A 57671-nucleotide genomic window follows, 5' to 3' on the forward strand; every position below is an offset into this window, starting at 1 on the left:
CCCATGATCTACAGCACTGTTCTGGGAGGAGGCGAAACTTGCTGCTCGCTGTTCTGATACTCGAGATTGCGGAATCATCCAAGTCAATGCGCCCTGAGCCGTCTGGGAAATCGTCAAACGGTCGACATGTAAATCCTGACGAGCAGCAACCAAAGCAGCAATAATATGGTCGTGAACGATAGCTCCTACACGGCGTCGTGAAGCCATCACTTCACCTAGGACCAGCATGGAGGTGCGATCTGCGGTCATTGTGATGTCATGGTCGTCGATTTCAGCAGCGCGATTGAGAATCCACATCAGTGCCATCGCGTACATACCACCCAAGAGCAAACTAGTGTTGCCCTCAAGGAGCGCTTCGATAATGGATTCATTCGTGACGTGGATACGTATGAATAGTTGAAGGACGCTTAATGCCAGACTGACCACAACGGTGATGCCCATGGATGAAATCACCGCACACATGCCGATTGGGGCGCCCAACGCCAGAGTAGTAACGACGTGCATGCCTTCGATACGTGGCAGAAGAAAGAGTCCAGGCCAGTAATCATGGACAACAAAAGTCATGAGACCGCAGGCTGCATAGACGATGATGTAGAACCATCCGCTTAGACGCACTCCCCAGTCCACCGTTTCACCGCGGATACCTCGTTTTTTCATAGCCAGTAGAAAAAGACCCGTCACGAGAGGGATAAGTGGGGCCACCAAGAACGGCAACACAACCCCAAACAACACCGGAGCGGGGAGATTGAGGATCTGCGTCATGAAAGCAGGCGCCTCAACGAGGTAATAAAAAACAGTCAGGCTAGAAAAGGCAATGAACACCATGAGGCGTACACTGCGCTCGACTCCAAGTTCATCCTGAAAGATGCGGCTATTCATAAGGTTTAGCGTGTAGATTCATCCATGGAATGATTGAGTTCGTCCAAGGATGTAGGCAACAAACCTTCGCGCTGAGATTGACGCAAAAGATCCACTCGGGACACGTCAAGCATGCCAGCATCCATGAACTTCTTACGAATATTGCCGATGTACTTATTCACCGTGTTAGGTGAGAGGTGAATACGCCGTGCGATAAAATCAGCGGCCGCACCACTGGCGTAGTAGGTGAGGATGAGTCGTTCAGTGTCATTGAGACGAGTGGTAACAAACTCGGTGTCTGAATCTAGGGCGCTGGCCCAGTCGAGAGAAGGCGTAAGTTCACCTTCCACAGCACGGCGGATAGTGGAAATGAGCACGTCAGGACTTTCAGCTTTTCGCACCACCCCCAATACGCCGGCTTCACATGCTTGACGCACCAGGTATGGGTCTTCACCCGATGTGTAGACGATAACGGCGATTCCTTCAGCCAAAAGGGCGGCCACATTTCCTGCCGGGGTGGAATCATCCCCCAACCGCAAGTCGAGAAGAACTACTTCAGGAAAGGGACCACCCGCGTCTTGGTAGTGATCGAAGAAAGCCCTGACGGTGGGAAATCCGCCCACAAAATTGAGATCATCGGCAGTATTGAGAATGGCGGAAACTCCCACACTAATGATCGTGTGGTCTTCAACAAGAGCAACGTTGGCGCAGTTAACAGACTCAAAAGACATCGGATTCTTCTCTCGATATGTGAGTGCTTATCTGTAGTATGTCGAATTTTTCATCTCAGGATGACAGTTTTGCTCAAAGGCTTATCTCTCATTTACGGCCTGTATTCCATCAGAGCACGCACATCGAGGCATGGTGAATTGAAAGTCGTATGCTCCTTGGCAATCGCAATACTCTTGGATTCAAAAATATTCTGTCCCACATACAAGAGTTGAAGCGGCTATCCAGGTCTTAGAAGACACCTGCCAGTCATGAGGCACAGTTTGATATGAACAATGATCGCGACGATGACCGTCAGCACACCAAGAATGAGGAGAACCGTGTTCAGGCCACCATGGTTAGAGTTGTAACCAATTCGTACTTACGAACATATTTTCTTTATCTTCTGCAATCCTCCCCTAATTCCTGCTATCCCAATCGCCCATAGATTCTAAAAACAATGGTGCCAACTCCCTCCACCTACGGCACTACCTCTTATTTTTCCCCTCGTTCATTCAGTCCCCCACCGCATGATCACGTGGAATATGAAGAAATCAATACAACGAAGACACGTGTGGGGCCCGCCGACATAACGTCAGCGGGCCCCACACCTAAGTTCTCAACTCAGCAATGACAAGTCATCAGAACTGGAAGTTGGAATTGTCATTGAACCCAGTAGTGAAGTCATCAGAAAAACTGATTCCTTCTCCCATACCAAAAGCCAGATCCGCATATGCGGGAGTGGCCATGGCCTGAGCACGGACTTCCTCAGTGGGCTCCACATCAATGTCATGGTAGCGAGCCAAACCGGTACCTGCCGGGATCAACTTACCAAGGATGACGTTCTCCTTGAGACCGAGCAAGGTATCACTACGTCCGTTCATGGCGGCCTCAGTGAGGACTCGCGTGGTCTCCTGGAAGGAGGCGGCACTGAGCCAAGAATCCGTGGCCAAGGACGCTTTGGTAATACCCATAAGTTCGGTACGGCCGGAGGCAGTCTTTCCACCTTCTGCCATCACGCGACGATTCTCTTCGCGGTAGTACATTACGTCGACCAAGTCACCCTGAAGGAGGTTAGTATCGCCCGGGTCGAGAACGGTGACGCGGCGGAGCATCTGACGAACGATGACCTCAATGTGCTTGGAGTGAATGTCCACGCCCTGAGAGCGGTACACCTCTTGCACTTCGTCCACGAGGTGACGCTGAGTAGCGGAAACACTACGTAGGCGGAGCACCTTCTTGGGATCGATGGGGCCTTCAGTCAGTGCCTGGCCGGGTTCAACGTGATCGCCGTCGACCACCAGAAGTTTCTGGCGGCGGGATACGGGAATGATCAAGTCTTCTTCGCCGTCATCACGGGTGATGACCAGGCGCTTGCCTTCAGCGTCGTCCTCGATGTGCAGGCGGCCGGCGGCTTCTGCCACGGCTGCTTCACCCTTGGGGGTGCGAGCTTCGAAGAGCTCCTGAACACGGGGAAGACCCTGGGTGATGTCAGCACTGGTTGCTGCACCACCGGTGTGGAAGGTACGCATGGTCAACTGGGTACCGGGCTCACCGATGGACTGTGCGGCGATGATGCCGACGGCCTCGCCGATGTCCACGCGCTTGCCGGTAGCCAGAGAGCGGCCGTAGCAGGCGGCGCAGGTGCCCACACCGGAGTCACAGGTGAGCACGGAGCGAACGGTGATTTCTTCGATGCCAGCGTTGATGAGCTTCTCGATGGCCACGTCTCCGATATCGGAGCCAGCTTCGAGAATGACGTTGCCTTCGGCGTCCACGGCATCGCGTGCCAGGGTACGGGCGTAGGCGGTGGTCTCAACGATGTCGCTGGGAACGAGGTTGCCTTCTTCGTCGCGGGTAGCGATAACTGAAGTCAGACCCTTACGAGTACCACAGTCTTCTTCGCGAACGATAACGTCCTGAGAGACGTCCACGAGACGACGGGTGAGGTAACCGGAGTCTGCGGTACGCAGAGCGGTATCGGCCAGGCCCTTACGAGCGCCGTGGGTTGCGATGAAGTACTCCAGAACGGAGAGGCCTTCACGGTAGTTGGACTTAATCGGGCGCTCGATGAGGCGCTGCTTGGGGTCAGACACCAAGCCACGCATACCTGCGAGCTGGCGGATCTGGTCCCAGTTACCACGGGCTCCGGAGCGAACCATGCGGTACACGGTGTTGCGCTCGGGGAAGTTCTCACGCATTGCCTGAGCAACTTCTTCCGTAGCCTTAGTCCAAATATCGATGAGGGACTTGTAACGGTCATCCTCGGTCAGCGCACCCATGGCGAACTGGTCTTCGATATCTGCTGCTTCTGCTTCGTAGCGAGCCAGGATGGCGGGCTTGTCAGCGGGAGCAACAACGTCAGCGAATGCGACGGTGATGCCGGACCAGGTGGACCAGTGGAAGCCTGCACTCTTGAGAGCATCAAGACTGGTAGCAACGTCTACACGGGGGTAGCGCTCTGCCAGGGTGTTGATGATCCCACCGAGTTTCTTCTTGTCAACGATGTAGTTGACGTAGGGGAAGGTCTCGGGTAGCAGAGTATTGAACAGTGCACGGCCCAGAGAGGTACGCAGGGTGATGGGATCGCCCTCACTCCAGCCTTCAGGCGCATTCCAACCGATCGGAGCCGTGATTCCCTCTTCGAAGCGGATATCGCAAGCTGCGTTGAGGTGAAGCTTTCCGAAGTCGAATGCCATCACGGCTTCAGCGAAAGAGGAGAAGCTAGGAACGATCTCTTCGCCCTTGTCATCCTTGTCCACCTCAACAGCCGGATCAGGCTCGCTAGTCAAGTGGTACAGGCCGATGATCATGTCCTGAGAGGGCATGGTGACGGGGCGTCCATCGGAGGGCTTAAGGATGTTGTTAGAAGACAGCATGAGAATACGTGCCTCAGACTGTGCTTCTGCACCCAAGGGCAGGTGAACTGCCATCTGGTCACCGTCAAAGTCAGCGTTGAAGGCGCCACAGACCAACGGGTGGAGCTGGATAGCCTTACCTTCAATCAACTGAGGTTCGAAGGCCTGAATACCCAGACGGTGAAGGGTAGGCGCACGGTTGAGCAGTACGGGGTGCTCACGAATAACCTCAGCCAAAACGTCCCACACCTTGGGGTTGGAACGTTCAACCATACGCTTGGCGGCCTTGACGTTCTGTGCTTCACGGAGCTCAACAAGACGCTTCATGACGAAAGGCTTGAAGAGTTCGAGTGCCATCTGGCTGGGCAGACCGCACTGGTGAAGTTTGAGCTGAGGACCGACAACGATAACGGAACGGCCAGAGTAGTCCACGCGCTTACCCAGAAGGTTCTGACGGAAGCGACCCTGCTTGCCCTTGAGCATGTCAGAGAGAGACTTCAGTGGACGGTTACCTACGCCGGTGACGGGACGACCGCGGCGACCATTGTCGAAGAGTGCATCAACTGCGTCCTGCAGCATGCGCTTTTCGTTGTTCACAATGATGGTGGGAGCGCCAAGGTCCTGTAGACGCTTGAGGCGGTTGTTACGGTTGATCACACGACGGTAGAGATCGTTGAGATCGGAGGTTGCGAAGCGACCACCATCGAGTTGGACCATGGGGCGCAAGTCCGGCGGGATAACCGGGATATTGTCAAGCACCATGGATTCGGGGGCGGTGCCGGTGACGCGGAAAGCGTTGATGACCTTTAGACGCTTGATGGCGCGGGTCTTGCGCTGTCCAGTGCCGTTGGCAACGATTTCAGTGAGTTCTTCGGCGGCTGCATCAAGATCGAAGGTACGCAAACGCTGCTGAATTGCTTCAGCACCCATAGCGCCCTTGAAGTAGATGCCGTAGTCAGCAACCATGTCACGGTAGAGAACTTCATCACCTTCGAGGTCACCAACCTTAAGGGAGACGAAGCGATCCCAGACCTTGTCCATGTGTTCAAGGGTCTTCTGAGTCTTGCGGCGCATGGCGGCCATATCGCGTTCGGCAGTCTTACGTGCCTTTTCACGAGCGTCGTTCTTAGCGCCATCAGCTTCCAACTGAGCAAGGTCGTCTTCAAGACGTTTGGCGCGTGCCTCGACGTCTGCCTCACCGGCCTGCTCAACGTGCTTCTTCTTGACTTCAAGCTCGTTGCGGAGGCTGGGAAGATCTTCGTGGCGGCCTTCTTCATCAACTTCAGTCACCATGTAGGCGGCGAAGTAGATGACCTTCTCAAGGTCCTTGGGGGCAAGGTTGAGCAGGTAGCCCAGGCGTGAGGGCACACCCTTGAAGTACCAAATGTGCGTCACGGGCGCGGCTAACTTGATGTGGGCCATACGTTCACGACGTACCTTGGAGCGAGTAACTTCTACGCCGCATCGTTCACAGACGATGCCCTTGTAGCGCACACGCTTGTACTTGCCACAACTGCACTCCCAGTCGCGAGTGGGGCCGAAGATCTTCTCGCAGAAGAGGCCATCCTTCTCGGGCTTGAGGGTGCGATAGTTAATAGTTTCTGGTTTTTTGACCTCACCATGGGACCAGCCGCGAATGTCGTCAGCGGTCGCGAGGCCGAGGTGGATCCTGTCAAAGACGTTGGCGTCGAGCACAGTTCCTACTTCCGATAGTTCTGCTCATCGGGAATGTTTGGGTGAACGCGATTCACACTGGGAGTCAGAGTGAATCGGTGTGCGGCCACCCGCCGGCCCCATTCCCACGGGGCCTGGCGGGAGGCCGTATGACTAGATTTCCTCGACCAAACGGGCGTCAGGGCGACGTCCCAGGTCAAATCCAAGTTCCTCAGCAACACGACGGCCGCCGTCATCTTCAGCATCATCAAGCGCGATGGCGTTACCCGCGGCATCAAGTGCTTCAACGTTAAGGCACAAGGACTGCATTTCCTTGACCAGAACCTTGAAGGATTCAGGGATACCAGGTTCGGGGATGTCCTCACCCTTAACAATTGCTTCGTAGACCTTCACACGGCCGTTAACATCGTCAGACTTGACGGTAAGGAGTTCCTGGAGGGCATATGCGGCACCGTAAGCTTCCAGTGCCCACACCTCCATCTCACCGAAGCGCTGGCCACCGAACTGTGCCTTACCACCCAGAGGCTGCTGGGTAATCATGGAGTAAGGACCAGTGGAGCGAGCGTGGATCTTGTCGTCAACCAGGTGGTGGAGTTTGAGGATGTACATGTAGCCCACGGAGATGGGGTACGGGAAGGGCTCACCGGAGCGGCCATCGAACAAGATGGCCTTACCGTTGGGCTGAACCAACTGCATACCGTCACGGTTAGGCAGGGTGGAGTCCAGCAGACCCATGAGTTCATCGTCGCGCACACCGTCGAACACGGGGGTTGCCACGGGAGTGTGGGGCTCAGCCTTGATGCCGTTTTCGGGCAGGTGAGCGGTCCACTCTTCACCGGCTTCGCGAGCCTTGGTGGCATCCCAACCGCGGGAGGCAATCCAACCGAGGTGGATTTCCAGAACCTGGCCGACGTTCATACGGCTAGGAACACCCAGGGGGTTGAGGATGATGTCCACGGGGGTGCCGTCTGCGAGGAAGGGCATGTCCTCAACGGGCAGGATCTTGGAGATAACACCCTTGTTGCCGTGACGGCCGGAGAGCTTATCACCAACGGTGATCTTGCGTCGCTGAGCGATGTAGACGCGAACCATGCGGTTAACGCCTGCGGGCAACTCATCGTCGTCAGAGCCGGAGACGAACTCACGCACGCCGATGACGATGCCGTATTCACCGTGGGGAACACGCAGGGAGGTATCGCGGACCTCGCGGGCCTTCTCACCGAAGATGGCGCGCAGGAGGCGCTCTTCGCTGGTGAGTTCGGTTTCACCCTTGGGGGTGACCTTACCGACGAGGATGTCACCACTGCGGACCTCAGCGCCGATGCGAATGATGCCGCGCTCATCAAGGTGAGCGAGCGTGTCTTCGCTGACGTTGGGGATGTCGCGAGTGATTTCCTCGGCACCGAGTTTGGTGTCGCGGGCGTCAACTTCATGCTCTTCGATGTGAATCGAGGTGAGCATGTCCTCAGCAACAACGCGCTGGGAGATGATGATGGCGTCCTCATAGTTGAGGCCTTCCCAGGTCATGAATGCCACGAGAAGGTTCTGGCCAAGAGCCAGGTCGCCACCGTCGGTTGCAGGGCCGTCTGCCAAAACAGTGCCAACCTCAACGCGCTCACCTTCAGAGGCCACAACACGCTGGTTGTAGCAGTTGCCCTGGTTAGAGCGGAGGAACTTAGCAACCTTATAGACGGTTTCGGTGCCGTCATCGTTCATGACGCGAACGAAGTCTGCGCAGACCTCCATGACCACACCGGCCTTGGTGGCGACAACGACGTCACCGGCGTCGACTGCTGCGCGGCGTTCCATGCCGGTGCCCACGAGAGGAGCATCGGGACGGATAAGCGGCACAGCCTGGCGCTGCATGTTGGCACCCATAAGTGCGCGGTTTGCGTCATCATGCTCAAGGAACGGAATGAGCGAGGTACCCACAGACACCATCTGACGTGCAGAAACGTCCATGAAGTCCACGTCCTCAATAGGCATGAGGGCGGGTTCACCATTGCCCAGACGGCACAGGACGTGATCCTCAACGAAGTGGCCAGACTCATCGAGTTGGGCGTTTGCCTGAGCGATGACGTGGCGCTTTTCGTCGTCAGCGGTGAGGTAGTGGACCTCATCAGTCACGCGACCATCGGCTACCACACGGTAGGGGGTTTCGATGAAGCCGAAGGGGTTGATACGGGCGAAGGTTGCCAGTGAGCCGATCAGACCAATGTTGGGGCCTTCAGGGGACTCAATGGGGCACATACGTCCGTAGTGGGAGGTGTGAACGTCACGCACTTCCATGCCCGCGCGTTCACGGCTCAGACCACCGGGGCCCAGGGCGGACAGACGACGCTTGTGCGTCAGGCCGGCCAGGGGGTTGTTCTGGTCCATGAACTGGGAGAGCTGACTGGTGCCGAAGAATTCCTTGATCGCAGCCGTCACGGGACGGATGTTGATCAGGGTGTTCGGGGTGATGGCATCAGCGTCCTGGGTGGTCATGCGCTCGCGCACCTGACGTTCCATACGGCTCATACCGGTACGCATCTGGGACTGGATGAGTTCACCTACGGCGCGGATGCGACGGTTACCCAGGTGGTCGATGTCATCGAATTCGACGGGGATGTCAACTTCTTCACCGTCGCGTACACCTGGAACTGTCTCAGCGCCTTCATGGAGAGCCAGAAGGTACTTGATAGTGGAGATGATGTCTTCGATGGAGAGGACAGAGTCAGTCAGGTCTGCGGCCAGGCCAAGTTTCTTGTTGATCTTGTAGCGACCAACCTTGGCCAGGTCGTAGCGCTTGGCGTTGAAGTAGAAGTTCTCCAGCAGGGTGCGGCCGGCTTCGACGCTCGGCGGCTCACCGGGACGGATCTTCTTGTAGATGTCCAGGAGAGCTTCATCCTGGGTGGTGATCTTGCGGTCCTGATCGAGCTGGGCGGTCAGTGCGGGGTAATCGGCGAATTCCTTGCGGATTTCGGATTCGTCCATGCCCAGGGCAAGGAGGAAGACGGAGACGTCCTGCTTACGCTTGCGGTCGATACGGACCGAAACGTGATCGGACTTGTCAATCTCGAATTCCAGCCATGCGCCACGTGAAGGAATGACCTTGACGTTGTACAGGAACTTATCGCTGGCCTTTTCCGTAGTGCGTTCGAAGTAGACGCCAGGGCTACGAACCAACTGGGAGACCACAACACGCTCGGTACCATTGATGATGAAGGTACCGCGCTCGGTCATGAGCGGGAAATCGCCCATGAAGACCGTCTGGCTCTTGATCTCACCGGTGGCGAAGTTGGCAAAGTCGGCTACGACGTACAGCGGTGCGGCGTACGTGAGGTCCTTTTCTTTGCATTCGTCAGCCGTGTACTTGGCTTCTTCGAAGCGGTGATCATGGAAGGACAGTGACATGGTTTCGCCAAAGTCCTCAATTGGGGAGATCTCATCGAAGATCTCTTCTAGACCGGAGATCTCAGGCAGTGAGCCGGGACGGGCAGCGTTAGCTGCCTTGACGCGTGCGCGCCATTTCTCGTTCCCGACGAGCCAGTCAAAACTCTCGGTTTGTAACGCGAGGAGGTTGGGAGCCTGCATGGGCTCGCCAATCTTCGCGAAATTAATACGGGGCGACGCGATACGCGCAGCGATATCTTCAGCGGTGGGTGCAGCAGAGGTGCTCGAGGCAGCCAAAAGGGGATCCTTCCCTAAGATCGGGGATCACACAACGCCCGTGATTACTGGGAAAAATCACGCTTCTTCGGCCGGAGTAGCCCGGTCGGTTGGGCATAATTTTTGACCAATACACACATTGGACGCAAAGCGCTAGCGTACACGCCCACTGTGAGCATGTCTAGGCGCAAAGGACTTATGGGCTTGCGATTCCCACCACACTGGAGCATAATAGATGGCTTTTCTCCGACGCCGTCCACGCATTTTCCAGCCATTACTCACCTACTCACATGCCTGTCACTACATCAGGGCTACAGCATGTTCACCACGATAACCTAGGCGCTCCCGCCTTTATTTTTCAGGTAATACTGTCCCTGACACTGAGGTACTACAACACAGGCACGAAATAAGTATCTCGTATTGAAACGCGCTATCAGGGTAAGTTCAGGGGTGAACCAGGGGGTCACCTCATAGCGCCGCTACTCCCCCACCGAGCATGGTTGAACCATGAACTCCTCAACCCCCACGTCTGGACTGAGCGTCCAGCACTTAACGAAGAACTACTCCCGCGGCAACGTCACCGTTCCCGCACTACGCGGAGTCAACCTCGCGCTCCCCCAAGGAACCCAGTTAGCAATCATGGGCCCCTCGGGCTGCGGTAAAACCACCCTTCTTCACTGCTTGGCCGGCGTCATTCGCCCCACCTCCGGATCCATCCGCCTCAACGGTACGGAACTGACCGGAATGAAGGAATCCCGGCTCTCCGCCCTCCGCCTGAGCCACTACGGGTTCGTCTTCCAGGATGGCAATCTCCTGCCGGAACTGTCCTGCGAAGAAAACGTGGCACTCACCGTAATGCTTGGGGGAACTGGACGCCGCGAAGCCATCGAGCACGCACGCCGTCTTCTCGATTCCCTAGGACTGGCGGGGATGGCTGGCGCACGTCCCGGTCAACTCTCCGGCGGCCAGATACAACGTGTAGCTATCGCTCGTGCGCTCATCCACCAGCCACGTGTCGTCTTCGCCGATGAGCCCACCGGCGCCCTGGATCAGCAGACCAGCCACGAGGTCATGGGAGTGCTCTCCGGCGCGTGCCGCCAGTGGGGTGCCAGCCTCGTCGTGGTCACCCATGACAAGGCCGTGGCCTCCCACCTCCCCCACACTGCACACATGCGCGACGGGCTTATCGAACGTATCGACTCCTCTTCCCCCGCGGCCTTGGAAGGCGCCACCGCATGAACTCCTCACTGACTACCCTTCGCATCACGACTCGGACGCTCTTCGCCAGCCGAGATCGCGCAACCAGCTTCATCATGCTTGCGGCTTTCGCTCTCCCCCATGCCGTGTTGCTCAGCGTGCTAGGTGGTATTCACACGTTTTTCGAGCGCAGCAACAACCCTGTCAATGAGGCGATGAGTGAGGGGATCTACCTGCTCTCAGCCTGCGTGGCTGGTGTGCTACTCATCGTGCCGATCTTGTCGATGGCGGTTGCCGCTGCTCGCTTAGGGCTGGAACGCCGAAGCCGTGACGTAGCCGTGCTCCGCCTGCTAGGCGTGGGGCCAAGCGTCTCCCGGTGGGCATGCATCCTCGATACCTGTGCTCACGCCGCTGCCGGAATCATTCTAGGAAGCGTCCTCTACCTGGTGGTCCTGCCTGCGTGGCAGTTACTCACATTCCAGGATGTTCCGCTGGCAGCATCCGAAATGATGCTTCCGTTGTCCTGGATTATCGACGCCGCACTGGTCATGCTCTTTTTGGCTTCCCTGTCGGCATGGTCAGCAATGCGCAAGGTATCCATTACTCCCCTGGGCGTAATGCGCCGCAGCGAAGCGATGAAGATTAACCCCTTGCCGGCAATCATCACGGTGGTGATGTTAATTGCGTGGTTTGGTGCCGGTCGTCAACTCCTGGCATTGAGTAACTCTGAAGTGATGCTGTACACGATTCTTTTTGGTTTCCTTGGTGTTATTTTCCTGGGAATGAATGCGATTGGAGTGTTGTCCATGAGTGTGGTGGGACGGATTATTGCCCGCACCGCGACAAGTGCACCGGCGATGGTTGCTGGACGCCGTATTGCTGATAACCCCAAGGCCGTGTGGCGATCGACCGGTGCAGTGGCACTGAGCGGCTTTGTGTTCGCGGTGCTGTACCCTGCAATGCATGCCATCGACCAGGCCGGCACCGCGCAGGATGCCAGCGCCTACGAAAACGTCGTCATGCGTGACCTGAGTACTGGTCTCCTGCTGACCTTGAGCATCAGTGTGGTGCTATCAATCATCTCGACCATGCTCACTCAGGCGATTCGCCTCATCGACCAAGTTCCTCATGACCGCGCTCTGCGCTGGATTGGGGCAACTGGCCGGACGATTGACATGATGAGCCGCCTCGAAATTGCCCTTCCTGCCGCAATTTCTATTGCCTTAGCAGTCATTGGTGGCCTCATATTCGGTGCGCCCTTCGCTCTCATGGCCAACGCCTTCCTGCAGATTCTTCTGACCGTGGGTTACACCCTGCTCGCTGTGGGCGTTATTGTGGCAAGTTCGATGTTAGTGAGTCCCCTGCGCAAGGTCGTGGTGAAGGCTTAATCAAATTGTTGATACCAGCATGAGCCTCATAAACACAGCGAAGAGGTACTTATCTTTCAGCATCAGGCCTCATTAGGTGGTATGAGATAAGCGTCTTCTTCTGTTTCCACGATGATCAATGCGGGTCGAGTATTTGAGCTCCCCCGTAGCCATATCAAGCTCGTAGCCATATCAAGAATGTACTGAGCCCCCAGCCGTATGGCTGGGGGCTCAGTAGTAAAGCTCAAATCGCTAAGCGCCAGATCTCTTTATCAGAGTTGGGGTAAATGCTTAGCGAGGTGCAATCACTTGAGGGTGACGGTTGCGCCAGCGCCCTCGAGCTGCTCCTTGGCCTTCTCTGCGGTTTCCTTGTTGACACCTTCGAGAACGGGCTTGGGAGCGCCATCGACGAGGTCCTTAGCTTCCTTCAGACCGAGGGAGGTAAGGGCGCGCACCTCCTTGATGACACCGATCTTCTTGTCGCCAGCGGATTCGAGAATGACGTCGAATTCGTCCTTCTCTTCAGCAGCAGCGCCTGCTTCTGCACCGGGGGCAGCAGCGACGGCCACAGCTGCAGGAGCAGCAGCGGTCACGTCGAAGGTCTCTTCAAAGGCCTTAACGAATTCGGAGAGCTCGATGAGGGTGAGTTCCTTGAACTGCTCGATGAGTTCTTCGGTGGTCAGCTTCGCCATGATGGGCGTTCCTTCCTAGTTTTATGGGTCCTGCGCGACGCAGGGATGGTGGTGGATGACGCGTGCAACCTGAATAATCAGGCAGCGGTCTCCTGCTTTTCGCGCAGGGCGTCGACAGTGCGGACTGCCTTGGAGGCAGGCGCCGCGAAGAGGTACGCAGCCTTGGACAGGGATGCCTTCATAGCACCCGCAGCCTTGGCGAGCAGAACCTCGCGAGACTCCAGAGATGCAAGCTTCTCAACAGCGGCGGCGGACATCACCTGTCCGTCCATCATGCCGCCCTTAATAACGAGCTGCTTGTTGTCCTTGGCGAAGTCACGCAGGGCCTTTGCTGCCTCAACCGGTTCCCCGGTGACGAATGCAACGGCGGAGGGGCCCTTGAGTTCGGATGCGAACTCTTCGAAGCCAGCCTCACGTGCCGCAATAGCGGCCAGCGTGTTCTTCACCACGGCGTACTCGGCGTTACCAGCGAGGGAGCGACGCAGCGTCTTCAGCTGTGCCACACTCAACCCGCGGTACTCAGTCAGCAAAACAGCGCTGGAGCCGCGGAACTTGTCCGCAAGCGCAGCAACTGCCGCTTCCTTATCAGGCCGTGCCATGGGCCCTCCTTCCGTGGTCAGCCGCAGGATCTGTTCAAACAAAAAGTCCCGCGCCGGCAAGGCACGGGACTCACATTCCACCTGAGTAGTCAGGGCCTGGTTTCCCAGGATGATTCTCGATTCTCACCTGCGCTGGCTTGTGTTCGACACAGACTTGGCTCCACTTGCGCGGAGTACCTGCGGTCTTTGGCAGACTTCAGACTACGGCGAATCCCCAGCATCACGCAAGGCCACAAAGGGCAAATTCATGGTGTGAGTGCTCACAGTGCTGTGAGCACCTTGCCGGTCAGCTGCACACGAGCATGTTCTTTAAGCGAGTGTTGCAGCAGCAGCAGCCCAAGCAAGAAATGCGCCAATAGTGAGGAACGGCCCCATGGCTACCATGTCATGGAGGCTAAGTTTCTTCGCCGCCAACGCAATAATGACGATAGGGCCAGCAATAAGAAAACTGATCGTCAACGCCCATGCCGGCGCCATAAGTCCGCTACGCCCTAGCCATAGGCCGATCACACCGAGCATCTTAATATCGCCCATCCCCAATCCCCCACCGGCAATGAAGCGAAGAAGGAGACCCAGTAGACCAAGCCCCAGCCCGCCGATCAGTGAACTGACAAATCCGGAGATGGTTCCCGAAGCCAGCGCCCCAATCAGCGCGGCCATCGCGGCGATAGCAAGGGTGCGGTTGGGCAGACGGTGGCACACCAAATCGACACCGGATGCGGCCACTAGGTAAGTCATCACAAGGAGGTCGGCAATCATACGAATGCCAGCCAAGGTAGCACCGATTACTCCAACCCCTGGGCGATGTTGCGCAAAGCCGGCAGTCGCAGTTTGAAGCGTTGCAGTATGGGGATAAGCCATGCCGCAGGCAACCATCCAAGCAATCATTAAGCCACACAAGATAAAAGTGGTGATGATACGGACTTTGGGAGCAAGCAGCCATTCATCTTCCACGATGGAGCCAGCAGGCAGATGACGTACATAGGTTTCGTGTCGATTACCGAGGGCCTTGGCTACCAGTACCACGCACAGTGCTAAACCACAGCATGATGCCAGGGCGAAGGCAATGGGATGCATGGCAGGTACTCCAGGGTGAGTGCTAATTCAGCACGGTGAGACTCAGCACTCGTGTGGTGAATACCTTGGAGAACTGAGTAGGGAACAATTCCACAGGTGGGGACCTGTGTGCTCGGCTAGTTCATAGCATGCCAGATATAAGTTCTTCATGTCAGGTTGACGAATCTGACTGTCATCACAATGACGGATTGCCTATGAATCGTTTTTAAACCTGCGATAAAACATGCCTTCTGACGCACAAGGGATTCTCCTCCAAAGCATCACCATGCGAGGCGTATCGTGCCTCAAGAATAGGAAAAACCTATTCGCTTCAATACACGGGTGGGCCCGACACGCGAAGCGTGCCGGGCCCACCCATAACGTTTAACGCATCAACCTTGACAGGCTGGTGCACCAATCATCCGATCAAGCCTTAGTGACGTCCATGGGGATGCCTGGACCCATGGTGGTAGCCATGGTGGCCTTGAGGACATAGCGACCCTTGGAGGTTGCTGGCTTGAGTCGAAGAACCTCATCGAGGGCAGCCTGGAAATTTTCAACAAGCTGCTCTTCGGTGAAGGACACCTTGCCAATGATGAAGTTCAGGTTGCCTGCGCGGTCAACGCGGAACTCAATGCGTCCACCCTTGATGTCATTAACGGCCTTGGCCACATCCATGGTCACGGTACCGGTCTTGGGGTTAGGCATAAGGCCACGAGGACCGAGCACACGACCCAGACGGCCAACCTTGCCCATGAGATCGGGGGTTGCCACAGCAGCATCGAAGTCGGTGTAGCCTGCGGCAACCTTTTCGATGAGTTCGTCGCCGCCAACCTCGTCAGCGCCAGCCTCGAGGGCCTGCTGTGCACGCTCACCCTGGGCAAAAACCAGGACCCGGGCGGTCTTGCCGGTGCCGTGCGGGAGGGAGACGGTGCCACGCACCATCTGGTCTGCCTTGCGGGGGTCAACGCCCAGTCGGAGAACCACGTCAACAGTGGAATCGAACTTGGTCACGGACGTTGCCTTGGCCAGGTGAACCGCTTCAGCCGGAGTGTAGAGGATCCCGGACTGGATCTTCTCAGCGGCGGCGCGGTAAGCCTTGCTGCGCTTAGTCATCTGCTTTCTCCTTCGCAGTGGTGGTATGCGGGCCGCGCGAGGCCCTACCACCGTAGAAATTTGTGGAACACATCCCGATCAATCGGGACATGCGCGGCGAGGGTTTCAGTCCTCGACCGTGATGCCCATGGAGCGGGCGGTGCCGGCGATGATGTTCGCAGCTGCGTCGATATCGTTGGCGTTGAGGTCTTCCATCTTGGTCTGAGCAATTTCCTTGACCTGGTCCATGGTCAGGGAGCCAACCTTGGAGGTGTGAGGAGTTGCGGAGCCCTTGGACACACCAGCAGCTTTCTTGATGAGTTCAGCAGCCGGAGGAGTCTTCGTGATGAAGGTGAAGGAACGGTCTTCGTAAACCGTAATCTCCACAGGGATCACGTTGCCGCGCTGAGATTCAGTGGCAGCGTTGTATGCCTTGCAGAACTCCATGATGTTGACGCCGTGCTGACCAAGCGCGGGGCCAATGGGAGGAGCGGGGTTAGCCGCGCCAGCCTGGATCTGAAGTTTGATCAGGCCGGCAACCTTTTTCTTGGGGGCCATGTAATCGGGTCCTTCGTGTGTGATTAGAGCACGTCAAAAGACGTACCCAGTGCTTGCGAATGCACGCACGAATGCTCATCCTACCCCGTAGTGCAGGGCGAAAGAGCATTCGGTGCGCACTATCACATGTTCGCCATCATCTGACTGACATGCGCGATGCGCGAAAGAATCAGAGTTTGGCAACCTGTGAGAATGAGAGTTCAGCCGGGGTATCGCGGCCGAACAGGCTGATAAGCACCTGGAGTTTCTGAGTCTCGGGGTGAATCTCAGCAATGGTGGCGGGCAGAGTCTCAAAGGGGCCGTCGGTAACAACAACGGATTCGCCAACTTCGAAGTCCACTTCGAAGGTCTTACCGTTGACCATCGTAGCGGTGCCGGAACCAGATTCGGTGGCGACTTCCTGTGCAGCAAGTTTGGCGGCAACCTCTTCGGGGGTGGGGCCGAGTTGGCTGATTGCTTCGTCAAAGGTCAAGGGAACGGGATCGTAACGGTTGCCCACGAATCCGGTCACTGCAGGGGTGTCCTTAATCGTGCGCCATACACGATCGGAAGTCTCAGGATCATCCAGGTCCATACGAACGAACACGTAGCCGGGGATACGGACGCGCGTAACTTCCTTTTTCTTGTTGCCATTCTTAATCTCCACCACAGTTTCCATGGGGACGAGGGCATCAAAAACATAGTCTTCGATTTCGAAGTTTTCGGCGCGGGCCATGATGTCTGTCGCCACGCGGCGTTCATAACCGGAGTAGGTATGTAGGACATACCACTCTCCTGGAAGGGCACGCATCTGCTCACGGAATTCGGCGACAGGATCAATCACCGGTGATTCGTTAGCAGGCTCACCCCGTGTTTCAGCTTCCTGGATAAAGTCTTCCTCAGCACGTTCCTGTGCTTCCTGAGCGTATGCGGCGAGGTCTGCGGCCTGGGCACCAGCGCCGTGAAGTGCTTCATCCTCACTCAGATCGAGATCAGAGGCGGAATCAGCTACTACCTGTGCGACCTCCTCCTGGAGATCTTCAGTGGCGTCATTGTGCTGGGACACGGTGGCCCTACCTTCCATGAATGTGGGGTGCGGTGAAATGCCGCGGGAGTGAAATGCTCACGGTGAGATGAGCAATGGATGTGTTAGGCGAAGATGGCGGTAACGAGACGTTCGAAAATTGCGTCAAGAACACCGACATACAACATGATTGCGGTGACAAAAACGACGACCACAAAGAAGTACGTCCACAGTTCGTTGCGCGTAGGCCAGACGACCTTGCGCAGTTCGTCGATTACCTGCTGAATGAACAAAGCGATAGCAGCGAAAGGGCCACGCTTCGCAGACCCGCTAGTGGACTTCGCGTCCTTGGCGCTGGCTGGCATGTTCATCCTTGGGGAGTCGGTTCAACGTGTTCATTCCACGAAAAGTCCGTGGCTAGCCAAAAAAGGTGAATGCCGGAGCACTCACCTGGCTAGTAACCATCATAGGGCTATCGCCCTAATCAGGGCGAGAACAGGGAACCGACGGGATCTTCCCGCAGATCCGCCGTTCTCAGCAGGGCAGGCGGGACTCGAACCCACAACCGCCGGTTTTGGAGACCGGTGCGCTACCAATTGCGCCACTGCCCTTCAGCGAGATCCAATCCTGCCATAGGAGAATAGGGATTGTAAATTCAGCCCTGGTGTGATGCGCCACGTTGCTCAAACTTCCACCAACTCAACAAGTGAGAAAAAGAGAGCATAAGGCTTCTGAGGGCTGAACTTTCCCCTGAATCGTGTCACCATTAGTAACGTGACTACATCGCCCGCATCCCGTGTTTCTGCCCGACTCAGTGCTATTGCCCCGTCAGCCACTCTGGTAGTTGACGCCAAAGCAAAAGCCCTCAAAGCTGCTGGCCGCCCCGTGGTGGGTTTCGGCGCCGGTGAACCTGACTTTCCCACCCCGGATTACATTGTTGAAGCCGCTGTAGCTGCGGTGAAAGATCCCGCCAACCACAAGTACACCCCAGCCAAGGGCCTTCCAGTTCTACGCGAAGCCATCGCCGCTAAGACTCTGCGCGATAGCGGATACGAAGTCAATCCTGACAACGTCCTTGTCACCAACGGCGGTAAGCAGGCTGTATTCCAAGCATTTGCTGCTCTCATCGATCCGGGCGACGAGGTTCTTCTGCCCACGCCATACTGGACCACCTACCCTGAGGCTATTGCTCTAGCTGGCGGTACAACAGTGCGAGTCTTCGCTGGCGCCGAGGCCAATTACAAAGTAACTGTTGAACAGTTGGAAGAGGCTCGCACTGAACGCACTAAAGCGCTGCTCTTCTGCTCGCCGTCGAATCCCACCGGATCTGTTTACACCCCTGAGGAAACTCGCGCCATTGGCCAGTGGGCCCTCGAACACGGCGTGTGGGTCATCACTGACGAGATCTACGAGCACCTGACTTACGACGACGCTGAGTTCACTCCTATTGTCAAGATGGTTCCCGAATTAGCCGAGCAGACCGTTGTTCTCAACGGTGTTGCTAAGACATACGCGATGACTGGCTGGCGTGTGGGCTGGATGATCGGCCCCACCGACGTCATTAAGGCTGCCACGAATTTCCAGTCCCACTTGACCTCTAACGTCTGCAACGTCTCCCAGCGTGCAGCATTGTGTGCGGTCAGCGGCAACTTGGACGCTGTGTATTCCATGCGTGAAGCATTCGACCGTCGTCGTAAAACGATGGTCTCCATGCTCCGCGAAATCGATGGGCTGATCGTCCCCACTCCTCACGGCGCGTTCTACTGCTACCCCTCAATGGAGCCGATGCTTGGCAAGACCCTTCGCGGCACCACCATCGATTCCTCCGCTACCCTAGCTTCTCTCATTCTCGATGAGGTTGAGGTTGCTGTGGTTCCCGGTGAAGCGTTCGGCCCTTCAGGCTTCCTGCGCCTGTCCTACTCGCTGGGTGATGATGACCTAGTTGAGGGCATTACTCGCGTACAGAACCTGCTTGCCGAAGTAAAGTAACGCTACAGTCACTTTTTCATGCTGTTGGGGGCGTGACCTTACGGTCACGCCCCCAACATTGCGTGGAATCAGGATTAATGCGGGGAACGCAATGCTTGGATTTCGCGAGCTTGCGCCAGCCATGCCTCTGCACGAGCCAAACGTCCTTCAGCATCAGGACGCCACGGTCCGCCATCTTCACGTCGCGCACCGGCCACCAAAGACAGCACCACGCCAGCGCATCGCGCCTGCAAGGCCACGGGATCAACCTGTCGACAAGCTAGGCGGGTCCAGACATCAAGCACACTACGAACATGGGGGTATGACGCCGGAGCGAGGTGGTCAAGAACAGAAACGTGACCAAGCAAGCAAGCCAAGTCATCAACACGCCTGCCGGGCCCCAGGGAATCCACATCGAGTAAGCAGGCGACGTGTTCACCTTCCATAAGAACATTTGCTTCATAAAAGTCACCGTGGACAGGAACACGTGGGCCAGGATCTGTGGAAGCCATCAGTTCTTCAACACCCATTGCGACCGCTTTAGCGCGACTGGCGTGTTCAGGAAGAACAGTGGCTGCGGCGTGAGCGTAGTGGCTAACGCGATCAGACCACGCCGGACGCGCTTCCATGTGCATGGCGGCCGCAGGCAAAGAGTCAAGCAAATCAATCAAACGATTAAAAACGTCAGTTGCCACCTGTTCACTCATACCCCGAGAAAGTAAACCAGAAAGGGGGACTCCCATACCTGTAGACAAAAGCACAAGCCCATCAGGATCTTCTCGGAGAACCTCGGGGGCAGGTACGCCCGCTGCACGAAGCATCCGATGCCGCTCAGCGAAAGACCCTGCTTGACCAGGTCGGAGAACTTTCGCATACGACGTCGACCCATCAGTGTACGTAACCCGCACCACAGCGCGACGCGTGGGACGGTAAGCAACCATCGCCGCCTTGACACGCTGGCCCAGGCGAGCAGACAGAAGCGAAGGCGTACAAGCAACAGGCAAGGCAGGAAGTTGAGGATCTGCGGGATGGCGCCACACATAAATCCAGGGGCCACCTTCAAGAGGAGGAACAGCGATAAGCCCTGGAGAATTGACATTATCCAAACGCGCAGTGGTAGCACAAAGATATTCGGTGCTGACTCGTCCATCAGGGCCAGTAACTTGGCAGGTATAGCCCACGGTCACGCCTGCTCCAGGGCGATGATGGACGGAATGCACTGTCATAGTGCCTAAGGTGTGACCAGTGGTGGTTAAGGCCCGTTGCAACACGTAGGACGCGTTCGCTCCCGTCAGGAAACGTACATCGTTCGCTTCGCGTCCGGCGTCGTGAGGAGTCATGGTCTAAGTCTGCCGTGTCATTCATCCTCGTGCATGCGTCCACGCCTACGAGTTTGCTCACTGGATCACCTCCCGCTCCCCATCAAACAGGAGGATCGTGACAGAATCACTGTATGCGTGACCTCGCCACCCTTCCGAAAGCACATCTACACCTGCACTTCACAGGATCGATGCGCTTGGACACGCTCAAGGCGTTAGCTAAGGAGTCACATACGCGCCTACCTTCCTCAATCACTGACGGTGACCCACTCCATGTTCCCGCTGATGCCCGCGGGTGGTTCCGATTTCAACGCTCTTATGACACCGCTCGCCACTTAGTGTGTACCGAGGAGACGATGCGACGCATCATCCGTGAGGCTGCGATTGATGATGCATTGGAAGGTTCAAGGCGTCTCGAAATTCAGGTAGACCCCACCTCCTATGCGCCGTTCGTCGGTGGCATCACCCCCGCTTTGGAAATCATTCTTGACGAGGCACGCCAGACCACAACAGTGACGGGGGTTGAGGTGGCCGTCGTGGTTGCTGCTTCCCGTATGCGCCACCCGCTTGATGCGCGCACCCTCGCTCGTCTGGCGGCACGCTACGCCGGCGATCAGCCCGGAACCGTTGTGGGCTTTGGTCTGTCAAACGATGAACGTTTTGGCACCACAAGTTCCTTTGCTCCCGCTTTCTCTATTGCCCGCCGAGCCGGCTTGGCACTGTTGCCTCACGGCGGCGAATTGCTAGGGCCGGATCATGTGCGTGACGTCGTACACCACCTTGGCCCCACGCGGTTAGGGCACGGCGTGCGCACCAGCGAGGATCCTCGACTCCTAGATGCTCTTGTTGAGCAGGGCATTGCTTTTGAACTATGCCCTGCCTCGAACGTGTGCTTAGGCATATATGAGCAAGAAAAAGATGTTCCGCTAAGGACATTGGTGGATCACGGTGCCACAATTGCTCTAGGCGCCGATGATCCCCTGCTATTTGCTTCACGCCTTACTCACCAATACGAGATTGCTCGTGACATGGGTCTCAACGATGCCGCAATTGCTGATCTTGCGCGAAGTTCAATTCAAGCGAGCTTGGCGAGCCCATCATCAAAACAGCAGTGGCTGACTGAAGTTGACCACTGGTTAGACTCCCCCGCCACCTAAGTTACTCAGGAGTCTTGGCTTACCTAATCCAGTCATTTCCACCCCTGAGCACAAAACAGCATCCTCAGAGACAATGAGATATTCCGGAAGATTCTGCAGGACTATGTACTTCTCATTGGGGCACAAGGATTTTTCAGCAGCATCACCGCATCAAAGGCCTTGAGAACGGTCACAGTAATTGGACGCTCTCCTAAAAAGAATTCGCCCTAGGGTCATTGGAACGTCAGTCAAAACAGAATGAATATTCAGTCTTGATGAGCGTTCTTGCGGCGACGAGGACGCTTAGGACGCGGGATTCGTTTCAGGCGCTGAGCCTGCGCGGTAGACACACCTGCGCTAAGGACACGACCTTCCAATCGCTGAGCTTTCTTTGCTTCACGCGCTTCCTTACGAGCACGTGAGCGCGCCTGGGCACGAGCGTGAAGATTACGCACGGGGCGCGGGGGGCCAATCTCAGCTAACAAAGTACCCACGAGGATGAATGCACCGCCGATAAGTAGGCGACTAGTGAGCGCTTCGCCTCCAATGAGGATCGCAAATGCGGCAGCGAAAACAGGTTCTGCGGAGAGAATGACGGCTGCACGAGCAGCGTTCATTCGTGCCTGCGCCCAAGTCTGAAGTACCAGAGCCCCGAGACCTACGACGATGGCGAGATAGAAGGTGATACCCCAGTCACCTGCACCATGAGGAATCTGAATGCCACCAGGAGCGGCAATAACCAGATGAATGGCTGCCATAACAATGGCCTGAATAACGGCAATTGCCAGGGGGTCACGCCCTCCAGCCCATTGAGCAGTGCAAGCCACGTGAAGGGAGTAGAAAATAGCACCGATAACAAGGGTAAGTTCACCAAAGCCCACGCTCAGCCCATCCAAGCCGAGTACGGCTGTACCGGTCAACGCGAGGATCAAGGCCACCATAGTGATCTTGGAGACACGAGCATTAAAGAGAAAGAACGCCACAATAGGGGTTCCCACTACGTACAACGCGGTGATAAATCCAGAGACAGACGCTGAAGCTTGAGTCAATCCATAGGTCTGAAAGATTTGACCAGCAGAATAGAACAAGCCGAGGGTTCCACCGATTTTCCACGTAGAGCGGTCAGCAACGCGAAGCCTGGGAAATGTGACGATAGAGCCAAAGAGTGCAGCCACGGTGAAACGCACGCCCAAGAAATCCCACATGGGGACGCGATCAAGGACGTCTTTGGTCAGCCAGAAACTCGAGCCAAAGATAATCGACACCGCGATAAGTGCCATACCCGGGAGGAAGGCAGTGTTACGGCGAGCGAAAATTGCGGGTGGACGCAGATTCATAAAACTCGTTGAACTCCTGAATGGTTCCTCAGCGCGCGTTGTCATCGACTGATAACAACGCGCGCTGAGGATACGGTAAAAACTTGCGATGCCGTTACTGCGTATGTGGGACTCGGTGATATCGAGGCCTTCGGTTGCTCCGATAGGGGATATCCGCTCAGCGGATTCCTCCTGGTCAGGATCGAGTCAAAACTTAAAGGTACACAGGTTCTGGAACCAGTGTGACACCGAATGCCTGCTTAACGCGAGCGCTCACTTCGTCAGCCAGGTGGCGAATATCTGATGCACTTGCTTGGCCACGGTTGGTAATGGCCAGTGCGTGTTTCGTGGACAAGGATGCCAGGGCATCGGCCTCTAATGCAAAGCCGGGATTCATACCTGCATGATCGATCAACCACGCAGCACTCGTCTTGATCTCATCACTGTTTGCCAGAGCAAAGCGAGGTGCTTCATCAGGCAATGTTGCGGCCTGCTCAGCAGAGAGGATGGGATTGGTAAAGAAAGAACCTACTGACCATGTGTCATGGTCAGAGGGATCAAGCACCATCCCCTTAGAGCGGCGTAGGTCAAGGACGGCTTCACGAACAGCACGAGCATCAACACGTTCTCCCATATCCACGCCCAAGTGATCGGCCAAGCCCTTGTAAGCAATAGGGGCGGACAGACTTGCCTGACGCACGGAGAAAGTCACACTCAACACCACCCAGCGCGGGGTGGGGCCCCAAGGACCTTCGGTCATGGAACGCTTGAGTGCGGAATTGCGGTAGGTGAGTTTGAGATTGGCGAATGGAATGTGAACGGGACGAGCTAACTCACGATCCCACGCGCGCACACTGGCGATAAGTTCACTCAATTCTGCACCGTAAGCTCCCACGTTTTGTACGGGGGCTGCACCAACAGTTCCGGGAATACCAGATAAAGGAGCGAATCCGCCCCAGTGATGACCAATAGCTTCGGTGACTAGTTCATCAAGCGCCGTGCCTACAGTGACAGAAAATTCTGCGCCACCGCAGCGATCATCAGCGGTCTGGGTGATGGAGTTACGAGCATCACGCAAAACCACGCCAGGGAATGGATCATCACTAGCGACGATATTAGAGCCTCCCCCCATCATGAGCAGGGGGGTGCCTGATTCATCTGCTTCGCGGATCGTGTCAATGAGTTCTGCTTCAGTGGTTGCTTCTACGTACTGCTTGACGGAGCCGCCAACGTGCAAAGTGGTGAGGTCAGCCAAAGTGAGGGATGCGGCGTCTTCACTCTTTCCGGTGGGGTAAGCAAGGGAAGGAACTGGAGTGGGAGGCTCCTCGTTGACGCTGAGCGACATCATGCAACTTTCCCCCTGGTCAAGAGGGATATCGGGCATGGCGGTGGGCTGTGTAGGGTCACTTGTCCATGAATCTGTCATGGCCCAAGCCTAGTCCTGAGGGTGGTTTTCCTAGGACTTCAGTCGCTGATGTTCTCCCGGAGCAGTAAGAACGCCTGCCCCGAAAAAGGCCGGGATCATTAAGAATGCGATAACGATTTGTGCATGACGGTAGCCCACGTGCGTGGCGAGGGCGCCAAGGATAGGTGGACCAACAAGGGCTGCGCCGTAGGCAATCGTGGCGACCACGGCCACGCGAACCGTTGCCCATGCTGCGTCGTCAGAAGCAGCACTCATTCCTAACGGGTAGGCCAGTGCTGTTCCCAGGGCCCACAGGGACACGCCGATGAGCGCTCCCCATAACCACGGGCTGAATGAAAACAGAATCAGGCCGATACATACAGTGATCGTGCCTAAGCGCATCGTGTAAGTTGGCCCCCATCGATTGATAAGAGTTGTTCCTGCTAGGCGGGTGACCATCATGGAGGCGGTGAAAATAGTCAGCGCCATAGCACCAAGAGCCTCGTTGGTGTGAGATCCGAAATCGTCGGTCACGCCAAGGGCGATCCATCCAGAAGCAGCACCCTCACTAAAACCAAAGGCGAGCAGCAGCAAGCCGATCCCCACGGTGCGGCGTTCTTTCCACGCTTGACGCGCCTGGGGTGCGGCGGCGCGCGGCGCTTCGGGGGTGGGTGCTTCACCGGCAGAGGGTGCGCCCGCAGCAGTGACAGGGGTGGTGCTTCGGGGGACGGGGAGTACCCAGGCAGTGGCCACGCACGTGGAGGTCAGGACTACTGCGCACACCACACTCATGTGGATGAGAAAGGAAACATCGTGGCTGACAATGAGAGAGGTAAAGAATGCGGCAATCACAGTACCCAGGCTCCACATGGCGTGGAATCGAGGAATGATGCTACTGCCCCACGCTTGTTCAGCTGGCCCTGATGCGGCGTTGAAACAGGTGGACCATACTCCGGAGCCCATTTGCGCCACACAGAGCAATGCCATTACAAGGATGGTATATCCACCGATTGTGGCCAGGCACAGCCCCACCATGCATACGCAGTACCAAGTTGCCGAGAGGATAAGTGCTTTGCTCAGGCCGAGCCATTGCGCAATGGCTCCTGAAACGGGCATAGACGATAGTGTGCCCAGGCTTCCCACAAGCAGAACGCCAGCAATTCCTGAGGCGTCGAGGGAGAGCATGCCACGAACGCTAGGAATGCGAGCGAACCATGTCCCCATGACAATGCCGTGCATTAGGAAGAGAACAGCAACACTGATAGCGGCCTGACGTGCACGAACGTCACGGCTGGGCCGTGATGCGGTGTGCTGGGGTGTCATGGTTACTCCGTGTGGCGGTATGTCACTCGTAGGACGGGATGTTGGTTATGAATGAGGGTAGCGCCCTTGTCTGAGCACAAGAAGCCCACTGTTGCACCGCTAGACGAAACCGGCACCATGGACAGGTATGTCATACGCCATGAGGTGGCATGACCTGCATGCTGTGCATCCTTGGCTAGAGCCAGGGTTGCCAGGAGTGACCCGTGAGCGACAAGTGCTCCCTCACGGCCAGGCAGGTAAACACACGCTGCATCAGGATCCCGATGAATGGAGTTACGGTCGCCGCTAAGTTCACTCCACTGAGCCAATAAGGACGGTGTTAGCGTCGCAATATATTGCGACGCCGCCTGGTCACCATGGTTCGCATCATCAGCAACCATTTCTGGTGTTTGAGTCTTTTCATGGCCAGGATTAATTTTAGGAGCCGCCTCGTCACAAATTTGCGTCATCCCTTGCCATGATTGTGCTCTGGCATAGAGATCAGTGATAGAGACATTGCGCTCAGTATCGACGGGAGTGCAGTAACGGTGAGTGAAGATTTCCCATCCTGCACGTTCACTGCGTTGCAAGGAGAAGGAAGGCTTGCAGGAATCAGTGAGGGTGATCGTGGTTGAGCGGTGAATGAGTCCATCCCATGTCCAGCCGTTATCCTCGAAAGCCTGCTGCTGGTGAGGAAGACTGGCAAGCCACCAAGTCATGGGGGTAAGGGCTCGAGCCAGAAGAGAGTCGTCAGCGAATGAAAAGTTAGATGAGGGGAAGGAGGATGATGGCGAAGCAAGGAGGGTAGATACGCAAAACCCCACCAACTGCGTGTTGATGGGGTTTACCATTGCTGTGGATCCCGCGCGTGCGGGAAAAAATCAGCGGGTCTCGCGGTGCTCGGTGTGCTTACCGCAGCGAGAGCAGAACTTGGGAAGGGCAAGACGATCCGGCGTGTTACGACGGTTCTTCTTGGTGATGTAGTTGCGCTCCTTGCACTCCGAGCAAGCCAGAGTGATCTTGGGGCGAACGTCGCTGGACTTGCTGGCCACGTTGGACTCCTCTTCTTGATCCTCGAGCAGCCCGTATGGTGCTGTACTCGAACCTTGCGTAGCGGGGGAGGGACTCGAACCCTCGACCTCACGATTATGAGTCGTGCGCTCTAACCAGCTGAGCTACCTCGCCATGATGGAAACGGCGAGCATTACGCTCGCCGCTCTACCAGAGCCCCGAAAGGGAATCGAACCCTTGACCTTCTCCTTACCATGGAGATGCTCTGCCGACTGAGCTATCGGGGCAACGAGCGGAAGCCTATGTCATAGTGTTTTGCTTTCGCAACTCCACCTGACGTGGCATCCCTCACGTGGCACCAATCTGGCGATTGATGTCATCACCGAGGTGATGGTGGCGGGTGAGGGATTCGAACCCCCGTAGCATTACGCGGCTGATTTACAGTCAGCTCCCATTGGCCGCTCGGGCAACCCGCCTTTGCATTCACGATGGAATGGAATGCGACATGGAGATCGCAGTTCCGCTGTCATCGCGGTGCCATGGAACAATAGCAAGCCAGAGGGGCTGTGCGCCAATCGCAACAATAGGAGGCTACTCACATTTATGATGAGGTCACGTCCCTCATGCCGCGATAAGACAGCCTCTTTACGCTTGATGGGGCACCATCATATCCCCCAGGCAAACCATCACGACTGCACACAATTCGCAGTATTTCAACGAAAGGCACGCTATGGCTTCCGATTCTTCATTTGACGTTGTTTCCAAACTTGACCGCCAGGAAGTGGATAACGCTGTCAACCAGTGCGCGAAAGAAATCGCCCAGCGCTACGACTTTCGCGGCGTGGATGCCAGCGTGGAACTGTCCGGTGATGTGATCACTCTCAAGGCCAACTCTGCTGAACGCGTTCTGGCTATTCTCGACGTTCTGGAGTCCAAGTTGTTCCGTCGAGGCGTTTCACTCAAGGCACTCGACCTGGGCGATAAGGAACCTAAGGCACAGGGCAAGATTTACGTACTGGCTTGCCCACTGCGCGAAGGCCTCACCCAGGAGGTAGCCAAAAAGATCACCAAGGCAATTCGTGACGAATTCCCCAAGGGCGTGAAAGCTCTTATTCAAGGTGATGAGGTACGGGTCTCCTCCAAGAGCCGCGACGAGCTTCAAGCGGTCATCGCCATGTTAAAAAACCTAGATGTCGACGCCGCCCTTCAGTTCACCAACTACCGCTAACCCCTCCCCCATTAGCCTTCTCGCGCCGTCGTGCGACCTGGCAAACTCACCAACCGAACCTATTCACTACGACGCCGAGTACACACTTCCACTGTTCTCTCACCTCAGATAAGAGAGCCAGGAAGCCCTGTACTCGGCGTCGTAGTTATATCTGGAGCCCGGACTACATCACTGATCTCTCCCGATCAGGTGACCATAGCCAAGGGCAAGTGACCTGGCGCCTTAGTAACCGGCCATCTCCTCCAGGCGCTTGATACGCTCCTCCATCGGAGGATGAGTGGCAAACATGTTGCGACTTAGCCCACCAAAGGGGTTGGCGATCATCATGGCGCTGAGAGGTTCCACCTTCGGATGTTCAGGCAGAGGGCGTGCCGCCACGCCCCCACTGAGTTTGCTAAGAGCACTCGCCAAAGCAAGCGGATCTTCCGTAAGCAGCGCACCGTCATGATCAGCATCGAACTCACGCGTTCGAGAAACAGCAAAACGAACGAAAGTGGCTGCGAAAGGCGCCAGCAAGGCAATGAGTAAAAGAGCAATGGGATTGCCATTACGACGGTCTTCGCTGCGACCAGCACCCATATAAAGCATCATTGAAGAAATGCTTCCGACCAGGCCTGCGATACCTGCGGCCACGGAGCCGGTGAGGATGTCACGGTTGTAGACGTGGGAGAGTTCGTGGCCGAGCACGCCACGGAGTTCACGTTCGTTAAGCAGGTGCAGAATGCCTTCCGTGCAGCAGACGGCGGCGTGACGTGGGTTGCGTCCAGTGGCGAATGCGTTGGGGCTCATCGTGGGGGCCACGAAGAGATCGGGCATGGGCTGACCGGCCTTCTGGGAGAGTTCACGGACCACCTTGTACATGACGGGTTGCTCGTGTTCGCTGACCGGGTAGGCATTCATGGAACTGACAGCGAGTTTGTCAGAGTTCCAGTAGGAGTAGGCGGTCTGCCCCACTCCGAGAAGTCCAAATCCGATAATCCAAATCGGGTTACCGGTGTTTTCGGCGATGAGGTAGCCGATTCCAATGAGCAGTGCCCATAGTGCACCGATAAGGAAGAGTGTTTTCAACCCGTTGTGATGGTTGGTGCTATGCATAACCCCCAGCCTACAAGGCTGGGGGTTATGACGTGGTTTGCGGTTCGCCTAAGGCGCAGCACTGGTGAGTGATTTTGCCATCAGACAGAATGCACTCAGTCAGCCAGGCGATGGGCCACGCGCTCGGGGACGCGGTCAGCGTGAGGCTGAGCGATAAGGTCCTCAGGAGCGCCCTGGCCGCGGGAAATAGCGGTCATCGCGTCACGGCTAACAACCTTGACGCGTTCGCGGGTCTTGGCTTCACCGCTGGTCACGATGACTTCACCGTAATTTTCACCCAACTCGCGCTCGTAAGCGTCGAGCAGTTCCCACCCTTCCCAGGTGGTGTAGTCCACGCCCTGGTCTGCGAGCCAGGCGAGCATGGCATCATGACCAACCTGGGTTTCATCCTCGGTGGTGGCGTGCAGGAGTCCGGCCTGTGCATCTTCAACGAGGTTGGCAATGGTTTCTTGAGCATCGGACTTGGTGGAGCCGATCAGGCCGATGGGTCCGCGACGGATCCAGCCAGTGGCGTAGACGCCGCGCATGGGCTGGCCTTCGGCTTCCATGACACGACCACCTTCGTTGGGGATGACGTGGCGGGCGTCGTCGAAAGGCAGGCCTTCGATGGGGCTGCCGGCGTAACCGACTGCGCGGTAGATGGACTGAACGGGCCAGTCACGATACTCGCCGGTGCCTTCCACATTGCCGTCACCAGTCAGGCGGGTACGTTCGGTGCGCAAGCCAACGACGTGTCCATCCTCATCGGTGAGCACCTCGTGGGGTGCCTGGAAGAGGTGGATGTGGATACGGTGGGAGGCGGTGAGTTCCTCGGGTTCCTGCATGGCATAACCCTCGAGGGCCTTGACTACCTGGCGCTGCTGATTGGAGGAACGCAGCGCCTCTTCGGAGCCCTTGTCATATTCGAAGTCTTCTTCGTCAACGAGCACGTCAACGTCAGGCTGTTTGCCCAGTTCACGCAGTTCGAGGGGGGTGAATTTCACCTGGGCGGGGCCACGACGCCCGAAGACGTGAACGTCGGTGCAGGGGTTGTTCTTTAGGCCTTCTGCCACGTTGGCGGGCACTTCGGTAACCATGAGATCTTCGGAGTGCTTGGCAAGCACGCGAGCAATATCCAACCCCACGTTGCCTACGCCGATCACGGCGACTTCCTTGGCTTCCAGAGGCCAGGTGCGGGGGTGGTCGGGGTGTCCGTCATACCAGGAGACGAAGTCTGCGCCGCCGTAGCATTCGGGGGCGTCAACACCGGGAATGGGCAACGGTGCATCAGTATCGGCGCCGGTGGAGAAGATCAGGGCGTCGTAATGCTCTTGGAGCTGAGCCACGCTCACGTCACGGCCAACTTCGACGTTGCCGATGAGGCGGATATCGCCGCGCTGGAGAATCTTGTAGAGCGCCACGATGATCTGCTTGATGCGCGGATGATCGGGGGCCACGCCATAGCGAACCAGACCATAGGGGGCAGGAAGACGCTCGAACAGATCGATATTCACATCAAGTCCAGATTTGGACAGAATGTCTGAGGCATAAATTCCTGCGGGTCCTGCGCCGATAACGGCAACAGACAATGGACGCGTATTCACGAGCGGTCAATCCTGTAGATAGAGTGCAACAAACGCCTTTAGTGTACGCAGGTGTTACCCAATTCAGGGCGCCTGGAAAGGTGGCTTTAGCCTCACCTCACACAATTTATCCACAAGGAGAAACAGGCACAGTGGCGTAAGTCATCGCCCACTTGCCACCTATGTATCTGTTCAGCCCTACATCAAACAGACGTGGGTACCTCACCACCATGTGAGGCACCCACGTCCCTAACGGCAATATCAACAATTACCGTAATGATTCGCCATCATCAGGTATGACGACGCGCCCGCAACGCACTGGCAACACCAGCAATCATTAAGCCTCCTGCTAACACAAGGAGAGATCCTGAGGTGCCAGTTGTTGGCAAAGAGCCACCTGATGTCTGAGGCCTTGCTGTAGAGGAAGAACGGGAAGCATCTGAAGGAAGCATGCCCGGTTCATCTGAGCCCGAAGCCCCCGACGAAGCAGATGGGGCGCTCGATGAAGAATCAGGTTGCGTCGAAGGAGCAACTGTAGATTCCTCAGCAGGAGACGTTGGTTCCGCGCTTGAATCAGGACCGGAAACAGTGGGCTCACTTAAAGGTTCTTGTCCATCCACGCGAGGTGCCGGTCCTGGATCTGGGACCACCATGATGTCGTCACACAGACCAGTACTAGATTCTTCACTTGCGCACGTTACGGTAAGCAATGAATCCTCTGCTTGCGTCCGGAATACCACTTGTTTCCAGTTTTCACCGCTAGTAGTACCACTTCCCTGAGCACCATCGTGAACGTCAAGAGTCATGACTTCATCAGGGAAACTAGGCTTGAGGAAACCGGCGACTAGGTAGTTTCCGGTCTTCGGAATTAGAACCTCACCATTACTTGCTGGTCCGGAAACCCTACCGGAACGACCCCCAGAGACGGCGTCATCACTGTGCTGACTGGGAGACAAATTCCATGGCGTATTCTCCGGATTCTGCTTAGTCACTCCTCGAGCCTGGAAGGAACCATCAACAACGTAGTCCGGGACAACAATGACGCTCACGTCATCGATAATTCCCGGTCCCGTCAATGAGATCGTCAAAGGAGAACCTTCCCATGCTGTACGCATAAGGACAGTGACATCAGCCCACCCTTGAGCGTCAACATCGCTCACCAGCGAAGTTGCCTGATAACCGCCCTCATTAACAAGGGTCACTGTTGGCAGAGTTGCCCCCTCGCCAGCTTTCACGCGAGCGCGAAGCACGTAAGAGCGATTCACACCTCCGGGGAAGGTCTGTGTCAGCGAAGCTCCCTGCGTAAGTTGTGCTGCGTGGGCACCCGAAAATACGTATTTCAAGGGCGTCTTGGGTGCAGCGGACGATTGAGTGACGGCGATATCCCCCTGTGCCTGCCATCCTTCGAGACCTTGTTCGAATCCTCCGTTAGCGACAATGGGAGCGAGCGAAGATGCGGTGAGTTGGAATGCTCCTAGATCAGGCCGTCCCAATTCACTTACTGTGCGCCCCCACAGATCTTCCATGGAAGTAGACAAAATAGGTTCGCCCTTACCGCTAATAACCTCAGGACTCGGAATAAGTGACTCTAAGGTGCTTCCCGCTCGAAGTTCGGGCATCACATAGTTCGCCTCTAGGTTGGGCCACCCCTGATCCGTTCCGGCATAGAGATTATTTCTCATAGGAACAATGGGAGGGAGAGAGAAAATGTCATCCTGGGTTGGGGATTCAAGATAAACATCGTACGTACGTGGCCCCCAAGTCGTTTGCACATCACCCTGGGCGAAGAACACGTTATTCACGTAAGCAATGTTGTCACGATAGTTTCCACGAGTTGCGCGCCCAAGATATGCGCCGGGATAGAGGACGAAAGTGTTGTTGTACATTTCACCATCTGTTTGTCCCAGCAGCGCCCATGCACGCGGACCATAACTATGCGTTTCTGCACCGTGACCGTCATTGATCGATAAGTTATAACGAGCAATAGCCTTCATGGAGTACCCGCCAAAACCGCAGAAGAGCATAAAACCGCCCTCATTGTCATGCGTGACGTTGTGCTCAACAAGAGTGCCGTTCTGGCCATAATCGGCATCAAACGCAGTACCATCCCACGTCCCATGAGGCATACGGGTATCGAAAACGTGGTTATTGGTATAACTCACATTGTCAGCATTCCATGGCCACATCGCCGCGTTGTTACCGGAGTAACTTAGGCCTCCGTGATGGTTTGAAACTTCGTAGACGGTGTTATTGAAGTTTCGCGATCCATTGGCGTATTGGGTCACGATGCCATCACCACCGATATCCCACACGATATTGTCATGAATATCCATCGGACCCCAGCCGTGGTACTTCAAGGCTGGTCCGCTGTTGACAGCAGCACCGACGCTAGGACGCTTACGGTAACTGGTACCCATATTGATACCAGAACGATTAACGTGGCGAACTCGGTTATAGGAAATTTCTACATCGTAGAACGCTGAAGGTGTCCCGTCAGCAGTTCCGTAGACTTCAAACTGAATACCTGCGCTGCCTTCAAGATCTTTCTTGGTGTGGCCGAGTACGTCATGAACGTACATATTGGAAATCTCAAAGCCGTGTGCGTCTCCGTAATTGTCCAAGGTCACGAGCACGCCACGACGACGAACAGAATAATCATTCCCATCACCGGAGAAGTTCGTGACTTCAAGGTTACGGATTACCCAATGCTCCTGGTTGTAAAGTCGAACAGTAGCGGAATCTACGCCAGTGTTTTCTTGACTTGCTAATTGCTCAGGAAGATCATCACCGGCTGCGATACGTTCACCACCGCCATCAATTCGCGGCATTGGAGCAGCAGGATCACCGTAAGCATTTATTTCAATAGGATTGCCTTGACTACCTGAGCCGTGGGGATGGAGAAGACCTTGGCACCGTGTTCCTCGTTTGAGCAGGATCTGGTCACCAGGCTTAAACGGCTCATGAGCATTAATCCGTTCAAGTGATGTGAAAGGCCGCTCGATAGATCCATCACCCTCAGGTCCCCCCGGGATACAATCGACATGATATGCCTTTCCCTGTGCAGCACCGGCTACGACGTTGATCGGTGAGGGGCGGGCACCAACGACACGAGATGTTCCATCTGGGTCAGTAATGGTCAAAGCAATAGGTGTACGCTCACGATTTTCAGCAACGCGATCATCGAAAGCAAGGGCATTAAGCGTCTCTCCTGAGGGACGTGCTCCCTCAGCCAAAGGACGTTCCCTCAACTGTGTAGGCTCTGGATCTGCTAATGGAACAACTTCCCCTTCCGCGAAAGTCGACCATGAGATTTCACTGATAGATGTGTAATCAGTTGGCTTATTTTGATACCAGCCAGACAACGCATCGATGCGAACACAATTCACCGCACGTGGCGCAAATGAAAGAACAACTGGAGAAAGATCTTGCGCATCCACTGCAGTAGTCGGAACCTGGAACCACCCATCATCCGTATTTGCGCATTCTCCATCTGCACGAACAAAGACTTCATATTCATGCAAATGCCCAACTCCGCTCATGATCCCCGTGGGATAGATAGTCAAGCGGCCCACATTTTCTACGGCTTGGCCATCACGGGTACCCACGATAATCCGGTGAGGCGCTTCAACAGGCCCTTCCCCTTCACCGGTATTCGATAACCAGAAACTCGAGTAATCACCATCGAGAACCCGATCCATTGGACCGGAGTTGAGGCTAGCAATGACGGAATTGTCAACTGAGTCCGCATAAACTGCTTGGAGTTGCCTCCGCGGAACAACGGTGTAATTTCCAGCAGTTGAAGGGGCCGGCTCCACCATTGGAATCGCTTCTGCTTCCGGAGCATGTTCCGGTACTCGGAGATCAGCATTCTCCTCGTCCGATACACTCGCGGTTGTCTCATGGGAACTTTGCCCACCCTGCGTAGAAGGCTGACTCTCGTTATTTTGTGTTGACACTGCGTCAACGGGTGAAGTGGTAGAAGAATCTTTCTCTCCTGCCACAGCATCCATTTTGTCTGCCCCAGAATTGCTATCAGCGGGGAGCGCAGCATCAACAGCATGACGTTCTGCCCCACCAGATTCATCTGATGTACTTACCGGCAGTGCAGGTTCTTCTGCATGCGCCTCGGGTGCTGTTGGAAGGGGCGATAGTCCAGCACCAACAAGCGCAACCATTGCGCCCGCCGCCAGAATGCGCCTGCGATATGTACGGTATCGACGTTGAATACGCACGATGGGTCCCTTCATTGGATCCACAAAAGCCTGAAGGCTATTCACACGATTAGACGCCACCCATGAATGTAACGTCCTGTCATAGTGCCGTCACGAAGTCTTCACCGACTTCTTGCGATCAGCAGCGATCATGTCACGCCACTATGAACTTGTTTCAACACTAACGAACACTTCGGCGCACCGCAGTTGAATACCAAGCAATTTCGGTCAGGAGAAATCATCTTTGAGCGTAATACGCCTACATCGCGACGATAGGTAGGACGATAGTCCCCTTCGGGTGTTCTGCGACTCGTTTTCTCCCCACAGCAACATCAAACCCCCACCTGATTATCAGGAGGGGGTTTGACAACTAATCGTCATAAATTAAGCGGCGCGATCAACAAGAAGACGAGCAAATTGCTCTAAACCATCGCGAACCAATGCGGTGCGTTCACGAGCATCATCAAGAGCCAACTGAGTGGCGCGATCATCCGATCCGGCATTCTGACAACGTGCACGGGTTCCATCCAAAACAGCTTCCTCAAGGCCAGAAAGAACCTCAACAGCCTCGCGTGCCCACTCCATAGCCATTTCACGCGTACGAGTCAGAACCGGGTGGTTCTTGAGACGATTAACAACATCAGCCAACGCTGCATCATCCTGAAGATCCGCAGTGGACAGGAGAGAGAGAATTTCCTGGCCTTCCTTGTCCAACTCACCTGCGGCCAACATAGTACGCAGGAGGAGGACGGGCATGGTATCAACGCCTTCACGAAGGTCAGTGCCTGGGGTTTTACCGGTGGTCTGACTGTCACTAGTTAAGTCAATAACATCATCAGCCAGTTGAAAGGCCACGCCAATGCGTTCGCCGAATTCCTGAACGATTTCTTCGCAGCGTGTACCTGCATTGGTAAGCATGGCACCATAGCGGGCAGAGACAGCGATTAACGAGCCGGTCTTATCCGCCAGAACCTGAATATAGTGGTCAACAGGATCCTCCCCTTTGGGGCGTGGAAGAGTTTCATGAAGCTGACCGGTGCATAGCCGCTCGAAAGTTTTGGCATGGGCGAGAACAGCATCGGGTCCTAGTGCGGCAACAAGTTGGGAGGCCCGCGCCACGAGCACGTCACCGGTGAGAATGGCTGCAGAATTACCCCAAAGCATGTGTGCGCTAGGTGCACCGCGACGCAAAGGAGCATCATCCATCACGTCATCGTGGTACAGCGTAGCAATGTGAGTAAGTTCAACTGCTACACCAGCATCACGCACTGCATCGGAACTTGCCAGTTCAGGGTCACCTAATTGAGCAGTAAGCAACGTAAGCACGGGGCGCAGGCGCTTTCCTCCTGCCTGCGCCAGATGTGAAGTTGGTGGGTTAATGGTTGAGTCAGCACTCGACACCACATCAAGAAGTCGCTGTTCGACGTCCTGAAGGACCGGAACAATCCGGTCCTCCAGGACGGGTTCGTCAAGAAGAAGCACGTTGGTCACCCAACGAGCATAACTGCCAGGCGGCCCAGCTCGATAAAGGGCTGGGGCACAACGCCGAGGATGATGGTGGCTGCGGCAGCGATCGCGATGGCTGCACTGGTGGCACCAGTAGACTCCACAACCAGACGGTTACCCTCAACAGGCTCGGAGAAGAACATCAAGACCAGCAATCGCATGTAGAAGAACGCGGTGGCTGCTGAACAAATGATGGCCAAAACGACCAACTCCCAGGCTCCGCCTGCAACACCTGCGGAAAAGACCTCGAATTTACCGATAAAGCCAGCGGTGAGCGGAACACCTGCAAAGGAAAGCAAGAAGATCATCATGCAGGTAGCCAAGAAGGGGTTGGTTTTACCCAAACCGCGATAAGCATCGATGCTGGTAGCCTCTGCGCCAGGGGCTCCTTCGTGATTCTCACGGACCAGTGTGATGATGCCAAAAGCACCAACGGTGGCAACGCCATAAACCAGTGCGTAGAAGAGGATGCCCTCGATGGAGAGTTCATTGAAAGCGATAACGCCGATGAGCATAAATCCTGCATGAGCGATAGCCGAGTAGGCGAGCATACGCTTGATATCGCGCTGAACCAAGCCAACGACGGTACCGGTGAGCATGGTCAGGATGGCAACACCCCACATGAACCAGTGAATAGTGTCAGTGTTTATAAAGACCACTACTCCATAGAAACGGAGCAGTGCGAGGAAAGCTGCTGCTTTGACGCCTGCTGCCATGAAGCCAGTGATGGGGGTGGGGGCACCCTGGTACACATCCGGACTCCATGCGTGGAAAGGAACAGCAGCGATCTTGAACAGCAGACCGACAGTCACCATGACCATGCCTACAACCAGGAGCCACTGGAAGGACTCAAGCCCCATGGGGTTGACGATGACCTTGTAAATAGTCGCGTATTCCACTGAACCGCTGAAACCGTAAAGAAATGCACTACCCATAAGAAGAAAACCGGAAGCGAAAGCACCCAGGACAAAATACTTCAGTGCAGCTTCCTGGCTGAGCATGCGACGGTGACGTGCGGTCGCTGCCATGATGTAAAGGGGCAGAGAGATGATTTCAAGCACAACGAACAGGGCAATGAGATTATCCACCATTGGGAAGAGCATCATGCCGCCAGCGCTGAAAAGCGTGAGCGGGTAGATTTCGGTGGTAAAGAAACCTGCACGTAAAGATTCGGTTTCTTCGGCGCTCCCCGGACGGTCTGCGCTCTGCGCGGCAAAAGCACCGTCAGCAGCACTGGTGTGATCTCCCATCACCAGTAGGGCCAGCAAAGTGATACACACGATGATGAACTGGCCTAGTACTCCAAAGGGGTCTTCGATAAAGCCGCCGGCAATGCGGACACCAAATACTTCCCCGTTACCGGAATCTTGAGTGAGGACGCTCCAGCGACTAGCCAAAGCAACAAGCGCTGCTAGCAGGCCAAGGAAAGAGACCAGCATCTGGGCCTTGGAGCGGTAACGGCGTGAAACGAAGGATTCGATGAGCACGCCCACCACGCCTGCTCCCAGCACCAAGAGCATTGGTGTGAGAGAAGACCATGCGATGGTTGGGGGTGTGAATGTCACTTGACGCTCCCTTCCAGAGCAGTGGTCACGGTTGCCTGTGCGGAGGTGGCGGTCTCAACGGTGGTGGCGGAATGAATCTGTTCACCAATGGGGTTGAGTACATTCACCAAGGCTCCGGGGAGGAAACCAAGAAGGAACATAGCGGCGATGACAGGAATGAGCACGACCTTTTCTCGGATGTTTAAGTCGGCGTCGTTCATGCGTTCTGCCGTCGGAGCGCCTGTAAAGACGCGCTGGTAAGGCAGCATCACGTAAAGGGCAGCGATCACCACACCAAACACGGCGATGATGCCGCAGGCGGTGCATACCGAGAATGTGCCGGTCAGCACCATCCATTCGGGAACGAATCCGCTCAAGCCAGGCAAAGCGATAGAGGCCAAGCCGGAGATCAGAAAGGTTCCTGCAATAAGCGGGGTAACGCGCTGCATCCCCCCCATTTCACTGATCTTGAGGGTTCCGGTGCGCTGGGCGAGGAATCCGGTCACTAGGAAGAGTCCTGCGATGGACAGACCGTGGGCCACCATGTAAACCATGGCACCGACTGCGGCGATTTGGCTGCCGATAAAGATTCCCAGCACCATGAAGCCGAAATGGCTAATCGAGGTGTAGGAGATGAGTCGGTACAGGTGATCCTGACCGATGGCGGTGAGGCCTCCGTAGATGATGGAAATCAAAGCCAAGACGAGGATAACCGTACGCGCCGAAGACACCGAGTCAGTGAAAAGAGGCAGGCAAAGGGTAATCATGCCGAAGGTACCGACCTTGTCCAGGATTCCGATGAGCAGAACAGAAGTGCCGGGTGTGGCCTGTTCTGCCGTGTCAGGAAGCCAGGTATGGACCGGGACCATAGGGGCCTTGATAGCAAAGGCGATCATGAAGCATACGAACATCAAGTTCATAGCTCCGGCTGAGGCATCAATGTTTCCAACAAGCGAATCGATGAGGAAAGCAGTTTCGCCACCGGGACCGTAGACGTACAAGCCCACGATTCCGCCAAGCATGATCAGACCACCAGCCAAGGAGTACAGCAGGAACTTCAGTGCTGCTGCGCGGCGGTTGTCGCCCCCGTAGCGTCCGATAAGGAAATAGACGGGAATGAGCATCGCTTCAAAGACGACGTAGAAGAGAAATACGTCGCGTGCGGCGAAAATGAGCACCATGAAGAACTCAAGGCTGAGCACAAGGGCGGTGAAGCCGGCATGCTTGTCCTCATCAATTTCGTCACGGCTAGCGAGCAGTACGAGAGGCACGATAAAGGTAGCCAGAAGGATCATTGCCAAACCGAGGGCGTTAACGCCCAAAGCCCAAGACACACCGAGCGCGGGAATCCAGGTGGCGTATTCACCGAGTTGGATAGCACTACCTTGACTCATATCGAACTGGGACAAAGCCCATAGCGCTAGAACAAAGGTTGCGCCGGAGAAGACCAGTCCGAGGACGGCTGCGTGCTTGCGCAGTGGCCGGACCAATCCGATGAGGATTGAACCCACCAGTGGCAAAAGCGCCAAGATAGTGAGGATATGTGTTGCAGACATGATTGCATTCATCAGCGTGAAGGCTCCTCTCAGAACCTGGTAGCCAGGACGGCGAGCAGGCCCAGGACCACACCGGCCAGCATGTAGCCGGCGTAGGAGCGGACAAGGCCGTTTTCGCTACGGCGAACAAGGGAGCCCAAACCGGCCGCGCCGTGGGCAAGGCCCATGACCGCGCCATCCACCACGTAGCGGTCTGAGGCAGTTGCCGCTGCCACGAGTCCCTGTCCAGGACGCATGGCAATGGCTTCGTTGAGATTGTCTTGGTACATATCGTGACGTGCCGCTTCCACCAAGACGTTTCCAGGCTGGACAACCACAGGAACGTCACGGCGCACGTACATCATCCAGGCAATGACGATGCCCACGGCAACCAGTGCCAGGGTGATACCCATGATGAGCGGTGCTGCCAAAACGGGTTCGCCATGGTTGGCAAGCGTGGCGTGGTCAACATGTCCAGTAACAGGTTCGAGCCAGGTCAGGAAGCGGTCATCCAAGGCCAGGATAAAGCCGAGTCCTGCAGCGAAGACTGCCAGGATGATAAGCGGGATAGTCATAAGCGGTGTGGACTCGTGGGGGTGAACTTCGCCTTCAAGGTCCTTTTCGGTGGTCCAACGGGCTTGACCGAAAAAGATCATAAACATCAAGCGTGACATGTAGAAAGCAGTGATGCCTGCACCGATCACGGCGACGGAGCCAAGGATCCAAGGACGCGCGCCATCACCGATAAATGCGGCTTCGATGATCTTGTCTTTGGAGAAGAATCCTGAGAACGGAGGGATGCCGAGGATGGCTACCCAGGAGACCATCATCGTAACGAAGGTGATCTTCAAAGTATTCTTCAGCGCGCCAAAGCGTCGCATGTTGACTTGATCGCTCATGGCATGCATGACGCTACCGGCCCCGAGGAACAACTGAGCTTTGAAGAAGCCGTGGGTCAGCAGATGGAAAATTGCCAGTGCATAGCCGATAGGGCCAAGGCCTGCGCCGAGCATCATGTAACCAATCTGGCTCATAGTGGATGCAGCTAGGACCTTCTTCATGTCATCCTTGGCACAGCCAATAATGGCACCGAGCATGAGGGTAAAGGCACCGATGATGGCGACGGCAATCTGTGCGCTGGGGGCACCTTCGTAAATCACGCCGGAACGGACCATGAGATAGACGCCGGCAGTGACCATTGTGGCGGCGTGGATGAGAGCACTGACAGGGGTGGGGCCTGCCATAGCATCTCCCAACCAAGCTTGGAGGGGGAACTGGGCGCTCTTACCGCAGGCTGCCAAAAGAAGGAAGAATCCCATAGCAGTCAGCCAACCGGTAGAGATGGAACCGTCAGCAGCGGCAGGAAGAACCTGATCGAAAGCAACGGAGCCGACGGTGGCGATCATGGCCATCATGCCCAGCAAAAGGCCCATGTCACCAACACGGTTCATAATGAAGGCCTTCTTTGCTGCGACAGCGTTTGCTGCGGTGGCCTGTTGCTTGGCCAAGGGCTCGTCCGCACCTGCGTTATTCCAGAATCCGATGAGGAGGTAAGAAGCTAGACCCACGCCTTCCCATCCGACAAACAGAACAATGTAGGAGTTGCCAAGCACCAGGGTGAGCATGGCCGCTACGAAGAGGTTGAGGTAGGCGAAGAAGCGGCGGCGATCACGATCGTGACTCATATAGGCCACGGAGTAGATGTGAATGAGCGTGCCGACGAAAGTCACCAGTCCCACAAAGGTCATGGACAGCGGGTCAATGCGCAGTCCGACGGCGACAGGGTGGTCACCAAGACTGAACCATTCCCAAAGTTTGAGGTCCATAACCCGTTGGGAAGCGTCGGTTCCAAGCAATTGGGCGATGATTCCCAAGCCGAGAACAGCTGAGGCAGTGGATGCTGCAACCGCGAGCCAGTGACCCCAGGCATCTGTACGACGCCCTGCAAGTAGGAGAAAAGCACTGGAGAGAGCGGGGATAGCGATAAGAAGCCACGCCCAGGAGGCAAGGCCATCTGCGCTCTGGATGCCGACAGAAGCACCGTGAGCAGGCAGGGTAGTCAATGGGAGAGGAAATGTTGTCATTGCGGAGCCTCTCAGTGGTTGAGCAGGCTAGCGTCATCAACGTTGACGCTCCTGCGAGTCTTGAAGATGGACACCACAATGGACAAGCCAACAACAACTTCTGCCGCTGCAACGACCATGACGAAGAAAGCGAACACTTGTCCGGTTTCATTGCCGTGCAGGCGTGAGAAGGTGACCAGCGCCAGGTTGGTGGCGTTAAGCATGAGTTCGATCCCCATGATCTGGATGATGGCGTTGCGACGAAGCAGCACGGCCAGAGAACCAATACTGAACAGAATTACTGCCAGCATGATGTAGGCCACGACGGAGACTGTGAGACTCACTTGGACTCATCCTCCTTGCTTTCTTCTGCCGACGCCAAAGGTTCGGGTTTATCAGTAACAGGGGCAACCGGCTGGTAAGGCACAGGGGCACCACTTCCCGGCATGGCCGGCATTCCGCTACGAGGCACCTGACGACGATGAACCTGTTCGATTTCACCTTCACGACCTGCCAGAGCCAAGCGGGGGGCAAGGTCGGAGACGTCAAGATCATCGCCACGAACCTTAAGAACACGGGAGACGGATTCTTCGACAGGCTGTCCAGCGGCGTCAAGGGCAGGTGCAGCAGCAGAGTTGGTAGCGGCATAGACACCAGAGAAGGTGTCTTGACCGGGATGTACACCAGATTCCGCATAAGCAATCATCTTGTCCTTGGCGACATCCAACTGACTCTTGCGCGGGCGAATACGATCACGGTGAGTCAGGGTCAATGCACCAACTGCTGCGGTGATGAGCAAGATGGCAGTAAGTTCCATGGTCACTACATGGCTAGAGAAGAGCAACTCGGCCAGCACAGTGGGGTTGGATTCTTCGGTATTGAGTCCAACGGCCGGCGGGAAGGCTGCCTTAGATGCGGCCACAATAAGAAGTGCGCTCATTGCCAGTCCCAGGACGACGGCAATGGCCTTTTGCCCGTGAACGGTTTCGACAATCTTTTCGTCGGTGCCAACACCCACAAGCATGATGACAAACAGAACCAAGGTCATCACTGCGCCGGTGTAAACCACACCTTGGACAATGCCAAGGAATGGTGCAGAGTTAGCGATATACAAGATGGCCAGGCTGATCATAATCATGATCATGTTGACAGCTGCGTTAACCGCGCGTTTAGCAGTCAGAAGGCCGATTCCGCAGGCCAAGGTGACGCATGCGACCACGGCAAAAAGGATAACTTCGCCAATGTGCATGTCATCGCCAAGAGCAGCGGCTGTAGCTGCGGGCAGGAGTAGGTGATTCACCGCGTTACCTCCTGTGCTGGTGCAACGGGTCGTGCGGTTGCGAGTGAGGGATCGTCAGGGCGGTGTTCACGCACCCAATCAATCTGTTCCTGGGTAGAGCCGGTGACTGCGCCACGGTAGTAATCGCCGTCTTCGGTTCCGGCCACCATCGGGTGGGGTGCTTCGACAGCACCTTCAGGCAACGGTGCCAGGAGGTTCATCTTTTCGTAGATAAGACCTTCACGGCTGGGGCCAACGAGTTCATCGAACTCGTGGGTCATAGTTAGTGCGCGGGTAGGGCATGCTTCGATGCACAGGCCACACAGAATGCAGCGCAGGTAGTTAATCTCGTAGACGCGACCGTAGCGCTCACCGGGTGAGTACTGAGCCTCAGGGGTGTTGGATGCGGCTTCCACGTAGATTGCGTCTGCGGGGCAAGCCCATGCACACAGTTCACAGCCAATACACTTTTCCAGACCGTCATCATAACGGTTGAGTTGGTGACGTCCGTGGAATCGTGGCATCACACGTGCCGGTTCGAATGGGTAGCGCTCCGTGACGGTGGGGCGGAACATCGAGGAGATGGTCACGCCATATCCGGCAACGGGAGCAAAAATCTTGGCCAGCGTGCTGGGATCATCACGCAGCCAGGAGTCGTGCGAGGGCACGGCGGGTCTGCGGCCGTTCCCTGCGGATGATGAGCCAGGGTTAGTCATCGATTCCCTCCTTGGCGGTGGCGATGGTCTGTGATGTGGTGGCCGTTACAGTTCCTGCCTTGCGGGCGACTGCCATGGCACGTTCACTCATAGGTAGTTGCTGACCAGGCATGGGAGGAACGGGGAAGCCTCCAGCGAATGCGTCAAAGTCGGAGTCAGTAGTGAGGACTTCGACGCCGTTGTCATCAGCGGCCACAGCAGGGACAGAAGCAGCCTCATCATCCTTCTTGGAAGCGTCAGGCAGGAAGGCGATGATCACCATGGCAAGGGCGAAAACCACCGCTAGTCCCATGAAGAGAGTGGGCAGCGAGATATCGGTGAAGGTGCGGTATGCCTGGACGATTGCCACAAGGACGAACCATGCCAGGGATACGGGGATGAGGAACTTCCAGCCGAGTTTCATGAAGTGGTCGTAGCGCATACGCACCAGAGTGCCGCGAGTCCAGATCATGAAGAACATAACCATCCAAACCTTGCCGATGAACCACAGCATGGGCCACCAGCCTTCGTTGGCGCCTGGCCAGAACATGGGAAGGATCCATGCGTGCCAGCCTCCAAGGAAGAGGGTGGTGCAGACGGCAGAGACGTTGAACATGTTGATGTATTCGGCCAGGAAGAACCAGGCGAATTTCATGGAGGAGTACTCCACCATGTGGCCTGCAACAAGTTCACCTTCAGCTTCAGGAAGGTCGAAAGGAAGACGGTTCACTTCGCCCACCATAGAGACCACGTAGATGAGGAAGCTGGGGGCGATTGCCAGTGCCCACCACATGTGTTGCTGCGCAGCCACGATTCCGGAAGTTGACATGGTTCCGGAGACAAGGAATACGGTCACGATAGATAGGCTCATGGCCAATTCGTAACTGATGACCTGTGCGGCACTACGGACAGCGCCAAGTAGCGGGTAAGTAGAGTGTGCTGACCAGCCACCAAGGATAATGCCGTAAACCCCCAGTGCCGTGATAGCCAAAATGTAAAGCACAGCAACAGGGAAGTCGGTGAGCTGGAGCGGTGTGGAGTGGCCGAACATGGAGACATTAGGGCCGAAAGGAATCACTGCATAAACCATGAAGGCACAAAATGCGGCGATCAGAGGGGCGAGCAGGTAGATGAACTTTTCAGCACCCTTAAGCCAGAAGTCTTCCTTGAGGATGAGTTTGCCTGCGTCAGCGATGGCCTGGAGAAGACCAAAAGGACCGTTGACGTTCGGGCCAGGACGGGTCTGCATACGACCCAGGCCACGGCGCTCGACCCACAGTGCCATGATGACACTGAGAATGAGGAACACGGCGATGAAGGCTGCCTTGATGAGGGTGAGCCACCATGTTTCTTCAGAGAAATCGGCGACTACACCGTCGGAGGCACCCATGGGGGTGAGTGCTCCGGCAGCGAGATGCATCAGGGGCGTGGCGGTCACTGCGCCACCTCCTTCGCGCTGGATACGGTCACGGTGGCGCCATGATCAACGCCAAGAGTCTCACGGACGGTGGAGCCTTCAGAGCATTCGGGCATCCAAATGCAGCCACCGACCAGGTCGCTCATACGAGCAGGCAGGGTGATGGAACCACGGGAGGTGGATACTTCCACCATGTCTCCCTGGCTCACTCCCAGGCGGATGGCTACATCGGATGCAAGGAATACTGCAGGGCGACGTGCGGTCAATGCAAGGTAACGCTCACCGTCTTGCATGCGGCCAGCGTCAAGCATGGGCTTGTGCATGGCCAGGATTGCTGTGGTGGAGGCGTTTGCCTTGGTTTCGCTGTCGACAGCGGGGCTGATCTCTTCGGGGAGCACGCTTTCTTGTGCTTCGTCGAAGGTGACGCCGGGGCGCTGTGCGCTGGTGATTCCCAGAGCAGCGATTTGCTCGTGAACCACGGCCAGGTCATTGACTTCAAGGTCAACACCGAGTTTGTCTGCCAGCGCGGCAAGGACCTGACGGTCGGTGCGGGTGCAGGAGACGTGTGCCTGGCCAAAGGGGCGGACGCGGCCTTCCCAGTTAACGAAGGTACCGTTCTTTTCCACGGGCGGCGCTACAGGGAAGACGACGCTTGCCCCTGGCAGGATGCCACTAGAGCGAACTTCAAACTGGATGAGGGCGTCAGCCTTCTCGAAGGCTGCACGAGCTGCCTGAGGATCGGGCATGTCACGTAAATCGACGCCGCCGGCCACCACCGTGGTGATGGTTCCGTTAGCCAGGCCGGCAAGAATGCCGGTGAGGTTGGCTCCGGTTTCGGTGGGCAGTTCGTCAACGCCCCATGCCTTGGCCACTTCGGCGCGGGCCTGGTCATCGCAGACTTGGCGGCCGCCGGGCAGAAGGCCGGGCAGGAGGCCTGCTTCGATAGCGCCGCGGTCACCGGCACGGCGGGGCACCCAGCCGACCAGTGCGCCGGTGGCGCGTGCCAGAACGTCGACCACGCTGAGCAGTCCGGGGACTGCTGCGGCGCGTTCGCCGACGAGGATGGTGGCGCCGTCTGCCTTGAGGTCTTCAGCAAGTTCGGGGTAGTTGGTGGCCAGGGTGGCAACTGCTGCTGCTTCCTGTCCGGGAACTGCGTTGATGACTTGGGCACGCATCTTGATGCTGGAAGGGGTGGTCATGGGAGCCACGGTGGCAACCTTGACTCCTCCAGCCAGCACACCCTTGCGCAGGCGCAGGAAGATAGAACCGCATTCATCTTCGGGCTCGAGTCCTACCAGGAGGACGGTTCCGGCCTTTTCGAGGTGCTCGTAGGTGAGTTTGCCCAGGCCGGTGCCTGCCACATAGGTGGCGATGAAGGATTCTTCTTCGCGGCTGACGGTGCGTACGCGCTCGTCGATGTTGTTGGTGTTGCTCACGGTTCGTGCGAAGCGTGAGTATGCCCAGGCATCTTCGAGGGTGAGGCGGCCGCCGGTGAGGAATGCGGTGGAGGTCCCGCGTGCTGCTTCGATGGCCTTGCTGGCTACTGCCAGTGCCTGGCCCCAGGATGCGGGCTGGAGTTCACCGTTGTCATCGCGGACGAGAGGAGTGGTGAGGCGATCGGATGCAGTGGCCCAGGTGAAGGCGAAGCGATCCTTGTCGGTAATCCACTCTTCGTTGACGGCCGAGTCATTGCCAGCCATGCGGCGCAGTACGACGCCGCGGCGCATGTCCACGCGCATCGCGGAGCCGGATGCATCGTGTTCGGAGACAGTGTCGGTGGAGACCAGATCCATCGGGCGTGCACGGAAGCGGTATGTTGCGCTGGTCAGTGCGCCCACGGGGCAGATCTGAATGATGTTACCTGCGAAGTAGGAGGCGAAGGGGCGTCCGGAGTTGTCGATGTCCACGGGGACGGGGCCAACTGCCAGCCCGTCGACTGCGCCTGCACTGCCGTCGGGGGCGGTGAGTTCGTCGGCGGGGGTCAGGCCTGCCTGGCCGCGCAGGGTCTGCGTGGGCTGGGTGTTGCCGGGATCATGGAAGTCGAGCACCTGGGCGTCAAATCGGCCAATCTGTTCTCCATACATCCCACCGTGTTCACCGGCTGGGTGGCCGCCACCGCGTCCCTGCAAGTCGATGAAAGGATCACCAGGGATCTGCTTGGCAAAGCGCACGCAACGCTGACACAGGATGCAGCGGTCACGGTCGAGCAAGATCTGACTGGTCAGGCGCAGAGGCTTGGGGAAGGTGCGCTTGACGTCAGTGAAACGGGTGACGGACTGGCCACCCTTCGCCATGGCGCTCATGGCCTGGTTCTGCAGGGGGCATTCGCCGCCCTTGTCACACACGGGGCAGTCCAGCGGGTGGTTGATGAGCAGGAACTCCATGGTTCCGGCCTGTGCCTTGGCGGCAACCTCGCTCGTGGCCTGGGTATTGACTTCCATGCCTTCCATGACGGTCATGGCGCAGGAAGGCTGAGGCTTGGGCATGGGGCGAACCACACCGTCGCGTCCGGGCATGGCCACGTCGACCAGGCACTGGCGGCAGTTGGCTGAGGGAGCCAGAAGCGGGTGGTCGCAGAAGCGAGGGATGCGGATCCCTGCCTGCTCTGCGGCGCGGATGATGAGGGTTCCCTTGGGGACCTCAACGGGGGCGCCGTCGATAGTGATGTTGACGAGCTCTGTCATGGCGGGACTCACCGTGCACTTTCCGTGATGGCGCTGGCCTCGTAGGGGAACAGCTCGCGAGCAGGGGTGGTGTAGCCGGCTTCGAATTCGCTGCGGAACTTAGCGATACCGCTGAGCACGGGGGTGGCTGCGGCGTCACCGAGGGCGCAGAAGGAGCGTCCGGCGATGTTGGAGGCGATGGATTCGAGTTTCTCCACGTCTCCGGCCTGGCCGCGTCCCGCTTCGAGGCGGAGCATGATTTGGCGCATCCAGTAGGTGCCTTCACGGCAGGGGGTGCACTTGCCGCAGGATTCGTGTTGGTAGAACTCGATCCAGCGAGTCACCACGCGAACAACGGAGACAGTCTCATCGAAAACCTGTAGTGCACGGGTACCGAGCATGGAGCCGGCTGCACCCACAGATTCGTAATCGAGAGGAACATCGAGTTGTTCGGGGGTAAAGATCGGAGTGGAAGAGCCACCGGGGACCCAGAACTTCAGTTCGTGTCCTTCACGGATGCCTCCGGCCATGTCGATCAGTTCACGCATAGTGATGCCGAAGGGGGCTTCAAATTGGCCGGGGTTCTTCACGTGTCCGGACAGGGAGAAGATGCCGTGTCCCTTGGATTTTTCGGTACCCATGGAGGCGTACCATTCCTTGCCCTTGGCAAGGATGCCGGGAACTTGGGCGATAGTTTCCACGTTGTTAATAACGGTGGGGCGTGCGTAAAGGCCCGCCACTGCGGGGAACGGAGGCTTCAGACGGGGGTGACCTCGGCGCCCTTCAAGAGAATCAAGCAGTGCAGTTTCTTCACCACAAATGTAGGCGCCTGCACCGGCGTGCGCCGTGATGCGCAGGGGCTGCTTGCCATCAAGGCCGAAGCCGGTCTTGAGCAAGCCTGCTTCACTAGCTTCACGTACTGCTGCCAGGAGACGGCGGTAAACGTGGGTGACTTCGCCACGCAGATAGATAAATGCATGATCGCAGCCAATTGCACGGCTGGTGATGGCAACGCCTTCAATCAGGGCGTGGGGATTACCCATAATGGTGGGGATGTCTTTGCAGGTTCCGGGTTCGGATTCGTCTGCGTTGACCACCAGATAACGAGGCAGTCCGTCGGGGGCAGGCAAGAAAGACCACTTCAGACCGGTGGGGAAGCCCGCACCACCACGGCCACGAAGGCCTGCGGCTTTAACGTCTTCAACAATGTCTGCGGCGTCCATGCCCTGAGCAATTTCCAGGCCCTTGTAGCCACCGTTGGCACGGTAGGTTTCAAGAGTCCAGGAGCGATCCTTATCCCATAAATCAGTGATGATGGGGGTTAATGGGCCTGGGGTAACGAAGGTAGGAACCTGGGTATCTTCAGTGGCCTGGGTTGTGTCACTCATTTGGCCTCCTCTTGGTTCACGGGTGCGGTCCATCCGTTGGCGCGTGCCAGTTCAAGACCAAGGACGGTGGGCTTGCCTGCTCCGGGGCCTTCGTCAGCACGACCGTCTTCGAAGCCAGCCAAAACGCGTTCGTTTTCCTTGAAAGTGGGCAGGGTTTCGGGGCCACGGGTGGGGGTGACGTCCTCACCGCGGCGCAGACGTTCAATCATGTCGACTGCGGAGGCCGGGGTCTGGTTGTCGAAGAATTCCCAGTTGACCATGACGACGGGGGCGAAATCGCAGGCGGCGTTGCACTCGACGCGTTCGAGTGAGATCACGCCGTCTTCGGTCACTTCATCGTTGCCGATACCGGTGGATTCGGTAACTGCTTCCCAGATGGAGTCTCCACCCATGACTGCGCACAGGGCGTTGGTGCACACACCAACGTGATAGGTGCCAGAGGGATGGCGGCGGAACTGGCTGTAGAAGGTGGCCACAGCGCTGACTTCGCTGCGGTCCAGCCCCAGCAGTTCTGCACACAGGGCGATGCCTGCAGGTGACACGTAGCCGTCTTCACTCTGTACCAGGTGGAGCATAGGAATCAGTGCACTGCGCTCGTGTCCTTCAGGATAGCGGGACATGATCTGAGCGCAGTCTTCACGCAGTCGCGCGTCTACCTCAGGGGTGTAGGTGGTTGCCATCAGCGGTCCACGCCTCCCAACACGGGGTCAATAGATGCCAGGGTGGGTACGACGTCGGCGATCATGCCGCCTTCGCCCATCATGGCCATGGATTGCAGGTTCGAGAATGAGGGATCACGGAAGTGCACACGGTAGGGACGTGTGCCTCCGTCGCTGACCAGATGAACGCCCATGGCGCCCTTGGCGTGTTCGACGGTCTGGTAGACCTGGCCGGCGGGCACCTTGAATCCCTGGGTCACCAACTTGAAGTGGTGGATGAGGGATTCCATGGAACTGCCCATGATTTCGCGGACGTGGTCGAAACTCTGTCCCTGGCCGTCGGTGGACAATGCCATCTGTGCGGGCCACGCGATAGTGGGGTCATCCACCATGACGCTTTCGCCTTCGGATGCTTCGAGACGTTCGAGGCACTGGGAGACGATCTTGAGAGATTCGTAGCATTCGTCGAAGCGCACGCGCATACGGTTCCAGCAGTCTGACTGATCGTAGGTGGGCACGTCGAAGTCGTAAGTCTCGTAACCGCAGTACGGGTTGGTCTTGCGTAGGTCCATCGGGTAACCGGCTGCACGTAGGCAGGGACCGGTCAGTCCCAGGGCCATGGCACCGGACAGCGGGATCACGCCGATGTTCTGGAAGCGGGCTTTGAGGATGGGGTTAGCCATGAGGAAGAGTTCGAGCTCATGGATGTCCTGTTTGATTTCCGGCATGACTTCACGCACGAAGTCCACGGTTCCTGCAGGAATATCCTGAGCTAGGCCACCAGGACGGACATAAGCGTGGTTCATGCGCAGACCGGAGCACATTTCGAACACGCGAAGGATGTTTTCGCGGCCACGGAAGGCAATGGTCATCAGGGTGGTACCACCAAGCTCATTACCACCGGTACCGATAGCCACCAAGTGGGAGGCAATGCGATTAAGCTCCATGAGCATAACGCGCACAACGTTGGCCCGGTCAGGAACGTCGTTGGTGATACCGAGGGCTTTTTCAACGGCCAAGGCCCAGGCAACTTCTTGGAAGAAGGGGGCTACGTAGTCCATGCGGGTCACGAAGGTGGCACCTTGGGTGAAAGTACGGTACTCCATGTTTTTTTCGATGCCAGTGTGGAGGTAACCGGTGCCGACGCGCAGGTTGGTGACGTGTTCGCCGTCGATTTCGAGAACAAGGCGGAGCACACCGTGGGTGGAGGGGTGAACAGGGCCCATGTTGACCACGATGCGATCATTGCGGAGGCGTTCTTCCTCATCACGTGCGGCAATCTGAGCGACGATGTCGTCCCAGTCGCCCCCCTGGGCTGTGTACTGGGGCGCACCGTCGATCAGATCGTCGAGTGCGGGTCTGGTTGCGTGGAATGCGTTCATCAGCGGTACGACCTCCGGGTATCGGCGGGCGGAGTGGTGGCGCCCTTGTATTCCACCGGGATGCCACCGAGCGGGTAATCCTTGCGCTGGGGGTGGCCTACCCAATCGTCAGGCATGGCAGTGCGGGTCAAGCCGGGGTGGCCATCAAAGACAATGCCCATCAGATCCCACGTCTCACGCTCGTGCCAATCATCACCGGGGTAAACGGAGACGATGGAGGGCACATGAGGATCAGTGTCAGGGCAGGTAACTTCAATACGAATCTGACGACCTCCATGGGTCAGACTCATCAAATGGAAGCAGGCGTGGAGTTCACGTCCTGCGTCCTGAGGGTAATGCACGCCGCTCACCCCAAGACAAAGCTCAAAACGCAGGTCTTGATCGTCGCGCAGGTGGCGTACCACTGGCAGGAGATGCTCACGACGAATGAAGAGGGTGAGTTCATCGTGTTCAATGACGACCTTCTCGATAACGTCAGAAGCGGCCAGGCCGTCTGCTTCGAGATCTTCAATGAGGATATCCACGGCGCCATCGAACCAGGAACCATAGGGGCGGGTAGCTGCGGGAGCCATGGTGATGGTTTCCTGCAAACCATTAAAGCCGGTGGTGTCACCTGCGTCGCAGGCGCCAAAGAGTCCGTGTGTGTGAGTGATGATTTCATGGACCAGTTCGGGTTTGACGGGCTGGTCACCGATCATCGGCACGGTGGTGGGGTCCAGTTCACCACCTTGTGCTGCGGTCTCGAGTTCATTCTGCATGTCTGCAGATGCTGATGTTTCACTCATGCAAGGAGCCCCTTCATCTCATGGGTGGGGGTTGCTGATAGTGCGGCTTGCTCGACTGCACGTGCGATTTCTTTACGGTGAGAGAAGATCGGCTTCTTCTCGATCTGACGGGTGAGTTCGAGCATGGCATTGATGAGCATTTCAGGGCGCGGAGGGCAGCCAGGCAGGTAAATGTCGACGGGGACAATGTGATCACAGCCCTGCACCACGGCGTAGTTGTTGAACATACCACCGGTAGAGGCGCATGCGCCCATGGAGATAACCCACTTGGGCTCGGGCATCGAATCATAAACGTTACGAATGATGGGAGCCATCTTGTGGGAGACACGGCCGGAGACGATCATGACGTCTGCGTGGCGGGGGGAAGCACGGAAAACTTCCCATCCAAAGCGGGACATGTCGAAGCGGGGAGTACCGGCAGCCATCATTTCGATAGCGCAGCAGGCAAGACCCATAGTGACGGGCCATAGGGATCGTCCCTGTGCTAGACCGGTCAGTTTCTCCACGCTGGTGAGCATGAAGCCGGGGTTACCAACATCCTGGGTTGTCATTGGGGTGTACCTCATTAATCCCAGTCGAGCCCGCCGCGGCGCCATTCAAGGATGAAGGGCACCGTGATGAGGGCAATGAACAGCAGGGCAGCGCCAAGGCCGAACATGCCTAGGCGGGAGAAGGAGACGGCCCACGGATAAAGGAAGACCACCTCCACGTCAAAGATGATGAAAGTCATACCCACAAGGTAGAACTTCACAGGGAAACGACCGTGGTCCACATTCGAGGGGGTGGGATCGATACCACACTCATAGTTGGCCACCTTGACCTTGTTGCGCTTATTGGGGCTGATGAGGGCACTGACGGCCAAGCCACCAATGGCAATCAACAGGGCTACTGCTGCCATGATGAGCAGAGCGAGATATGGGTTCATGCTGATGGCACCATCCTTGAGAGGATCTGAATAAGGTGGTCAGTTGCATCTCCGCCCTGGCGGGGCCAGGAGTCAGAGAGAAGTTTGTGGACGAACGTCATAAGGCGCTTGCGCGGTAGGCCGTAACGCGTACACAGGCGCATCACTTCGGGATGTTCGATGAGCGAAACAAAGACGCGACCCAGGGTGTAGTAACCACCCATGTCAGCTTTGAGTGCGGCAGGATAGGCTTGAAGAGCCAGTTCGCGGCCTGTTTCAGTGGCGCGAGCGCGGGCCTGGAGGATCGCTTCAGCAGCCAAGCGGCCAGACATCAGTGCCTGGGCAATTCCTTCGCCGTTAAATGGAGAAATCATTCCGCCCGCATCGCCCAGCAGGAAAAGCCCGTCTGCATAGTGGGGTTGACGGTTAAATGCCATAGGCAGTGCTGCGCTGCGCAAGTCACCCACCTGAGTATCAGGATTAAGGCCCCATTCTTCAGGGGTGTTAGCAATCCAGGTGGTGAAAATCTTCTTGTAATCAATCTTAGCGGCATGAGCGGTGGATGAGACGGAGCCCAGGCCCACGTTGACCAGTCCGTTACCCACACTCCAAATCCAGCCGTAGCCAGGAAGAAGGGTTCCCTTTTCGCGAGGACCGTCCCACAGTTCAAGCTGGCTTTCCATCCACTCATCGTTTGCCAGAGGGGATTCAAAGTAGGCGCGAACAGCTACCCCCATGGGGCGCTTATCGTTCTTGGCCCGCCCTACTGCTGTGGCAAGACGTGCCGCCACTCCACCAGCGTCAATAACGATGGGCGCGGTAAACGAAGTAGGTTGACTTATTGCTGGTTCAGCGACTCGAGCAGTGGGCTTGGTTTCTACGCCGGTGACGCGTCCAGCAGCAGAAGTAATCGGAGCAGTAACAGTCACACCTGTCATAAGCCGCGCCCCTGCTTGCTGTGCATAGAGCGCCAGGTCTTTATCGAGTTTGGTGCGTGCACGGGCCATGCCGTATCCGGGCAGGTGCGACTGCTCAGGCCAAGGAAGTTCTACGGTGTGCCCGGCTCCGACTACGCGCAGCCCCTTGTTACGCCGCCAGGTAGATGTGTCGATGCCGAGAGTAATCAGTTCACGAACCGCGCTAGGGGTAAGTCCGTCGCCGCAGATTTTGCCTCGCCCCAGATCGTTCTTCTCCAAAAGAATGACGTCAAGTCCTTCGCGGGCGCAGTAATAGGCGGCACTGGATCCGGCAGGGCCTGCACCGACGACGATGACGTCTGCGTCGTGCGAACACGTCATGGTGACCCTCTCCTTCAATCCTAGTGCGATGTGGCGCCCATCTCAGAGTTACCTGTACGAGCACACGATTACGAAGCACGCCCAAGAACAGGGGTGTGCCTGTACCTACGCATGTTTTCTCATTGGTGACTCTACCCAGAGCGCAAAGCCGTATTTTTTGTGTAGACGGTCACGCTAGTTTCCCGCGTGATTTCGCCATGCGAGACGGGAGGCCAGGGTTACGTCACGCCATTGGGTGACATGAATTACGAATAATTCACCTTACGAATATCGTAAGGTGTTTCATCGTACGGCACGGGACTTACGTCTCATTAACGACGCCCCGCCCCACTTTCCAGCCAGAGCGAAAGTCCCATAAATGACACATGGCTCTCATCCTGAGATGATGAACCCATGACTCGTGCCACCCTAACGAAAGACCCCGCAGACGTCGCCAAAATGTTCGACGCCGTGGCTAAGCGCTACGACATCACAAATGATGTGATGACCGGTTTCCAGGTCCGCATGTGGAGGTCCGTCACCCGCAAAGCAGTCGATGCTCGACCAGGAATGACAATTCTTGACGTTGCCGCAGGAACCGGCACCTCCTCCATGGAATACGTAGCGGACGGCGCAAAGGTCGTGGCATGCGACTTCTCTCCAGGCATGGTGGCTGAAGGTCAACGCCGCTACCCCGAAGTGGATTTTGTAGCAGGAGATGCCACCGCTTTACCTTTTGCCGATAACTCTTTTGACGTAACGACCATCTCCTACGGTCTGCGCAATGTAAATGACACAATGGCAGCTCTTTGCGAAATGCGCCGCGTAACCAAACCTGGTGGTCGTATCGTCATTTGCGAGTTTTCCACTCCCACCAACGCTACCTTTGCCCGCTTGTACCGCTGGTATCTAGGCACCATGCTTCCCGCAATGGCCAAGGTAGTTTCCTCAAATACTGAAGCTTACGACTACTTAGGCGAATCCATCATCGCCTGGCCAGATCAACGGGAATTAGCTTCCATGATGCAGCAAGCTGGATGGCGTCATGTGGGATTCAAAAATCTCTCCGGCGGAATTGTGGCCCTGCACCGTGCTACGAAACCGGCGGTCTGACTTCAGATATCGCCCCTACCCATCACACGGCGAGTAATCATTCTCAAGTGAAGCCTTCGCTATGACTGAGCATTTTTGCGCTGACGCAGCGTACACACCTACATCCACCTCCGCTCCACTACCCCATCTTCATCATCGCAGGGTGGGAGGTTTGCGCGCATTGACCCGTCCACTTCATTGGGGCGGTGCGATTGATGTCAGGAATACCAACAAGGTATTAACCTCTCTCATTGCTGAGCGCGATGACTGTGTGTGCTGGATTCGCAGTGAGGGGTCGTTGGCCGCTGATTCTCCCTCATTAGTGGGCTGGGGCCGTGTAATGACACTGACTTCCAGTGGGGCGGACCGCACGGAATCACTGCGTACTCAGTGGCGTAACGTTATTGGCCGGTCTCAATGGGAAGACACCGTCTCCCGCCCTGGCACTGGTCCACTTAGTTTCGGTACCATCACCTTTTCTCCCAACTCAAGTGAAGACTCTATTCTTGTAATCCCTGAGGTAATAGTTGGCTGTGACGCTATGGGATATTGGCTCACTGTCTTGGAGATACTACGCGAAGATTCTCTCGATATTGCTGACACTTCACGATCCTGCGATAGCAACAAACGAGATGCTTTTTCTCCCTGCAGATTCTCAGACGATGATGCGCAATCGGCTTATCAAAGGGACACAACCGCGAGTGCATCTGATTCTCTCGCCGCTCGTTGGGCCTGCGTTGCCCACGATATTAACAGCGCTCTGACAAGTGGAACTTTTTCTGAAATCACTGACGCCATGCCTGTTAATCAATACAGCAAGGTATCCACGACAAGTATGTCCTCTCCAGGAATCACTGAGGAATCCGGGCATGCCATAAACGCATTGAGCATTTACCCCGGGACGCTAAGTGACGACGAGTTTCAGATTGCGGTTGCTCAGGCAACTGAGCGTTTAAGTGCAGGAGAGGCAGTCAAGGTAGTGCTGGCTCGCGATCTCCAAGTTCACTGCCCCACTGCCCCCACTATGGGGAGTCTTGCGACCTACTTAGCACGGTCCTTTCCCACTACATGGACGTTCGTTGTGGACACGATGGTGGGCGCTACCCCTGAATTGCTCATGCGACTAAGCAATAAACACGTTCATTCACGGGTTCTTGCAGGAACCGCTCGTCGCGGCAATGCCTCCGCAGCAGAAGTCGACACCATGGCTAACTGGCTCATGCATTCATCGAAGAATCGTCGCGAACATGAAGTTGCTAGCCGTTCAGCAGTTGACGCCTTAGAGCCACTATGTGCGTGGGTAGAAGCCAGTGAGCCTTTTATTCTTCGTCTACCCAATGTGCTCCACGTAGCCACAGATGTCCGTGCAGAGGTGGCAGGCGATACGGGAGCCTTAGCATTGGTTGATGCTCTCCATCCTACCGCTGCCGTCTGCGGTACTCCGCGCAAAGATGCTGCCCACCTTATCGATGTGCTTGAGCACCAGGATCGTGGGCGATATAGCGGCCCTGTGGGGTGGGTGGATTGGCATGGTGAAGGTGAATGGTGCATTGCCTTGCGCTGTGCTTCACGCGTCAGCGACACGGAGTTCAACGTATGGGGTGGTGGTGGCATCATGCCTGATTCCCAGCCTCGTGATGAGTGGGAGGAGACCCGAGCAAAGATGCGCCCAATGCTCGAGGCATTGGCCGCATCCTCTGCTCGGTGATCGCCTGATTTTTCTCACTCAGCGCCACCTCGATACATCAGTGAGGTCAGCAACTTACTGCTTTTCACAGCATTACACGCTTCCCCCTAATACCGATGAAACGACGTCTCCAACGTTTCTCAAGAATCCTTACGTTCGGCAAGTTTGACCGTTACGTCTTGACTCTTGTGGTCTCGAATAATGGTAAGTGTGACGTCATCACCAGCGGAGTACTGACGAACATATCCCGTGAGAGCTGCCGCCTGGGAGACGGTCTTCCCGTCGATTGCGGTAACAAGATCACCTTCATGTAAACCGGCCTCCTCGGCAGGAGACCCAGATTCCACGCTTGTAATCGTTGCTCCCGCGCGAGCCACACCATCAGATTGTGCAGCACCGTTATCAACAGTGACTCCGAGATAAGCATGGGTAGCAGTTCCAGACTCAATAAGTTGGTCTGCAACCTTGGTGGCTAGGTTGATCGGGATAGCAAAGCCAATGCCAATGGAGCCTGCCTGACCTTCACCTCCACCTGTTGAGGCAATCGATGAGGTAATACCGATAACTTGACCATGTTCATCGAACAAGGGCCCGCCACTATTGCCTGGGTTGATGGCGGCATCAATCTGAATGGCGTTGGTGTAGACGCGGTTTGGTGCGGTTTGGGTCCGCCCCAGCAGTCCAGAAAGTCCTTGAATACCCTGGCTATCCTGCTCAGGGGCAGGAGCTTTCTGGGTGGTCACTACCGGGCGGTCAAGAGCGGAGATAATGCCGGTGGTGGCCGTCGACGACAGACCGAGTGGATTGCCGATTGCCATCACGTTTTGGCCCGTGACAAGGTCGTCTGAGTCACCCAGTGTGGCCACGGTCAGGTCAGTAGGAGGATCTTGTAAAGCAATCACAGCCAGGTCGGTGGCAGGATCGGT

At 56.5% G+C, this 57671-nt stretch carries 44 protein-coding genes and 4 tRNA genes (2 of these 48 running past the window's edge); 7 read left to right on the plus strand and 41 right to left on the minus strand.

The annotated features are described in order from the left end of the window. The 4 genes from A9753_RS01185 to rpoB all read right to left on the minus strand — a co-directional run. Positions 1-879 carry the 5' portion of a sensor histidine kinase gene (locus tag A9753_RS01185; protein WP_067779025.1) on the minus strand. It extends 1572 nt beyond the left edge of the window, so only the first 879 of its 2451 coding nucleotides appear in the window; the start codon lies at positions 877-879; the stop codon falls past the left edge of the window. 5 nt (positions 880-884) lie between these two features. Next, a complete protein-coding gene (locus A9753_RS01190; RefSeq protein WP_067779028.1) occupies positions 885-1589 on the minus strand; it encodes a response regulator transcription factor in 705 nt (234 codons plus the stop codon). Between the two features lie 618 nt (positions 1590-2207). Then, complete coding sequence (locus tag A9753_RS01195) at positions 2208-6119, minus strand: DNA-directed RNA polymerase subunit beta' (protein WP_067779031.1); 3912 nt, start codon at positions 6117-6119, stop codon at positions 2208-2210. A 132-nt stretch (positions 6120-6251) separates the two neighbouring features. Further along, positions 6252-9770: a DNA-directed RNA polymerase subunit beta gene (rpoB, locus tag A9753_RS01200; RefSeq protein WP_067779034.1), complete on the minus strand. Its 3519-nt coding sequence runs from the start codon at positions 9768-9770 to the stop codon at positions 6252-6254. 486 nt (positions 9771-10256) lie between these two features. On the opposite strand from rpoB, the gene A9753_RS01205 reads away from it, so the two are divergent. Next, positions 10257-10988, plus strand: a complete 732-nt coding sequence (locus tag A9753_RS01205; protein ID WP_067779037.1) for an ABC transporter ATP-binding protein — start codon at positions 10257-10259, stop codon at positions 10986-10988. Next, positions 10985-12334, plus strand: a complete 1350-nt coding sequence (locus tag A9753_RS01210; RefSeq protein WP_067779040.1) for an ABC transporter permease family protein — start codon at positions 10985-10987, stop codon at positions 12332-12334. The genes A9753_RS01205 and A9753_RS01210 overlap by 4 nt, the downstream gene beginning before the upstream one ends. 284 nt (positions 12335-12618) lie before the next feature. Here A9753_RS01210 and rplL read toward each other — a convergent pair whose 3' ends face one another. The 8 genes from rplL to A9753_RS01250 all read right to left on the minus strand — a co-directional run bounded on the left by rplL (position 12619) and on the right by A9753_RS01250 (position 17927). Then, positions 12619-13005: a 50S ribosomal protein L7/L12 gene (rplL, locus tag A9753_RS01215; RefSeq protein WP_067779043.1), complete on the minus strand. Its 387-nt coding sequence runs from the start codon at positions 13003-13005 to the stop codon at positions 12619-12621. A 77-nt stretch (positions 13006-13082) separates the two neighbouring features. Beyond that, a complete protein-coding gene (rplJ, locus tag A9753_RS01220; protein WP_067779046.1) occupies positions 13083-13604 on the minus strand; it encodes a 50S ribosomal protein L10 in 522 nt (173 codons plus the stop codon). 309 nt (positions 13605-13913) lie between these two features. Then, the gene (locus tag A9753_RS01225; RefSeq protein WP_067779048.1) at positions 13914-14681 is read right to left on the minus strand and encodes a prepilin peptidase; all 768 of its coding nucleotides are present in this window, start codon (positions 14679-14681) and stop codon (positions 13914-13916) included. 405 nt (positions 14682-15086) lie between these two features. After that, entirely contained in the window at positions 15087-15776 is a 690-nt protein-coding gene (gene rplA, locus A9753_RS01230; protein WP_067779050.1) for a 50S ribosomal protein L1, read from the minus strand. Between the two features lie 105 nt (positions 15777-15881). Further along, positions 15882-16313: a 50S ribosomal protein L11 gene (gene rplK, locus A9753_RS01235; RefSeq protein ID WP_067779052.1), complete on the minus strand. Its 432-nt coding sequence runs from the start codon at positions 16311-16313 to the stop codon at positions 15882-15884. Positions 16314-16482: 169 nt separating this feature from the next. Further along, positions 16483-17358, minus strand: a complete 876-nt coding sequence (nusG, locus tag A9753_RS01240; RefSeq protein ID WP_245637324.1) for a transcription termination/antitermination protein NusG — start codon at positions 17356-17358, stop codon at positions 16483-16485. 83 nt (positions 17359-17441) lie between these two features. Beyond that, positions 17442-17681 carry a preprotein translocase subunit SecE gene (secE, locus tag A9753_RS01245; protein WP_067779058.1) on the minus strand — a complete coding sequence of 80 codons (240 nt, stop codon included), beginning with the start codon at positions 17679-17681 and terminating at the stop codon, positions 17442-17444. A 173-nt stretch (positions 17682-17854) separates the two neighbouring features. Then, positions 17855-17927: transfer RNA gene (locus A9753_RS01250), tRNA-Trp, on the minus strand. A 163-nt stretch (positions 17928-18090) separates the two neighbouring features. Here A9753_RS01250 and A9753_RS01255 point away from each other — a divergent pair. Beyond that, positions 18091-19305 carry a pyridoxal phosphate-dependent aminotransferase gene (locus tag A9753_RS01255; RefSeq protein WP_067779061.1) on the plus strand — a complete coding sequence of 405 codons (1215 nt, stop codon included), beginning with the start codon at positions 18091-18093 and terminating at the stop codon, positions 19303-19305. Positions 19306-19379: 74 nt separating this feature from the next. Here A9753_RS01255 and A9753_RS01260 read toward each other — a convergent pair whose 3' ends face one another. Further along, entirely contained in the window at positions 19380-20624 is a 1245-nt protein-coding gene (locus A9753_RS01260) for a phosphotransferase (protein WP_067779064.1), read from the minus strand. Between the two features lie 113 nt (positions 20625-20737). Here A9753_RS01260 and A9753_RS01265 point away from each other — a divergent pair, with 113 nt between their 5' ends. After that, positions 20738-21760, plus strand: coding sequence for an adenosine deaminase (locus tag A9753_RS01265; RefSeq protein ID WP_067779067.1), 1023 nt, complete (start codon positions 20738-20740; stop codon positions 21758-21760). Positions 21761-22005: 245 nt separating this feature from the next. Here the strand turns inward: A9753_RS01265 and A9753_RS01270 are convergent, their stop codons facing one another. The 8 genes from A9753_RS01270 to A9753_RS01305 form a co-directional block, all read right to left on the minus strand. Continuing rightward, entirely contained in the window at positions 22006-23076 is a 1071-nt protein-coding gene (locus A9753_RS01270) for a DMT family transporter (RefSeq protein ID WP_067779070.1), read from the minus strand. A 193-nt stretch (positions 23077-23269) separates the two neighbouring features. Beyond that, positions 23270-24481, minus strand: a complete 1212-nt coding sequence (locus A9753_RS01275; protein ID WP_067779073.1) for a UDP-N-acetylmuramate dehydrogenase — start codon at positions 24479-24481, stop codon at positions 23270-23272. 30 nt (positions 24482-24511) lie between these two features. Beyond that, complete coding sequence (locus A9753_RS01280; protein WP_067779076.1) at positions 24512-25783, minus strand: MFS transporter; 1272 nt, start codon at positions 25781-25783, stop codon at positions 24512-24514. Between the two features lie 2 nt (positions 25784-25785). Beyond that, positions 25786-26613, minus strand: a complete 828-nt coding sequence (locus tag A9753_RS01285; RefSeq protein ID WP_067779078.1) for a MaoC family dehydratase — start codon at positions 26611-26613, stop codon at positions 25786-25788. A gap of 30 nt (positions 26614-26643) precedes the next feature. Further along, the gene (gene rpmG / locus A9753_RS01290; protein WP_067779082.1) at positions 26644-26814 is read right to left on the minus strand and encodes a 50S ribosomal protein L33; all 171 of its coding nucleotides are present in this window, start codon (positions 26812-26814) and stop codon (positions 26644-26646) included. Positions 26815-26873: 59 nt separating this feature from the next. Beyond that, positions 26874-26947: transfer RNA gene (locus tag A9753_RS01295), tRNA-Met, on the minus strand. Between the two features lie 40 nt (positions 26948-26987). Then, positions 26988-27060, minus strand: a tRNA-Thr gene (locus A9753_RS01300). A gap of 104 nt (positions 27061-27164) precedes the next feature. Continuing rightward, a tRNA-Tyr gene (locus A9753_RS01305) sits at positions 27165-27249 on the minus strand. 254 nt (positions 27250-27503) lie between these two features. On the opposite strand from A9753_RS01305, the gene A9753_RS01310 reads away from it, so the two are divergent. Then, positions 27504-28001: a YajQ family cyclic di-GMP-binding protein gene (locus tag A9753_RS01310; protein ID WP_067779085.1), complete on the plus strand. Its 498-nt coding sequence runs from the start codon at positions 27504-27506 to the stop codon at positions 27999-28001. Positions 28002-28223: 222 nt separating this feature from the next. Here the strand turns inward: A9753_RS01310 and htpX are convergent, their stop codons facing one another. The 19 genes from htpX to A9753_RS01405 all read right to left on the minus strand — a co-directional run bounded on the left by htpX (position 28224) and on the right by A9753_RS01405 (position 53987). Then, on the minus strand, positions 28224-29096 hold the full coding sequence (htpX, locus tag A9753_RS01315) for a zinc metalloprotease HtpX (protein WP_067779089.1): 873 nt from the start codon (positions 29094-29096) through the stop codon (positions 28224-28226). Between the two features lie 95 nt (positions 29097-29191). Then, positions 29192-30679, minus strand: coding sequence for an FAD-dependent oxidoreductase (locus A9753_RS01320; RefSeq protein ID WP_067779092.1), 1488 nt, complete (start codon positions 30677-30679; stop codon positions 29192-29194). Positions 30680-30948: 269 nt separating this feature from the next. Further along, the gene (locus A9753_RS01325) at positions 30949-34890 is read right to left on the minus strand and encodes an LPXTG cell wall anchor domain-containing protein (protein WP_176702700.1); all 3942 of its coding nucleotides are present in this window, start codon (positions 34888-34890) and stop codon (positions 30949-30951) included. A gap of 363 nt (positions 34891-35253) precedes the next feature. Then, positions 35254-36360 (minus strand): polyprenyl synthetase family protein, encoded by a 1107-nt coding sequence (locus tag A9753_RS01330; RefSeq protein ID WP_067779098.1) that lies wholly within the window; start codon positions 36358-36360, stop codon positions 35254-35256. Then, positions 36357-37895, minus strand: a complete 1539-nt coding sequence (gene nuoN / locus A9753_RS01335; protein WP_067780214.1) for an NADH-quinone oxidoreductase subunit NuoN — start codon at positions 37893-37895, stop codon at positions 36357-36359. The genes A9753_RS01330 and nuoN overlap by 4 nt, the downstream gene beginning before the upstream one ends. Before the next feature lie 41 nt (positions 37896-37936). Further along, the gene (locus tag A9753_RS01340) at positions 37937-39487 is read right to left on the minus strand and encodes a complex I subunit 4 family protein (RefSeq protein ID WP_067779101.1); all 1551 of its coding nucleotides are present in this window, start codon (positions 39485-39487) and stop codon (positions 37937-37939) included. 17 nt (positions 39488-39504) lie between these two features. After that, positions 39505-41538, minus strand: coding sequence for an NADH-quinone oxidoreductase subunit L (gene nuoL / locus A9753_RS01345; protein ID WP_067779104.1), 2034 nt, complete (start codon positions 41536-41538; stop codon positions 39505-39507). Between the two features lie 11 nt (positions 41539-41549). Next, positions 41550-41861: an NADH-quinone oxidoreductase subunit NuoK gene (nuoK, locus tag A9753_RS01350; RefSeq protein ID WP_083090174.1), complete on the minus strand. Its 312-nt coding sequence runs from the start codon at positions 41859-41861 to the stop codon at positions 41550-41552. Further along, on the minus strand, positions 41858-42817 hold the full coding sequence (locus A9753_RS01355; protein WP_067779107.1) for an NADH-quinone oxidoreductase subunit J: 960 nt from the start codon (positions 42815-42817) through the stop codon (positions 41858-41860). The genes nuoK and A9753_RS01355 overlap by 4 nt, the downstream gene beginning before the upstream one ends. After that, positions 42814-43512 (minus strand): NADH-quinone oxidoreductase subunit NuoI, encoded by a 699-nt coding sequence (nuoI, locus tag A9753_RS01360; protein WP_067779110.1) that lies wholly within the window; start codon positions 43510-43512, stop codon positions 42814-42816. Before nuoI ends, A9753_RS01355 begins: the two co-directional genes overlap by 4 nt. Beyond that, positions 43505-44911, minus strand: coding sequence for an NADH-quinone oxidoreductase subunit NuoH (gene nuoH, locus A9753_RS01365; RefSeq protein ID WP_089024712.1), 1407 nt, complete (start codon positions 44909-44911; stop codon positions 43505-43507). Before nuoH ends, nuoI begins: the two co-directional genes overlap by 8 nt. Positions 44912-44925: 14 nt before the next feature. Then, complete coding sequence (locus A9753_RS01370; RefSeq protein ID WP_067780221.1) at positions 44926-47592, minus strand: NADH-quinone oxidoreductase subunit G; 2667 nt, start codon at positions 47590-47592, stop codon at positions 44926-44928. 8 nt (positions 47593-47600) lie between these two features. Beyond that, positions 47601-48959: an NADH-quinone oxidoreductase subunit NuoF gene (gene nuoF, locus A9753_RS01375; RefSeq protein WP_067779116.1), complete on the minus strand. Its 1359-nt coding sequence runs from the start codon at positions 48957-48959 to the stop codon at positions 47601-47603. Further along, positions 48956-49639, minus strand: a complete 684-nt coding sequence (nuoE, locus tag A9753_RS01380; protein WP_067779119.1) for an NADH-quinone oxidoreductase subunit NuoE — start codon at positions 49637-49639, stop codon at positions 48956-48958. Before nuoE ends, nuoF begins: the two co-directional genes overlap by 4 nt. Then, positions 49639-51000, minus strand: a complete 1362-nt coding sequence (locus A9753_RS01385) for an NADH-quinone oxidoreductase subunit D (RefSeq protein WP_067779122.1) — start codon at positions 50998-51000, stop codon at positions 49639-49641. Before A9753_RS01385 ends, nuoE begins: the two co-directional genes overlap by 1 nt. Beyond that, a complete protein-coding gene (locus A9753_RS01390) occupies positions 51000-51698 on the minus strand; it encodes an NADH-quinone oxidoreductase subunit C (RefSeq protein WP_245637345.1) in 699 nt (232 codons plus the stop codon). Before A9753_RS01390 ends, A9753_RS01385 begins: the two co-directional genes overlap by 1 nt. 83 nt (positions 51699-51781) lie before the next feature. After that, positions 51782-52336, minus strand: coding sequence for an NADH-quinone oxidoreductase subunit B (locus A9753_RS01395; protein WP_067779128.1), 555 nt, complete (start codon positions 52334-52336; stop codon positions 51782-51784). A gap of 14 nt (positions 52337-52350) precedes the next feature. Then, positions 52351-52710, minus strand: a complete 360-nt coding sequence (gene ndhC, locus A9753_RS01400; protein ID WP_067779130.1) for an NADH-quinone oxidoreductase subunit A — start codon at positions 52708-52710, stop codon at positions 52351-52353. Next, positions 52707-53987, minus strand: coding sequence for a geranylgeranyl reductase family protein (locus tag A9753_RS01405; protein WP_067779133.1), 1281 nt, complete (start codon positions 53985-53987; stop codon positions 52707-52709). Before A9753_RS01405 ends, ndhC begins: the two co-directional genes overlap by 4 nt. Positions 53988-54380: 393 nt before the next feature. Between A9753_RS01405 and A9753_RS01410 the strand changes: the two genes are divergently transcribed. Both A9753_RS01410 and A9753_RS01415 read left to right on the plus strand, forming a co-directional pair. Beyond that, the gene (locus tag A9753_RS01410; RefSeq protein WP_067779137.1) at positions 54381-55079 is read left to right on the plus strand and encodes a demethylmenaquinone methyltransferase; all 699 of its coding nucleotides are present in this window, start codon (positions 54381-54383) and stop codon (positions 55077-55079) included. A 61-nt stretch (positions 55080-55140) separates the two neighbouring features. Next, the gene (locus tag A9753_RS01415) at positions 55141-56766 is read left to right on the plus strand and encodes an isochorismate synthase (protein ID WP_067779140.1); all 1626 of its coding nucleotides are present in this window, start codon (positions 55141-55143) and stop codon (positions 56764-56766) included. A 119-nt stretch (positions 56767-56885) separates the two neighbouring features. Here A9753_RS01415 and A9753_RS01420 read toward each other — a convergent pair whose 3' ends face one another. Further along, positions 56886-57671 carry the 3' portion of a S1C family serine protease gene (locus A9753_RS01420; RefSeq protein ID WP_083090175.1) on the minus strand. The gene runs 684 nt beyond the window's last position, so only the last 786 of its 1470 coding nucleotides appear in the window; its start codon lies beyond the right edge, outside the window — the gene reads right to left on this strand; it ends in the stop codon at positions 56886-56888.

The organism is Actinomyces vulturis (assembly GCF_001687305.1).
Classification (GTDB): domain Bacteria; phylum Actinomycetota; class Actinomycetes; order Actinomycetales; family Actinomycetaceae; genus Actinomyces; species Actinomyces vulturis.

Bases quoted from the DNA above. Each gene is read 5' to 3' on its own strand.
- A9753_RS01225 (WP_067779048.1), bottom strand. From the start codon at position 14,681: ATGCATCCCATTGCCTTCGCCCTGGCATCATGCTGTGGTTTAGCACTG.
- nuoF (WP_067779116.1), bottom strand. From the start codon at position 48,959: ATGAGTGACACAACCCAGGCCACTGAAGATACCCAGGTTCCTACCTTC.
- A9753_RS01210 (WP_067779040.1), top strand. From the start codon at position 10,985: ATGAACTCCTCACTGACTACCCTTCGCATCACGACTCGGACGCTCTTC.
- A9753_RS01370 (WP_067780221.1), bottom strand. From the start codon at position 47,592: ATGACAGAGCTCGTCAACATCACTATCGACGGCGCCCCCGTTGAGGTC.
- A9753_RS01310 (WP_067779085.1), top strand. From the start codon at position 27,504: ATGGCTTCCGATTCTTCATTTGACGTTGTTTCCAAACTTGACCGCCAG.
- A9753_RS01405 (WP_067779133.1), bottom strand. From the start codon at position 53,987: ATGACGTGTTCGCACGACGCAGACGTCATCGTCGTCGGTGCAGGCCCT.
- rplA (WP_067779050.1), bottom strand. From the start codon at position 15,776: ATGACTAAGCGCAGCAAGGCTTACCGCGCCGCCGCTGAGAAGATCCAG.
- A9753_RS01190 (WP_067779028.1), bottom strand. From the start codon at position 1,589: ATGTCTTTTGAGTCTGTTAACTGCGCCAACGTTGCTCTTGTTGAAGAC.
- nuoL (WP_067779104.1), bottom strand. From the start codon at position 41,538: ATGACAACATTTCCTCTCCCATTGACTACCCTGCCTGCTCACGGTGCT.
- A9753_RS01265 (WP_067779067.1), top strand. From the start codon at position 20,738: ATGCGTGACCTCGCCACCCTTCCGAAAGCACATCTACACCTGCACTTC.
- A9753_RS01285 (WP_067779078.1), bottom strand. From the start codon at position 26,613: ATGGTAAACCCCATCAACACGCAGTTGGTGGGGTTTTGCGTATCTACC.
- nuoN (WP_067780214.1), bottom strand. From the start codon at position 37,895: ATGCTCTTGGTGCTGGGAGCAGGCGTGGTGGGCGTGCTCATCGAATCC.
- nuoI (WP_067779110.1), bottom strand. From the start codon at position 43,512: ATGACTAACCCTGGCTCATCATCCGCAGGGAACGGCCGCAGACCCGCC.
- A9753_RS01390 (WP_245637345.1), bottom strand. From the start codon at position 51,698: ATGATCGGTGACCAGCCCGTCAAACCCGAACTGGTCCATGAAATCATC.
- A9753_RS01395 (WP_067779128.1), bottom strand. From the start codon at position 52,336: ATGACAACCCAGGATGTTGGTAACCCCGGCTTCATGCTCACCAGCGTG.
- A9753_RS01340 (WP_067779101.1), bottom strand. From the start codon at position 39,487: ATGAATGCAATCATGTCTGCAACACATATCCTCACTATCTTGGCGCTT.
- A9753_RS01275 (WP_067779073.1), bottom strand. From the start codon at position 24,481: ATGACAGATTCATGGACAAGTGACCCTACACAGCCCACCGCCATGCCC.
- rplJ (WP_067779046.1), bottom strand. From the start codon at position 13,604: ATGGCACGGCCTGATAAGGAAGCGGCAGTTGCTGCGCTTGCGGACAAG.
- ndhC (WP_067779130.1), bottom strand. From the start codon at position 52,710: ATGAACCCATATCTCGCTCTGCTCATCATGGCAGCAGTAGCCCTGTTG.
- nuoE (WP_067779119.1), bottom strand. From the start codon at position 49,639: ATGGCAACCACCTACACCCCTGAGGTAGACGCGCGACTGCGTGAAGAC.
- rplK (WP_067779052.1), bottom strand. From the start codon at position 16,313: ATGGCCCCCAAGAAAAAGGTTGCCGGCCTGATCAAACTTCAGATCCAG.
- A9753_RS01260 (WP_067779064.1), bottom strand. From the start codon at position 20,624: ATGACTCCTCACGACGCCGGACGCGAAGCGAACGATGTACGTTTCCTG.
- secE (WP_067779058.1), bottom strand. From the start codon at position 17,681: ATGCCAGCCAGCGCCAAGGACGCGAAGTCCACTAGCGGGTCTGCGAAG.
- A9753_RS01385 (WP_067779122.1), bottom strand. From the start codon at position 51,000: ATGAACGCATTCCACGCAACCAGACCCGCACTCGACGATCTGATCGAC.
- A9753_RS01415 (WP_067779140.1), top strand. From the start codon at position 55,141: ATGACTGAGCATTTTTGCGCTGACGCAGCGTACACACCTACATCCACC.
- htpX (WP_067779089.1), bottom strand. From the start codon at position 29,096: ATGCATAGCACCAACCATCACAACGGGTTGAAAACACTCTTCCTTATC.
- nuoH (WP_089024712.1), bottom strand. From the start codon at position 44,911: ATGCATCTCGCTGCCGGAGCACTCACCCCCATGGGTGCCTCCGACGGT.
- rplL (WP_067779043.1), bottom strand. From the start codon at position 13,005: ATGGCGAAGCTGACCACCGAAGAACTCATCGAGCAGTTCAAGGAACTC.
- A9753_RS01280 (WP_067779076.1), bottom strand. From the start codon at position 25,783: ATGACACCCCAGCACACCGCATCACGGCCCAGCCGTGACGTTCGTGCA.
- A9753_RS01205 (WP_067779037.1), top strand. From the start codon at position 10,257: ATGAACTCCTCAACCCCCACGTCTGGACTGAGCGTCCAGCACTTAACG.
- A9753_RS01270 (WP_067779070.1), bottom strand. From the start codon at position 23,076: ATGAATCTGCGTCCACCCGCAATTTTCGCTCGCCGTAACACTGCCTTC.
- A9753_RS01410 (WP_067779137.1), top strand. From the start codon at position 54,381: ATGACTCGTGCCACCCTAACGAAAGACCCCGCAGACGTCGCCAAAATG.